Annotated in this window: 42 protein-coding genes, 1 tRNA gene and 2 pseudogenes (1 of these 45 running past the window's edge); 11 read left to right on the forward strand and 34 right to left on the reverse strand. The window is 70.9% G+C overall.

The window, feature by feature from the left end; translation table 11 throughout:
* Positions 1 to 91: 91 nt before the first annotated feature.
* The 11 genes from ACZ69M_RS48090 to ACZ69M_RS48140 all read right to left on the reverse strand — a co-directional run bounded on the left by ACZ69M_RS48090 (position 92) and on the right by ACZ69M_RS48140 (position 19,307).
* On the reverse strand, positions 92 to 931 hold the full coding sequence (locus ACZ69M_RS48090) for a mycofactocin-coupled SDR family oxidoreductase (protein WP_352046996.1): 840 nt from the start codon (positions 929 to 931) through the stop codon (positions 92 to 94).
* The gene (locus ACZ69M_RS48095) at positions 928 to 1,650 is read right to left on the reverse strand and encodes a thioesterase II family protein (RefSeq protein WP_470060041.1); all 723 of its coding nucleotides are present in this window, start codon (positions 1,648 to 1,650) and stop codon (positions 928 to 930) included. The genes ACZ69M_RS48090 and ACZ69M_RS48095 overlap by 4 nt, the downstream gene beginning before the upstream one ends.
* Before the next feature lie 41 nt (positions 1,651 to 1,691).
* A complete protein-coding gene (locus ACZ69M_RS48100; RefSeq protein ID WP_470060042.1) occupies positions 1,692 to 2,984 on the reverse strand; it encodes a M18 family aminopeptidase in 1,293 nt (430 codons plus the stop codon).
* Between the two features lie 6 nt (positions 2,985 to 2,990).
* Positions 2,991 to 8,633: a MupA/Atu3671 family FMN-dependent luciferase-like monooxygenase gene (locus ACZ69M_RS48105; RefSeq protein ID WP_470060043.1), complete on the reverse strand. Its 5,643-nt coding sequence runs from the start codon at positions 8,631 to 8,633 to the stop codon at positions 2,991 to 2,993.
* Complete coding sequence (locus ACZ69M_RS48110) at positions 8,630 to 11,935, reverse strand: type I polyketide synthase (RefSeq protein ID WP_470060089.1); 3,306 nt, start codon at positions 11,933 to 11,935, stop codon at positions 8,630 to 8,632. The genes ACZ69M_RS48105 and ACZ69M_RS48110 overlap by 4 nt, the downstream gene beginning before the upstream one ends.
* Positions 11,910 to 13,232 carry an MFS transporter gene (locus tag ACZ69M_RS48115; protein ID WP_470060044.1) on the reverse strand — a complete coding sequence of 441 codons (1,323 nt, stop codon included), beginning with the start codon at positions 13,230 to 13,232 and terminating at the stop codon, positions 11,910 to 11,912. The genes ACZ69M_RS48110 and ACZ69M_RS48115 overlap by 26 nt, the downstream gene beginning before the upstream one ends.
* A 209-nt stretch (positions 13,233 to 13,441) precedes the next feature.
* A complete protein-coding gene (locus tag ACZ69M_RS48120; RefSeq protein ID WP_470060045.1) occupies positions 13,442 to 15,106 on the reverse strand; it encodes an AMP-binding protein in 1,665 nt (554 codons plus the stop codon).
* Between the two features lie 26 nt (positions 15,107 to 15,132).
* Positions 15,133 to 15,633: a DUF3592 domain-containing protein gene (locus ACZ69M_RS48125; RefSeq protein WP_470060046.1), complete on the reverse strand. Its 501-nt coding sequence runs from the start codon at positions 15,631 to 15,633 to the stop codon at positions 15,133 to 15,135.
* A 129-nt stretch (positions 15,634 to 15,762) separates the two neighbouring features.
* Positions 15,763 to 16,416 (reverse strand): lytic polysaccharide monooxygenase auxiliary activity family 9 protein, encoded by a 654-nt coding sequence (locus ACZ69M_RS48130; RefSeq protein WP_351425934.1) that lies wholly within the window; start codon positions 16,414 to 16,416, stop codon positions 15,763 to 15,765.
* 154 nt (positions 16,417 to 16,570) lie between these two features.
* Positions 16,571 to 17,731 carry an SPFH domain-containing protein gene (locus tag ACZ69M_RS48135; protein ID WP_470060047.1) on the reverse strand — a complete coding sequence of 387 codons (1,161 nt, stop codon included), beginning with the start codon at positions 17,729 to 17,731 and terminating at the stop codon, positions 16,571 to 16,573.
* A gap of 202 nt (positions 17,732 to 17,933) precedes the next feature.
* Positions 17,934 to 19,307, reverse strand: a complete 1,374-nt coding sequence (locus tag ACZ69M_RS48140; RefSeq protein ID WP_470060048.1) for a peptidoglycan-binding protein — start codon at positions 19,305 to 19,307, stop codon at positions 17,934 to 17,936.
* Between the two features lie 206 nt (positions 19,308 to 19,513).
* Between ACZ69M_RS48140 and ACZ69M_RS48145 the strand changes: the two genes are divergently transcribed.
* From ACZ69M_RS48145 to glxA, 3 genes are all read left to right on the forward strand, one after another.
* Positions 19,514 to 19,587, forward strand: a tRNA-Lys gene (locus tag ACZ69M_RS48145).
* Positions 19,588 to 20,100: 513 nt separating this feature from the next.
* A complete protein-coding gene (locus ACZ69M_RS48150) occupies positions 20,101 to 22,104 on the forward strand; it encodes a glycosyltransferase family 2 protein (protein WP_470060049.1) in 2,004 nt (667 codons plus the stop codon).
* Entirely contained in the window at positions 22,101 to 24,038 is a 1,938-nt protein-coding gene (glxA, locus tag ACZ69M_RS48155; protein WP_470060050.1) for a radical copper oxidase GlxA, read from the forward strand. The genes ACZ69M_RS48150 and glxA overlap by 4 nt, the downstream gene beginning before the upstream one ends.
* A gap of 162 nt (positions 24,039 to 24,200) precedes the next feature.
* Here glxA and ACZ69M_RS48160 read toward each other — a convergent pair whose 3' ends face one another.
* The 13 genes from ACZ69M_RS48160 to ACZ69M_RS48220 all read right to left on the reverse strand — a co-directional run bounded on the left by ACZ69M_RS48160 (position 24,201) and on the right by ACZ69M_RS48220 (position 37,166).
* The gene (locus tag ACZ69M_RS48160; RefSeq protein WP_470060051.1) at positions 24,201 to 25,217 is read right to left on the reverse strand and encodes a glycoside hydrolase family 6 protein; all 1,017 of its coding nucleotides are present in this window, start codon (positions 25,215 to 25,217) and stop codon (positions 24,201 to 24,203) included.
* Positions 25,218 to 25,546: 329 nt separating this feature from the next.
* Positions 25,547 to 26,212 carry a class F sortase gene (locus ACZ69M_RS48165; RefSeq protein ID WP_470060090.1) on the reverse strand — a complete coding sequence of 222 codons (666 nt, stop codon included), beginning with the start codon at positions 26,210 to 26,212 and terminating at the stop codon, positions 25,547 to 25,549.
* A 13-nt stretch (positions 26,213 to 26,225) separates the two neighbouring features.
* A complete protein-coding gene (locus ACZ69M_RS48170) occupies positions 26,226 to 26,837 on the reverse strand; it encodes a hypothetical protein (protein ID WP_470060052.1) in 612 nt (203 codons plus the stop codon).
* A 154-nt stretch (positions 26,838 to 26,991) separates the two neighbouring features.
* Positions 26,992 to 27,771, reverse strand: a complete 780-nt coding sequence (locus ACZ69M_RS48175) for an HAD-IIA family hydrolase (protein ID WP_075029148.1) — start codon at positions 27,769 to 27,771, stop codon at positions 26,992 to 26,994.
* A gap of 99 nt (positions 27,772 to 27,870) precedes the next feature.
* On the reverse strand, positions 27,871 to 28,956 hold the full coding sequence (locus ACZ69M_RS48180) for a 2-aminoethylphosphonate ABC transporter substrate-binding protein (protein WP_470060053.1): 1,086 nt from the start codon (positions 28,954 to 28,956) through the stop codon (positions 27,871 to 27,873).
* Between the two features lie 57 nt (positions 28,957 to 29,013).
* Entirely contained in the window at positions 29,014 to 29,811 is a 798-nt protein-coding gene (locus ACZ69M_RS48185) for an ABC transporter permease (RefSeq protein ID WP_470060054.1), read from the reverse strand.
* Entirely contained in the window at positions 29,798 to 30,652 is an 855-nt protein-coding gene (locus tag ACZ69M_RS48190; RefSeq protein WP_470060055.1) for a 2-aminoethylphosphonate ABC transporter permease subunit, read from the reverse strand. Before ACZ69M_RS48190 ends, ACZ69M_RS48185 begins: the two co-directional genes overlap by 14 nt.
* On the reverse strand, positions 30,645 to 31,706 hold the full coding sequence (locus ACZ69M_RS48195) for an ABC transporter ATP-binding protein (RefSeq protein WP_470060056.1): 1,062 nt from the start codon (positions 31,704 to 31,706) through the stop codon (positions 30,645 to 30,647). Before ACZ69M_RS48195 ends, ACZ69M_RS48190 begins: the two co-directional genes overlap by 8 nt.
* Positions 31,703 to 32,440: an HAD family hydrolase gene (locus ACZ69M_RS48200; protein ID WP_470060057.1), complete on the reverse strand. Its 738-nt coding sequence runs from the start codon at positions 32,438 to 32,440 to the stop codon at positions 31,703 to 31,705. The genes ACZ69M_RS48195 and ACZ69M_RS48200 overlap by 4 nt, the downstream gene beginning before the upstream one ends.
* Positions 32,441 to 32,445: 5 nt before the next feature.
* Positions 32,446 to 33,570 carry a TIGR03364 family FAD-dependent oxidoreductase gene (locus ACZ69M_RS48205; RefSeq protein WP_470060058.1) on the reverse strand — a complete coding sequence of 375 codons (1,125 nt, stop codon included), beginning with the start codon at positions 33,568 to 33,570 and terminating at the stop codon, positions 32,446 to 32,448.
* 178 nt (positions 33,571 to 33,748) lie between these two features.
* Positions 33,749 to 34,507 carry a GntR family transcriptional regulator gene (locus ACZ69M_RS48210; protein ID WP_470060059.1) on the reverse strand — a complete coding sequence of 253 codons (759 nt, stop codon included), beginning with the start codon at positions 34,505 to 34,507 and terminating at the stop codon, positions 33,749 to 33,751.
* Between the two features lie 48 nt (positions 34,508 to 34,555).
* Positions 34,556 to 35,680, reverse strand: coding sequence for a hypothetical protein (locus tag ACZ69M_RS48215; protein ID WP_470060060.1), 1,125 nt, complete (start codon positions 35,678 to 35,680; stop codon positions 34,556 to 34,558).
* A gap of 256 nt (positions 35,681 to 35,936) precedes the next feature.
* On the reverse strand, positions 35,937 to 37,166 hold the full coding sequence (locus ACZ69M_RS48220) for an ROK family transcriptional regulator (RefSeq protein ID WP_470060061.1): 1,230 nt from the start codon (positions 37,164 to 37,166) through the stop codon (positions 35,937 to 35,939).
* Positions 37,167 to 37,214: 48 nt separating this feature from the next.
* Here ACZ69M_RS48220 and ACZ69M_RS48225 point away from each other — a divergent pair, with 48 nt between their 5' ends.
* Both ACZ69M_RS48225 and ACZ69M_RS48230 read left to right on the forward strand, forming a co-directional pair.
* Positions 37,215 to 38,294, forward strand: a complete 1,080-nt coding sequence (locus ACZ69M_RS48225) for a Gfo/Idh/MocA family oxidoreductase (protein WP_470060062.1) — start codon at positions 37,215 to 37,217, stop codon at positions 38,292 to 38,294.
* On the forward strand, positions 38,291 to 38,755 hold the full coding sequence (locus tag ACZ69M_RS48230; RefSeq protein WP_470060063.1) for a heme-degrading domain-containing protein: 465 nt from the start codon (positions 38,291 to 38,293) through the stop codon (positions 38,753 to 38,755). The genes ACZ69M_RS48225 and ACZ69M_RS48230 overlap by 4 nt, the downstream gene beginning before the upstream one ends.
* Before the next feature lie 192 nt (positions 38,756 to 38,947).
* On the opposite strand, the gene ACZ69M_RS48235 is transcribed toward ACZ69M_RS48230, so the two are convergent.
* The 5 genes and pseudogenes from ACZ69M_RS48235 to ACZ69M_RS48255 form a co-directional block, all read right to left on the reverse strand.
* On the reverse strand, positions 38,948 to 39,805 hold the full coding sequence (locus ACZ69M_RS48235; protein WP_470060064.1) for a fumarylacetoacetate hydrolase family protein: 858 nt from the start codon (positions 39,803 to 39,805) through the stop codon (positions 38,948 to 38,950).
* A 125-nt stretch (positions 39,806 to 39,930) separates the two neighbouring features.
* The gene (locus ACZ69M_RS48240) at positions 39,931 to 40,638 is read right to left on the reverse strand and encodes a YidC/Oxa1 family membrane protein insertase (RefSeq protein WP_470060091.1); all 708 of its coding nucleotides are present in this window, start codon (positions 40,636 to 40,638) and stop codon (positions 39,931 to 39,933) included.
* Between the two features lie 176 nt (positions 40,639 to 40,814).
* Positions 40,815 to 41,141, reverse strand: coding sequence for a DUF6412 domain-containing protein (locus ACZ69M_RS48245; protein ID WP_470060065.1), 327 nt, complete (start codon positions 41,139 to 41,141; stop codon positions 40,815 to 40,817).
* A gap of 99 nt (positions 41,142 to 41,240) precedes the next feature.
* Positions 41,241 to 41,415, reverse strand: a pseudogene (locus ACZ69M_RS48250) (winged helix-turn-helix transcriptional regulator); the annotation flags it as partial.
* A 20-nt stretch (positions 41,416 to 41,435) separates the two neighbouring features.
* Positions 41,436 to 42,272 carry a class E sortase gene (locus ACZ69M_RS48255; protein WP_470060066.1) on the reverse strand — a complete coding sequence of 279 codons (837 nt, stop codon included), beginning with the start codon at positions 42,270 to 42,272 and terminating at the stop codon, positions 41,436 to 41,438.
* A gap of 187 nt (positions 42,273 to 42,459) precedes the next feature.
* On the opposite strand from ACZ69M_RS48255, the gene ACZ69M_RS48260 reads away from it, so the two are divergent.
* Together ACZ69M_RS48260 and ACZ69M_RS48265 are read left to right on the forward strand one after the other, a co-directional pair.
* Positions 42,460 to 43,479: an SEC-C metal-binding domain-containing protein gene (locus ACZ69M_RS48260; protein ID WP_470060067.1), complete on the forward strand. Its 1,020-nt coding sequence runs from the start codon at positions 42,460 to 42,462 to the stop codon at positions 43,477 to 43,479.
* 251 nt (positions 43,480 to 43,730) lie between these two features.
* Positions 43,731 to 45,308: a substrate-binding domain-containing protein gene (locus tag ACZ69M_RS48265; RefSeq protein WP_470060068.1), complete on the forward strand. Its 1,578-nt coding sequence runs from the start codon at positions 43,731 to 43,733 to the stop codon at positions 45,306 to 45,308.
* 573 nt (positions 45,309 to 45,881) lie between these two features.
* Here the strand turns inward: ACZ69M_RS48265 and ACZ69M_RS48270 are convergent.
* Positions 45,882 to 46,103: pseudogene (locus ACZ69M_RS48270) on the reverse strand (hypothetical protein); the annotation flags it as partial.
* On the opposite strand from ACZ69M_RS48270, the gene ACZ69M_RS48275 reads away from it, so the two are divergent.
* From ACZ69M_RS48275 to ACZ69M_RS48290, 4 genes are all read left to right on the forward strand, one after another.
* Positions 46,080 to 47,012: a hypothetical protein gene (locus ACZ69M_RS48275; protein WP_470060069.1), complete on the forward strand. Its 933-nt coding sequence runs from the start codon at positions 46,080 to 46,082 to the stop codon at positions 47,010 to 47,012. The pseudogene ACZ69M_RS48270 and the gene ACZ69M_RS48275 overlap by 24 nt on opposite strands.
* 54 nt (positions 47,013 to 47,066) lie before the next feature.
* Positions 47,067 to 47,468, forward strand: coding sequence for a very short patch repair endonuclease (locus ACZ69M_RS48280; RefSeq protein ID WP_470060070.1), 402 nt, complete (start codon positions 47,067 to 47,069; stop codon positions 47,466 to 47,468).
* The gene (locus tag ACZ69M_RS48285) at positions 47,465 to 48,436 is read left to right on the forward strand and encodes a DNA cytosine methyltransferase (RefSeq protein WP_470060071.1); all 972 of its coding nucleotides are present in this window, start codon (positions 47,465 to 47,467) and stop codon (positions 48,434 to 48,436) included. The genes ACZ69M_RS48280 and ACZ69M_RS48285 overlap by 4 nt, the downstream gene beginning before the upstream one ends.
* 97 nt (positions 48,437 to 48,533) lie before the next feature.
* Positions 48,534 to 49,775 carry a DNA cytosine methyltransferase gene (locus ACZ69M_RS48290; protein WP_470060072.1) on the forward strand — a complete coding sequence of 414 codons (1,242 nt, stop codon included), beginning with the start codon at positions 48,534 to 48,536 and terminating at the stop codon, positions 49,773 to 49,775.
* A 221-nt stretch (positions 49,776 to 49,996) separates the two neighbouring features.
* Here the strand turns inward: ACZ69M_RS48290 and drmB are convergent, their stop codons facing one another.
* The 4 genes in view from drmB to ACZ69M_RS48310 are tightly spaced (at most 3 nt apart) and all read right to left on the reverse strand, a layout consistent with a single transcriptional unit that may run on beyond the window.
* The gene (drmB, locus tag ACZ69M_RS48295) at positions 49,997 to 51,853 is read right to left on the reverse strand and encodes a DrmB family protein (RefSeq protein ID WP_470060073.1); all 1,857 of its coding nucleotides are present in this window, start codon (positions 51,851 to 51,853) and stop codon (positions 49,997 to 49,999) included.
* A gap of 3 nt (positions 51,854 to 51,856) precedes the next feature.
* Entirely contained in the window at positions 51,857 to 55,111 is a 3,255-nt protein-coding gene (locus tag ACZ69M_RS48300; protein ID WP_470060074.1) for a helicase-related protein, read from the reverse strand.
* On the reverse strand, positions 55,108 to 57,024 hold the full coding sequence (locus ACZ69M_RS48305) for a UvrD-helicase domain-containing protein (protein ID WP_470060075.1): 1,917 nt from the start codon (positions 57,022 to 57,024) through the stop codon (positions 55,108 to 55,110). The genes ACZ69M_RS48300 and ACZ69M_RS48305 overlap by 4 nt, the downstream gene beginning before the upstream one ends.
* Positions 57,021 to 57,671, reverse strand: the final stretch of a protein-coding gene (locus tag ACZ69M_RS48310; protein WP_470060076.1) for a DEAD/DEAH box helicase. It continues 4,149 nt past the right edge of the window; 651 of the gene's 4,800 nt are visible here — the last part of the coding sequence; its start codon lies off the right edge, out of view; the stop codon is at positions 57,021 to 57,023. The genes ACZ69M_RS48305 and ACZ69M_RS48310 overlap by 4 nt, the downstream gene beginning before the upstream one ends.

Here is a 57,671-nt window from a genome sequence, read left to right on the forward strand (position 1 = left end):
TACGAGGGCCCGTGCCCGGCACGCCGAGAGCACGCACCTGACGCCGCAGGGCCCGCCCTCCGGGCGGACGACGGGAATGTGACGACAGGACCTAGCGGGCCGAGAAGCCTCCGTCGACCGTGAGGACGGTGCCGGTCACCTGGCGGGACTCGTCGGAGGCGAGCCAGAGGGCGGCGGTGGCGACGTCGTCCGGTTCGACGAGGGCGTTCATGGGCTGGGCCTGGACGAAGGTCTGCTCGTGCTCGGCGACCGGCACGTCCAGGGCGCGGGCGATCTCGGCGAGCATCCGGCCCTCCACACGGGGGTCGTCGCGGACCGAGCCGGGGCAGATGGCGTTGACGCGGACCCGGCGGGGCGCGTAGTCGAGGGCGACCGCCTTGGTCAGTCCGATCAGGCCGTGCTTGGCGGCGACGTACCCGGCGAAGTGGCGGTAGCCGACCAGACCGGCCGTGGAGGCGATGTTGATGATCGAGCCGGCGCCCCGCGCGGTCATCAGGGCGCCCGCCGCGCGGATCGTGCGCCAGGCCCCGGAGAGGTCCACGTCCAGCATCAACTGCCACTCGTGCTCCTCGATCTCGTGGGCGGCCCGGCCGGAGGGCGCGGCGATCCCGGCGTTGTTGACGAGGACGTCGAGCCGTCCGAAGCGGGCCGTCGTCTCCTTCACCGCCGTCCGAACCGCGGCCAGATCCCGTACGTCGACCCGCGCCGTACGGACGGCGGCGCCCGTCTCCCGGCAGAGCTCCGCCGTGTGCGCCAACTGGCTCTCGGAGCCCAGCGGATACGGCACACCCGGGAGGTCCGCCGCGATGTCCACGAGCATCAGATCGGCGCCCTCGCGGGCGAACGCGACGGCGGTCGCCCGGCCGATGCCGCGGGCCGCCCCGGTGACGAGGGCGACCTTGCCCGAGAGCCTCGGACCGCCCGGGCTCACCGCGTGCGTCCGGCGCGGAGTTCGGCTCCGATCAGACGCAGGAGCGCGCCCGGGTTCTCGGTCAGGTACATGTGGCCGCCGTCCAGTTCCGCCGTGGTGAGCTTCCCGGTGGTGGCGCGGGACCACTCGGCCGCCTCGGCCGCGCTCACCAGCTCGTCGTCGCGGCCGCGCAGGGCGAGGACCGGCACGGCGAGCGGGCGGTCGGAGGCGGGCCGGTACGTCTCGTGCATCCGTACGTCGGCCCGCAGCAGCGGGAGCAGCAGCTCGCGCATCTCCGGGTGCTCCAGGGCCGGATGCGCGTACCCCGCGAAGGTGCGCACCCGGGCCAGGAACTCCGCGTCGGGCAGACCGCTCGCACGGTCCGCGCGGCCGGTCCACGGGCCCGGCGCGCCGCTGACGACGAGGGCGTCGAGGCGGATGCCGGGCTCGGCCTCCAGCCGGTGCGCCAGCTCGAAGCCGAGCACCGCGCCGAGGCTGTGCCCGAACACCGCCACCCGCGCGCCCTCCGGGAGCAGCCGGGTCACCTGGGTGTGCGCCTCGGCGGCGGCCCGTACCGCGTCCGTGTGGGGTTCCTCCACGAACCGCTCCTCGCGGCCGGGCAGTTGCACCGCCAGGACGCGCAGGCCCGCCGGCGCCCGGTCCTGCCACGGCGTGAAGAAGGACGCGCCCGCCCCGGCGAAGGGCAGACAGACGAGGTGGGTCTCTTCCACTGCTGACATCGCTCCCGAGTCTCGGCTTTCGGATACAAAGGGGCCAGGGCTCAGCCCGTGGTGACGAACTCGGTGAGGACCCGGGCCAGCAGACCGGGGTCCTGCGCCCCGCACAGCTCCCGCGCGGAGTGCATCGACAGCCCCGGTACGCCCACGTCGACGGTGGCGACTCCCAGCCGGGCCGCGGTGATCGGGCCGATCGAGGTGCCGCACGGCATGGCGTTGTGGGAGACGAACGGCTGCCAGGGCACCTCGGCGCGCTCGCAGGCCGCAGCGAAGGCGGCGACTCCGGTGCCGTCGGTGGCGTACCGCTGGTTGGCGTTGACCTTGACGACGGGGCCGCCGTTGGGGAGGGGGTGGTGGTCCGGGTCGTGGCGTTCGGCGTAGTTGGGGTGCACGGCGTGCGACATGTCGGCGGAGACGCAGAACGCGCCGGCGAGGGCCCGGTTGAAGTCCTCGGCGCTGCCGCCGCGCGCGGCGACGGACCGGCCGAGCACCCGCTCCAGCAGGGGGCCCTGGGCGCCCGACTGGGAGCCGCTGCCGACCTCCTCGTGGTCGAAGGCGGCGAGCACCGGGATGTGGGCGGGCGGCCGGACGGCGGTGGCGGCGGCGACCAGCGCGGTGACGCCCGCGTGCACGGAGATCTGGTTGTCCAGACGCGGTGAGACGAGGAACTCCTCGTCGGCGCCGAGGTAGCCGGGCGGCTGGATGTCGTGCAGCATCAGGTCCCAGCCGAGGACCTCGGCGACATCGGTGTCCGCCTCGGCGGCGACCCGGGCGAGCAGGGCGCCGGGCCGGGCGGGGCCGAGGCCCCACAGCGGGGTCATGTGCCGCTGCGGGTCGAGCACGACGCCTTCGTTGACGGTGCGGTCGAGGTGGATGGCGAGCTGGGGCACGCGCAGCAGCGGCCGGTCGACGCAGACGAGTCGGCTGGATCCGTCGCGCAGGGTCAGCCGGCCCGAGATGCCGAGGTCGCGGTCGAGCCAGGTGTTGTGGGGCACGCCGCCGTAGATCTCCACGGCGATCTGGCGCCAGCCCGCGGAGCCGGTGTCGGGCTCGGGCTTGATCCGCAGGTTCGGGGAGTCGGTGTGGGCTCCGACGATCCGGAACGGGGTGCGGGCCGGGGCGCCCGCGGGGACGTACCAGGCGAGCAGCGCTCCGGCGCGGACGACGTACCGGCCGCCCTCGGCACCGGCCGTCCAGTCGTCCGTCTCGCGCAGCTCCTGGAAGCCCGCCTTCTCCAGGCGCTGGGCCGCGTTCGCGACCACGTGGTAGGGCGAGGGGCTGGAGCGGACGAAGGAGAGCAGATCGTCGCTGTGACTGCGGTCATGTGTGGGGGACATGGGCGCTCACGCCTTTCGGAGGGGCTGGAGAGGGTTGAGGAGTGAAGCGACGGGCGCGTCGGGCCGAGTGCACAGTTCGGCGAGGACGGCCTGCCAGTCGTCGAGCAGTTCCTGAGCCGTGGCGGGGTCCCACAGATCGGCGGAGTACTCCAGGAAGGTGCGGTAGCCCTTGGCCGGGTCGCGGCGCGGGGCGAGACCGAAGGAGAGGTCACCGCGGGACACGGGCGGGGCGAGGTCGTCGACCTCGACGTCGAGTCCGGGGATCTCGATGTCCGTGTCCAGGGAGTTCTGGAAGGCGATGGTCAGCGGGAAGCGCTCGGGCACCGCGCGGGCGCCGCTCTCACGCAGGGCGCGCACGATCCGCGCGGTCGGCAGGACGTGGGCCGTCGCCTCCAGGGCGCCGGCGCCGGTGCGCTCCACGAGGGCGCCGCGCGTCTCGTCAGGGTCGGGCGTCACCCGGACGACCACGCCGGTCGACGTCAGCGCGACCATCGACTCGAACGCGCTGCGCTCGCGGTGGGCGTACGGCGTGCCCATCGCGATGTCCCGCGCCCCGGACCGGCGGGCGACCAGCACGCCGAGCGCGGTGGCCGCGACCCCGAACGGCGTGGTGTGCCGGGCCGCGGCCAACTCCTCGACGGCCCTGCGCAGTTCACCGGAGGCGGCACCACGCAGGGTGTCGCCGTGTCCGCTCGGTACGGCGGGCCGGGCCCGGTCGCCGGGGATCTCGACCGCGGCCGGGATCCCCTTCAGATACCGGGTCCAGTACGCCGTCCTGCGGGCCTCCTCGGCGGGGTCGGCGTGCTCGCGCTGCCAGCGGGCGTAGTCCGTGCACTGCGCGGCCGGTTCGGGCAGACCGTGCGGGCGGCCCGCGGCGGCGGCCGTGTAGAGCGCGGCGAGCTCGCTCAGGAGGAGGGAGAGGGACCAGCCGTCGACGCAGATGTGGTGCACGACGAACATCAGCGTCCACCGGTCGGGCGCGACGCGCAGCAGCCGCAGGACGGGCAGCGCGGGGTCGGTCAGCGTGATGGGCGTCGCGGCGGCTTCCCGGCACAACTCCTCGGCGCGCGCGAGCCGTTCGGACTCGGTGGGGATGCCGGTGAGGTCCTCGACGGGAAGCGCCGGGGGCGGCACGTCGAGAACCTCCTGCCGCCAGCCGGTCCCGTCGTCCTTTCCGTACGACGGGACCGGCTGCCCGTCTCCGGGTACGAAGCGGCACCGCAGTCCGTGGTGCCGGTCGAGCAGCCCGGCCACCGCGGTGCGCAGCGCGGCCACGTCCAGGGGGCCGGTGAAACGGATCCGGGTCGGGATGTTCCACACCTCGGGGCGGGGCATGCTCAAGGCGCCCGCGATCATGCGGGCCTGCTGGTCGCTGACGGGCGCCGTGTCCACCACGGTCACGCCCCGGGGTGGCGCGAGCCGGGTGGTCATCGCCCCCAGCGTGGCGTCGGCGAAGAAGTCCGCCAAGGGGTATTCCACGCCGAAGCTGTCGCGGACCCGGTTCACCAGTCTGATCGCGCCGATCGAATTCCCCCCGAGTGCGAAGAAGTTGGCGTCCGGGGTGAGATCACCGACCGGGCCGAGGGTGTGCTGCCAGAGGGTACGGAGCCGGTGGGCGCCGTCGGGGATGCCCGGGGTGACGGAGCCCGGTGTCAGGTCGCCGACCGTCTCCGCGGCGCCCGCCGTCATGCCGGTCAGCACGCTCTCCAGACGGTCCAGGAACCCCCGTGCCGTCGCCTCGTCGAACAGGTCGGCGTCGTAGCGGAGGCGCAGGCCGAGGTCCTCGTCGGGGAGCCGGGTCGCCATGAGGGCGAGTTCGAGGGGCGCGGACTCGGTGCCGCCGTCGAGGGGGGTGGCGCGCAGGCCCGGCAGGGCGAGGGCGGTCAGGGGCGCGGTGTCGAGGTCGGCGGAGACCGTGACGAGGGGGCGCGGGTTGCCCGGGTCGGGGTGGCGGGCCGCCGACAGGGCGTCCAGGTCGACGTGTTGGCGGGCGTCGGCGGCGAAGAGCGTGTCCCGGGTGGCGCGTACGGCGTCGGTGAGTGCCGTGCCGTCGGTCAGGGTCCCGCGCAGCGGCAGCAGGGACACGTGGAAGCCGACGGTGTCCCGCGTCTCGGGGGTGCGGCGGCCGAAGGCGGACCCGATGACGAAGTCGTCCTGTCCGGCGTACTGGCGCAGCACGATCCGCCAGGCGGTGAGCAGCGTCGCGAACAGGGTGACCCCTTGCCGCCCGCTCCACTCCCGCAGCCGCCCCGCCCGCTCCGGGCCGAGCCGCAGCCCCACGGCCCCGCCGCGTCCGGCGACGGTGCGGGTGCGCGGCCGGTCCGTGGGCAGTGCGGGCGCGCCCGGCCCGTCCCCGAGGTGGGCGCGCCACCAGTCCAGGTCGTCCGCTCCCCCGGTCACCGCGATCGTGTCGAGTGTGCTCCCGGCGGCCCGCTCGAAGCGGGGCGCGCGGCCTTCCACCGCCGCCCGGTAGAACTCCCCGAGGTCGGCGGCGACCAGCGCCGCGGAGTGGCCGTCGGTGACGAGGTGGTGCATGCCGAGGATCAGCGCGTGGTCGTCGTCGGCGAGCCGCAGCAGCCGGGGCGTGAACAGCGACCCCGACGCGAGGTCGTACGCGCGGGTGCTCTCCTCCCGCAGGGCGGCGCGGATCACCTCGTCGGCGTCCCGGCCCCGCACGTCGTCGACGATCAAGGCCGGACATGGCCGGTCCCGGTCCTCCCGTACGACCTGGAAGACCCCGTCTCCCCCAGCCACGAACGCGGTCCGCAGCCCGTCGTGGCGGCGGACGAGGCCGTCCACGGCGGTCCGCAGTGCCTCGACGTCCAGCGGACCCCGCAGCCGTACGCCCTGGATCTCGTTGTAGGCGGCCGGGTCGGCGAGCAGCGTGGCGGCGAGCCAGAGGCGGCGCTGAGCCGGGGTCGCGGGAGCCCGCCGTTCTTCGGGCCTCTTCGGCGTCTTCGGCTTCTTCGGCTCCGTCGGGGGCTCGTGGTAGCGACGGCGCAGGACGTCCAGCTGCTCCAGGCCCGCCCTCATCTCCTCAGGCGGCAGCCCGAAGTCGACCAGGGCGGCGATCTCGTCGACCCCCGCGGCCCGCAGCGCGTCGACGGTGGCCGCGCAGGTGTCCGGGGAGCCGATGAGGGCCCGTTGGTCGCAGTAGCGGTCGTAGGCGCGGTCGAAGAGGTAGGCGAGGTCGGCCTCGCTCGCGTCGGCCACGTCCTCGGGGCGGCCGCCGAGGGCGCTCGCGGCGGAACGCATCTGGAGGGAGGAGCGCAGATAGCGGCTCATCGGCTCGCGCGCGGCGGCCCGGGCGGCGGCGTGGTCCTCGGCGAGGTGGGTGTGGAGCAGGACGGTGACGCGGCCCGCGTCGGGGTCGAGGCCGCTCTCGGCGCGCACCCGGCGGTAGTGGCGGATGTTCGCCGCGAGCTGCTCGGCCGTCTGGTTCATGAGGTTGGTGACGACCCCGAGGTCACGGCGGGCCGCCTCCTCGTACGAGGCACGCCGCCCGGACGTCGCCAGATACATCGGCGGCAGCTTCTGCACGGGTCGCGGATGCAGCGTTACGTCGATGGGGTGCCCTTCGCCGGTACGGCGCGCGACGCTCTCGCCCCGCCACAACCGCCGTACGTCCTCCAGGTGCTGGAAGGCGATCTCGGTGCGGTCGGTGAAGCGGTCGGGGTGCAGGGCGAAGTCGCTCGCGTGCCAGCCGCTCGCACAGCCGATGCCGACCCGGCCCCCGGAGAGGTTGTCCGCCACCGCCCACTCCTCGGCGATCCGCACGGGGTCGTGCAGCGGGAGGACGACCGAGCCCGCGTGGAGACGGATGCGGCGGGTCTCGCGGGCGAGCGCGGCGGCCAGGACGGACGGGTTGGGGAAGAGGCCGCCGAAGGAGTGGAAGTGGCGTTCGGGGAGCCAGAGCGTGCTGAAGTCGTGGGTGTCGGCGAAGCGTGCGGTCTCGATAAGCCGTTCGTAGGCCCCCGCGCTGTCCTCGCCGTCGGGATGGTCGCCGAAGAAGTAGACACCGAAGTCGGGGGCGGGCCGCTCGGACGCGTCGCCGTGGCGGTGACGCCGGCTGTGGCGGGCCGTGGCCGGGAAGTAGCCGCCCGCGCGCAGCTCCCGCAGTGAGCCCTTCACCGCGTCCGTGATCCGTTCGACGTCGGTGTCGGTGTGCGCGGTGGAGAGGTAGAAGGAGCGCCACTCCCAGACATGGATCCCGCGCAGGAGGAGGTGGTGGTACAGCAGTTCCATGTCGGCGCGGTGGGTGAAGCGGAACATGGACCCGAAGTGGGCCGTTTTCAGGGGGAATTCCTCGGCGCGGAAGAAGTCGTCGAGGCCGGCGGCGAGCGCGTCGGTGCGGGCGTTCAGCGCCCGCTGGAGCTCCGGGCCCCGTTCCTTGAGGTGGGTGAGGACGGCGCGGGCGGCGGCCATCGACAGGGGGTGCTGGTTGTACGTACCGCCGAAGAAGGTCGTGTCGCGCGTCGGGCGGCTGTCGTCCCCGTACCGCCAGAAGCCGCCGTCGACGCCGTCCATGAGGTCGGCGCGGCCCGCGATCGCGCCGATGGGGTGACCGCTGCCGAGGGCCTTGCCGTAGGTGGCGAGGTCGGGGACGACGCCGTAGTGGTGCTGGGCGCCGCGGGGGTGGGGGCGCAGGCCGGTGAGCATCTCGTCGAAGAGGAGGACGATGGCGCGCCGGGCGGTCAGCTCCCGCAGCGCGCGCAGGAAGGCGACGGGGCGCAGGGCGGGGTTGCGGCACTGGACCGGTTCGACGAGGACCGCGGCGATCGTGTCGCCGAGTTCGTCGATGACCTCCAGGCTCTCCTGGCTGCCGTATTCGAGGACGAGGAGTTCGGACACCGCGCTCGCGGGGATGCCGCGCGAGACGGGGACGGCGTGGCGGCCGTCGGGGCCCGGGCGGCCGAGGACCGAGTCGATGTGGCCGTGGTAGGAGCCGCGGAACATGACCACGCGGTCGCGTCCGGTGGCCGCGCGGGCGAGCCGCAGGGCGGCGGAGTTGGCCTCGGTGCCGGAGTTCGCGAACGCCACCCGCTCCATGCCCGTGAGCTCCGCGAGCAGTTCGGCGGCCACGCCCGTGTCCTCGGAGCGCGGACCGAGGCGCAGCCCGCCGGCGAGGTGTCGGCGGACGGCCTCCGTCACCGGGGCGGGCTCGTGACCGAGCAGCAGCGCGCCGAAGCCCATGGTGATGTCGGTGTAGTCGTTGCCGTCGACGTCCGTCAGCCGGGCCCCGTGCGCCGAGCGGGCCGCGATCGGGTACTGCATCTCCTTCGTCGCCCGCCGGAAGCCGACCACGGCCCGGCTGTCCGCCAGCACCGTCCGGTGCCGCTGCGCCAGCTCCTTCGACGTGCGGGTCCGCTCGGTGAAGCGGCGGACCAGGTCGTCGGCATGGGCCCGCTGGGCCTCACTCGCACCGGTGCCGGACATGCCGGAGTCAGGGGGGAGGGTGACGTGGGGACCGTGGTGGAGGGGTGGCTCGGCGGGTTGCCCGGCGGGCGGCTCGGCAGCGTGCCCGGCGGGCGGCTCGGTGCGGTGGCGGGCCGCCGTCAGGAGTTCGTCGAGCCGTCCGGAGACGGCGACGGCTCGGGCGACGGCCTCGGCGCTCGCCTGCGATTCGGGGCTGGTCCCTACCGTGGTCATCCCCCGCCCTCCTTGCGGCCCTCGGCGAGCAGGGCCACGGCCTCGGAGAGCTGACCGAGCATCCTGGTCTGGGTCTCGGCGAGTTGGCGTATCTGGCGGGCGAGTTCCTCGACCTCGGCACGGGTGGCGTAGACGGGTTCCTCGTCGGGCGTGACGTGCACGGGCTCGTCGTCCGGAGTGACGTCCGCAGCGGCAGAGACCGCCCCCCGCTCCGTCCGCTCCGCGATCAACCGGGCCGCGAGCCGTGGGGTCCCCGCCTCCTCCAGGATCTCCCGCATTCCGATCTCCACCCCGAACTCGGCCTCCAGCTGTCGCACCATTCCTATGAGCTGGAGCGAGTCCGCGCCGAGCCCGACGAACGTCCGCTCCGCGGTGATCTCCTCCGGCGCGTATCCGAGATGACGGGCGCTGAGCGCCAGCACCCGTGCCAGTACGGCCTGTTCGGTCATGCCGTCCTCCGTCCTGCGGTCGTCGGCCAAGGGGGTGGGCGGCGGTCCTGTCCAGTACGACCGGTGCTGGAAGGGGTACGGCGGCAGCGGGATCCGGCGGGCGCCGCTGCCGTCGAGCAGGGCCGCCCAGTCGAGCCGGTGACCCGCGCAGTGCAGCCGGGCCACCGCCGCCCAGAGGGTGCCGAGGCCACGGTCGCCGCGGCGCTGGGTGGGGACGGCTGCGGTGTCCGGCCGGGCGCGCCGGACGATCCCGGTGAGGGGCGCGTCGGGGCCGATCTCCAGATGGACCGGCCGCCCGGGTGTCCGCTCCAGCGTGCGCAGTACGGCGGCGAAGTCCACCGGCCGTCGGGTCCCCCGTACGAGGTGGTCGGCGTCCGGCAGCCAGCCCACCGGGTGCCGGACCCCGTCCGCACCGCTCACGAACTCGGTCCTGGTGGGCCGCAGCCGTACCTTTTCGCAGGCGTCCCGGAAGTCCGCCAGGACGGGGTCGAGCAGGGCGGTGTGGAACGCGCGGTCCACCGGCAGGGGCTCCGCGGGCGTGCCGCGTTCCGCGAGCCGGACGCGGGCGGCGGCCACCGCCTCGGGCGGTCCGCCCACGACGTACTGCCCGGGCCCGTTGACGACGGCGAGTTCGAGGCCGTCGACCTCGGTGACCAGCCCCCGTACGACGTCCTCGGCGGCGAACACCGCGAGCATGGCCCCGGCCGGGGTGCCGTCGCGCATCAGCCGCCCCCGCCTGCAGACCAGCCGCAGTCCGTCCTCCAGCGTCAGCGCTCCGGCCACGCACAGCGCCGCGTACTCCCCGGCGCTGTGCCCGGCCACCGCGACCGGTTCGACGCCGAACCGCCGCCACAGCCGTGCCTGCGCGACTTGCAGGGCAAACAGCGCGGGCTGTGCGAAGGCGGTGTCCCAGCCCCGCGCTCCTTCCGGGCCCCGGGCCCGCACTCCTTCCGGGCCCCAGACCCGCGCCGCCTCCGGGCCCCAGGCCCGCGCCGCCTCCGGGTCCTGGGCTCGCGCCGCCTCCGGGCCCCAGACCCGCGCTCCTTCCGGGCCCCGGGCCCGCGCTCCTTCCGGGCCCCAGGCCCGCGCCGCCTCCGCGGGGCCACCGTCGGCGCCGCCCAGCAACCGGTCGAGGAACCCCTCCTCCCCCGTCTCGTCCCGGTGGATCCCCGCGCACTCCTCCAAGGTGCGGGCCACCACCGGGAACCGCTCGGCGAGCGCCGCGCCCATCCCGTCGTACCCGCTGCCCTGGCCGGTGAACAGGAACACCGGTCCCGTGCCCGCCTCCGCCCCGGCGACGCCGTGCGCGTACGCCCCCGCCTCGCCCCGTACGAAGGCGTCCAGCGCCGTCGCCGTGCGGCCGGCCGCGGCGGTCACCACCAGTCGGTGTGCCAGGTGCCGTCGCCCGAGCGCGGTGGTGAGGAGCAGGTCGGCGGGGTCGGTCCCGGGGTGTTCGGTGAGGTGGTCGCGGAAGGCCCGTGCGGAGGCGAGGAGCGCCTCGGGGGTGTGGCCGGACAGCGGCAGCAGTGCGGGGGCCTGCCCGCGCTCCGGCGGGCGGGGGGCCGGGGTCGGCGCCTCCTCCAGGATCACGTGGGCGTTCGTCCCGCCCATCCCGATGGAGTGCACCCCGGCCCGGCGCGGACGGCCCTCCCCGGCGGGCCAGGGCAGCGCGCGGGTCGGCAGGACGAAGGGGCTCCCGGCCACGTCCAGGGCCGGGTTGGGGCGGGTGTGGTTGACCAGCGGCGGTATCTCCCCGTGGCGCAGCACCAGCACCGCCTTGATCAGCCCGGCCAGCCCGGCCGCGCTGTCGAGATGGCCGATCGCCGACTTCGTGGACCCAAGGGCGCAGAACCCGGCGCGGTCGGTGTGCAGCCGGAACGCCTCGGTGAGGGCGGCGAACTCGATCGGGTCGCCCTTGAGCGTGCCGGTGCCGTGCGCCTCCAGGTAGCCGAGGGAGTCGGCGGGCACCCCGGCCGCGCGCAGCGCGCCGAGCACGGCGTCGCGCTGGCCGGTGGAGCCCGGCGCGGCGAACCCGGCCCGGTCGGCGCCGTCGTTGGTGACGGCGGACCCGGCGATCACCGCGTACACGGTGTCGCCGTCGGCGAGCGCCCTCTCCAGCGGTTTGAGGACGACGGCGGCGACGCCGTTGCCGCCGACGGTGCCGTCCGCGTCGGCGTCGAAGGCGCGCACGGTCCCGGAGCGGGAGATCGTCGAGCCGCGTACGTGCCGGTGCCCGGTGACCTGGGGGACGTGCAGGGCGGCCGAGGCGACGACCATGAGGTCCGCGTCGCCGAAGTGCAGGGCCTGGCAGGCGAGATGGACGGACACCAGGGACGACGAGCAGGCCGTGGCCACGTTCAGGGCCGGGCCCGTCAGTCCGAGCCGGTGGGCCGCCCGGGGGGCCGCGAAGTCGGGGTAGGTGCCGACCTGCGCCTGCTTCTGCCGCTGCCAGTCCCCCGAACCCGCCTCCTCCCGCAGGTTGTTGGCGAGATAGCTGTGCAGCGAGTGGAGCCGGTAGCCGGTGCTCCCGCACACCCCGATCCGCACCCCGGCGCGCGGCTGCGCGTACCCCGCGTCCTCCAGGGCGTGGTGGGCGCACTCCAGGAAGAGCCGTTGCTGCGGATCGGTGACCGTGGCCTCGCGGGCGCTCATCCCGAAGAAGTCCGCGTCGAAGCCGTCGATGCCGGGCAGCGGGGCGCTCGCGGCCACGAAGTCGGGCGCGCCGTACTCCTCGGGGGCGAACCCGGCCGCCGCCAGCTCGGCGTCGGTGAACCGCCGTACGTGCGTCACGCCCGCCCGGATGTCCCGCCAGTACGCGTCGGGGGTGTCAGCTCCCGGAAACCTCAGCGCCATCCCGACGACTGCCGTACGCACCGCTCGTCCCCTCCTTGCCGGTGCCGTGGACCGCGTACAACCGGAGCATGTAGATCCCCGCGACCACGAGGGCGAGGCCGTGCGACCAGGCCACGACGGTGAACGCGGAGAACGATTCGAGGGCCGCCGACACACCGATCATGCCGATCCCGAAGCCGAGGTTCTCGACCGTCGCCGTGAGCCCGAAGGCGTGGCCGCGCAGGGTCTCCGGCAGGGTCTGCAGATGCGAGGTGTACGACACCTCGGTGAGCCCGTCCGCGGCGCCCGCGACGAGGGCGATCAGCACGGTCGCCGCCATCGGGAACCCGGCGAAGCCGAGGATGAACGCGGAGGACATGACGATGGTGCCCAGCCCGAAGCCGAGCGCGCCGACGGCCCGTCCGGAGCGTTTGGCCCAGCGCTGGATGACCTGTTGCGCCAGGACGTTGCCCAGCGCCCAGAACAGCCAGAAGCGGCTGACGAACGCGGCCGGGTCGTCCGGGTGGAGCGTGCTGGAGTAGACGGGCAGGGCCGCGTTGTGCGAGGAGGAGCCGAGGGCGTCGACGGTGCGCAGACACATCATGAGGCCGAGGGCGGGCACGGTGGCCAGCGCCGTCATCGCGGCCCACACGCCGCGCTTCTCGCGGGGCTCGTCGGGCGCCCGCGGGGGCTCGGGGGCGCGTTCGATGCCCGGCAGCCACGCGACCGCCGCCGCGCACACCAGGAAGCTCGCCGCGTCCACCAGGAACGCGGCGGTGAAGCCGAGCCAGGGCACCACCACACCGGACGAGGCGAACCCGGCGACCATCGCCAGGGAACGGCCGCCCACCATCAGCGAGTTGGCCCAGGCGCGCCGGTCCGCGCCGACCAGGTCGGGGATGGAGCTGCGCAGCGCGACCATGAACACGGTGCTGCACGCCCCGACGGCCGCGGACACCGTGAACAGCACGCCGGTCCGCAGTCCCCCGTCCGGCGTCACTACCAGCAGGAACATGACAACGGCTTGGGCGATATTGGCCCACAGCATGACCGGCTTGACCCCGAACCGCGCCTGCACGCGCCCCGCGACCGTCCCCGCCAGGAACCCCGCGCCCAGCCGCACCGCCATGAACAGTCCGATGGCGAGCGCGCTGTGGGTGGTGGCGTAGACGAACAGATTGAGCGCCACCATGTTGAGGAAGGTGCCGTACGAGGAGACGGAGTAACCGGCGACCAGGACGCGGTAGCGCCCCTCGGCCGTCACCGGTGCCGCGCCACGCGCCGTCCCCGGACCGCCGCCCGCCCCCGTCCGCCGCATGGCGGTGCGGCATCGGCGATGTTCACGACCCGGATCAGGTGACGCATGTTCCCTCATTCCTCGGCGCGGGCGACACAGGTGTCCGGGGGCATCCTCCCCCTGTGGGGCGGAGAGGATTCCTCTGGCCCGGGACTCCCTGAGACGGGACGTCCGCCGGACCGCCGAAAGTTCCGGCCGGCGAGCGCCCGCGCGGGAAGCGTGCCCGGAACCTACCCGGCCGGCAGCAACTTCTCGCGTCCGCGCGCCCGGTACTCGGCCACCAGCCCCTCGATGTCCGGCGCGCGCAGTCTGCGGTACGCCGGCTCCCCCGGTGGCCGCCACCACACCGGGTCGGCGCAGCGAAAGCCCTCGCGGCGCAGCCCCACCCGGTGGATCTTGTTGGTGGCGGTGACCGGCATCCGCGCCACGATCCGGACGAAACGGGGTGCCATCTTGGTCCCCAGGTCGGGCTGGGCGAGGAGGAACTCCGCGAAGGCCGACGGGTCGAAACCGGCCCCCTCGCGCGGCGCGATCGCCGCCATCACCTGGTCCCCCGCCACCGGGTCGGGGACCGCGTACACCGCCACGGCGGCGGCGTCCTCGTGACGGGCGAGGATGTTCTCGATCATCGCGGCGGCGAGGTTCTCGCTGTCGACGCGCAGCCGGTCGTCCGCCCGCCCGGCGAAGTAGAGGAAGCCGTCGGTGTCGCGGTAGAAGAGGTCGCCGGTCCAGTACCAGCCGTCGCGGCGGCGGTCGGCGTCCGCGGCCGGGTTGCGCCAGTACCCCTCGAAGGGATTGGGCCCGCGGTTCACCAACTCCCCTATCGCCTCGTCCCCGTTGAGGAGCCTCCCGTCCTCGGCGAAGACGGCCGGCGGGCACTCGGCCCGGGTCCCCGGGTCGACCACCGCGAGGTCGTCGCGGGGTGCCGCCCGCCCGATCGCGCCCGCCGGGGCACCGGGCGTCCGCTGGATGGCGGCGCCGCCCTCGGACGAGCCGTACCCCTCCACCAGCCGCACCCCGAAACGTTCCTCGAAGGCGGCCGCGTCCACGGCCCCGGCCTCCGTCCCGAAGCCCATCCGCAGCGGGTTGTCGCGGTCGTCGCCGCGGGCGGGCGTGGCCAGCAGGTACTGCACCGCTCGGCCCACATAGGTGAAGTACGTCGCCCCGCAGGCCCGTACGTCCGTGAGGAACCCCGACGCCGAGAAGCGCCGCCTCAGCGCGATCCCCGCGCCCGCGGCCAGGGCGGGCGCCCAGTCGGCGATCACCGCGTTGCCGTGGAACATCGGCATGCAGATGTAGTGCGTGTCGTCCGGGCGCACCCCGAACTGGTCGACGAGCGAGCGCCCGGCGGCGGCCAGCCGGCCCTGGGTGCAGATCGCCGCCTTGGGGGCGCCGGTCGAGCCGGAGGTGAAGTAGAGGAGGAGGCGGGCGTCCGGCGACACGGAGGGCGCCGCGTCCGGCTTCGCGCCCTCGTACGGCGCGAGGAGTTCCCCGTACGCCTCGGTGTCGGTGACCAGGACGCGTACGCCGGGCAGTTCGAGGCCGTCGAGGAGGGGCAGATGGGTCCGCTCGGTGACCAGGACACGGCACTCGGTGTGCAGGATGTCGCGGGCCAGTTCGGGGCCGCGCCGGGTCGGGTTGATCCCGGCCACGGCGGCGCCGGAGAGAGCCGCCGCGCTCAACCACAGCGGATATTCGGGGGTGTTGTCGAGCAGCGCCCCGACGTGCGGTGCGGCGCCGGGCGGCAGCAGGTCGGCGAGGAGCGCCGCCCGCGCCGCCGCGCCCGCCGCCACCCGGTGGTGGCTCAGCACCCGCCCCTCGAACCACAGTCCCGGCCGGTGGTCGCCCCACCGTTCCTGTACGAGTTCCGCGACGGTACGCCTCATGGACCCCATGGGGGCGCACCATAATTGACGTACCGTCAGAAAGGGAGCCCCGCGCCCTCGAACTCGTCCCCTCCGCTCCAGGAGGAGTCCCACACCGAGAAGAACTCGTGGACGCCCACCATGAAGCCGATGCAGAAGAGGACGATCACCGTGCAGAAGACCAGGGTGAAGACCGTGCCCGCCGCCAGCAGGCCCCGGCTCGGCGCGTGGGCCGTCGCCTTCTCGGGACGCTCGGCGATGTAGTGGACGGGGACGATGTCGCCCTCGACGATCGTCGCCGGGCCGTTCGGCTCCTCGAAGCGGACCGTGCGGCCGTCGCGCGTCGTGAACTCGTACACGTGGTGCAGCGTCGTGGACACGGACGTGTCACCGCCGCCGCCACTGGTCGTCGTGTACGCCCGCAGACAGCGCCCCTCCGCGATCAGCCCGCTGTCCCACGCCCGGTTCATGTCCAGCGACCGGCGGACCACCACGACCGCCATGAAGATCGCCCCGGCCATGATCACCGCCGGTACGGCATAGAAGAAGACGTCCATGACATTCCCCCGTTGTCCGGTACAGCTCCACGCACGCCGTCATGGTCATGTCGACGTGCGTGGAACCTACCCGTGGGGGGTGCGCGAGCTCCTCAAGAGAGGCTCAGAACATTTCCGGTCGGGACGCGCTCAGAACGTGACGTCCGCGCACGAGTAGAACGCGTTCGCGGTGTCGGCGATCGTCCACACGCCGAGGATGACGTGGTGACCGCTCAGCCCGGAGGGCAGCGTGCCGGTGTGACTGAACGTGGACGGCGGGCGCTGCCCGTTGTACGGGACGGTCAGGAACGGGGTGGTGTTCAGGTCCGCCCTGGTCAGTGCGTGGTTCTGGTTCCAGCCGGACTTGGTGACGAAGTACTTGAAGTCGGTCGTGGCGTGCACGGCCGTGAACTGCCAGCGGAAGGTGTAGCTCTGCCCGCCGGTGACCTTGGTCGTCGGCCAGGCCGCACCCGAGGGGGTCTTGGGCTGGTCGAGCTGGCTGAAGTTGGTGTGGTTCGCGGAGCAGATCTGTCCGTCCGCGGGACCCGCCGCCGGGAAGCCCTTCGGGCCCTCGACGCTCTGCGGCTCCCACTGGATGTCACCGCAGCCCGCGACACTGCCGCCGTTGGCGGCGCACAACTTCTGCCGGCTGAGGGGCTGGTCGGTGTAGCCGTGGGCGTCGGCTCCGCCGGTGGAGAGCACGAACGTGCCCGCCGTGGCGAGGCCCACGACCGCGGCGTACAGCTTGACTTTCCTGCCGGTACGGACCCTTGCCGCGGGGATCCTGGTCGTCCGTATGCGCATGCTGCCGCTCCTGGAGGACGTGGGGGAGGTTCTCGTGAGCCGTGCGCGCGATTTTCAGGTCTAGACCAAGTCCCAGATTATTGCCGCGACTTGAACATGTCCAGACCAATAGCCAAGCTCTCGGTCCCCGTCACGGCCCCGCTGCCGGTCCCCGTCACGGCGAGGAGTCCCTGCGCCCCGTGTAGAACGCCACCGTCAGGTCCTTCACCAGCGCCTTGCGCTCGTAGTCGTCGAGTTCGACCAGCCCGCGCATGGTCAGCCGGGTCACCGTGTCCTCGACGGAGTCGACGACGGAGGTGAGCACGGTGTCGCGGTGCTGGGCGTCCAGGGTCGCGATCCGGCGGCGCTGCATCACGGCCGCGACCTCGGGGGCGTACTCGATCCGGGTCGGCTGCGCCGAGAACACCTCCAGGCCGACCGGCGCGGTGTCCGCGGCGATCATCCCGGTGAGCACCTCGCCGACCACGTCCGTGTTGCGCAGGGTCGCCACGTCCTTGATGACGGCGGGCGGCGCCTCGGCCGGCAACTGCGAGAGCATCCGCGACATCGCCGCCTCCACACACTCGCGCAGATACGTCTCGTGGTCCTCGACGCCGAGCACGGCCTGCGCGGTGTCCTTGACCCGCCACACCACGAGCACCACCACCCGCAGCGCGACCCCGTTCGCGTCGACCACCGACATCGGCTCACTGCGCCAGTGCCGCAGCCGTACGTCGACCCGGCGCCGCAGCACCATCGGGTTGATCCACAACAGCCCGGTACGCCGGACCGTGCCCCGGTAGCGGCCGAAGAGGCCGAGCACCCAGGCGCGCCCGGTCCGGCCGCGGGAGAGCCCGCCGAACCCGAACAGCCCGAGCGCACCGGCCCCGGCGTACGCGGCCCACTGCGCGGGGCCGAGCCCGGCCCCCGCGTACCAGGGCAGCCCGATCACCCTCGCCGCGCCGTGCGGCAGCACACCCGACCACCAAGTGGTGAGTACACATCCGGCCACCCCGCAGGCCCCGGCCAGCACACCCGCCACCCCGGGCAGCACCCGTGCGGGGCGCTCCACCAGTTCGGGGTCGACCTCCGGCACCGGGCGCGGGGCCCGGCCCAGCACGGGGCGCCGGATCCGGGGCTGTTCGCCCGTGCCGCGCCGCCGCCCCACCACGGCGGGCGAGAGCGGCACGGGCACCGGCTCGGGGTCGTCACGGAAGAGCAGATGGACGGGGATCTCGGTGGTCGCCTCGTTGTGGATGAGCCGGGCGGACCGGGCGGCGCCGCCGCCCTCCGGCGTCCCCCCGGACTCCGGGGTGGGTGAAGTCGTCGTACTCATAGCTGCCTCCATGCCTCCGCGCGTGGAAGGGTGATCCCGGCCGGGTGACGAGCCCTGGTGCGATTCCTGGTGCGAGCCGTAGTGCGATGCCTGGTACGAGCCTTGGTGCGATGGCTTGGTGTGAGCCTTGGTGTGCTGTTTGACGCGTTGCCTGGTAGGAGCCCGGGTGCGAGCCGTGGTGCGAGCCCTGCCACCCGGAGTTTCACGAGAAGAGCCGGCGCCAGGTCTCCGGCCCCGGAGAGCCGTCCGCCGCGCCGCCGCGCCAGCCCTGCGCCCGCTGGAACGCCTCGACGCCCCGCCGGTCCGCCTCGCCCCAGCGCGGCCCCGGGCCCGACGTGTAGTACGTGCCGAACCCCTTCTTCACGAGTTGCTCGCCGAGCCGGGTGACGAACTCGTTGTCGGCGCCGGGCCGCAGCAGCCCGCGCCCCGGATAGCCGGGAACGGACGGGGCCGAGAATCCCTTCGTCCCCGCTCCGCCCGCCATCGGGGTCCCCGGCACGGGCCTCCCCGCCGCCGGAATGTCCCCGCCCTTCCTCTCCACCAGGTAGGACCAGGTCTGCGGCCCGGGCAGCCCGTCCGCGTCCGTGCCCCGCCAGCCCTGCGCCCGCTGGAACGCCTGGGTGGCCCGCCGGTCCGCGTCCGACCAGCTCGGTCCGGGTCCGGTCGAGTAGAAGCGGTCGGCGCCGCGTTCCACGAGGAGCCGGGCCAGCCGGGTGACATGGGAGTTGTCCGCGCCCGGGCCGAAGAAGGACCGGCCCGGGTAGCGGCCGCTCCTCGCCCCCGACGCCGAGACGCCCGCGCCGCTCGTCTCCTCGGCCAGTCCCTTGTAGCGGTAGGGAACATAGCGGCCCGAGTTGCTCCAGTAGGCGTACGGAGCGGACTGCCCGCGGGCGTGCGGGCTGGTCTGTTCATAGGCGAGGTAATAGGTGTGGGTGTAGTCCGACCAGCCGCCGAAAAGGACGACGTGCGAGCCTTTCTCCGGATCCGCCGCATTGTGGAACAGGAGCATGTCGCCGGGCTGCAACTGGTCGCGTGAAATGCGTACGCCGAACGTGCTGAGGCTGCCCGTCCATTCGTTTCCCGGCAGGTTCCAGGCCATCGAGACGAAGCCCGAGCAGTCCTGCCGGTATCCGTCCGGCCAGTACTCGGTCTTGCTGTACGGCACCCGCGAGGCGACCCACTTCTTGGCCCGGTTGATGATCGCCGCCCGGGTGGTCGCGGGGAGCTCGCCCCCCGCCCCGGGCTGCGCGGGCCCCGCCGGACCCCCGTCGGGGCCGTGCAGCGGGGCCTGGTCGCCCTGCGGGGTGTCGGGATCGTCACCTCGGGGGTCGCCCGGCCGGTCACCCCGGGAGTCGCCCGGCCGGGCGGGTCCGTGCGTGGCGGCCACGGCCGGTACCGGCTGGCCGGCGGCGAGGACGGTGCCCGCCGCCGCGGCCAGCAGCAGCGCGCCCCGCGCCGCCGGGTGTCCCACGGGCCCGGGGAGTGAGGAAGGGGGAATGACGCGCCGCCAGTGCACGCATCCGGGGCAATCGCAGTCGCTCACGGGATCGAATTCCTCGAATACCGGAGCCTCCATGAGATTCCCCTCACACCACAGGTCCATGTCTCCGCACTTCTGCACAATCGTCAGTTTCGCAACTGTCGCCTCTTGTCGCATGTTGACGGTCCGAATGATGTACAGGGACCACTTCCGGCCGGTTCGGGACACCTCCCCGCTCACTTCACGGCACCCTCGTGGTCCGGAGCACCCTCCCCGGTCGGGTAGAGTTCTCGGGTCAGCAGGCGCCGCTAGCTCAGTTGGTTAGAGCAGCTGACTCTTAATCAGCGGGTCCGGGGTTCGAGTCCCTGGCGGCGCACCGACACCGAAGGGCTCCTCACCAGCGTGAGGGGCCCTTCGGCTTATGGGCGGGGCGGGATCCCTTTTTGGGCGGGGCGGGCTCCCCACGGACACAACCGGCGCAAAGAGTCGCATAGAGGCGCATACGGGCCGGGCATATGCGCCCGGCGTATGGGGCGGTGACCCCATCTTCGTACACGCGTCCCAATTAGCGCGTATGACCGGTTAACACCGCGTTTCGCATCTTGCGATCATGATGAACGCCGTAGAACCCTGGGCTTCAAGGGACTGTCGATACCTGACAGTTGGGGGTATGGCCGGTTGCGACCATGGGGGGTTGGGGGCCCCGTTCATGAACCGATGCCGAGGGGGGCATCATGCAACCGGAAGGTCGCATTTCTATGTCTCCCTTGTGTGGAGGGTGTGGTGATGCCGACCTGCCAGCATGCGTCCGTGACGGTCAAGGGGGACTCGAACGGGCGACAAGAACCGACGAACACGCACCTGGACGTGCGTGCGGGGGGAATGACTCATGACGTCGACGCCGACGGGCGCCCGGCAGAACTTCGACCCGTCTGAGACGACCCAGCTCCGGATGCCATCGCACCGGACCGGCAGCAACTTCCGCAGGATCAAGAAGACCCTGCCGAGATACGACTACGAGCACTACAGCCGGCTCGCGGGTCCCCTCACACAGCCCGATCCGGACAAGCCGTACAAGGTGCAGTACCGCTCGCTGCTGTCCCAGGAGCCGCACCGCATACGAGCCGCCCTGATGCTGGGCGCCGCACCGCTGCTGTCGCTGATCCTGCTGGGCTGGCTGCTCCAGCCGGAGCACTGGACCGAACGCGACTACCCGGCCTACGACTTCCTGCCGGTGCTCGACATCGTGATGCTGGTCTCGATCGGCCTGATCGAGTTCTTCCGCTGCATGAACGTGCTGTCGAACGCGCACGCCACCCTGGTCGCCCGCGACCCGATCCCGGTGGTCCCGGAGACCGGCACCAGAGTCGCCTTCCTCACCTCCTTCGTGCCCGGCAAGGAACCTCTCGCCATGGTGACCAAGACCCTGGAGGCGGCCGTCAAGCTGCGCCACCGGGGCCTTCTGCACATCTGGCTCCTAGACGAGGGTGACGACCCGGAGGTGAAGGAGGTCTGCGAGCGCCTGGGCGTGCACCACTTCTCCCGCAAGGGCGTCGCGAAGTGGAACCAGGCCAAGGGCCCGCACCGCGCCAAGACCAAGCACGGCAACTACAACGCCTGGCTGGAGGCGCACGGCGACGAGTACGACTTCTTCGCCTCGGTCGACACCGACCACGTGCCGCTGCCCAACTATCTGGAGCGGATGCTCGGCTTCTTCCGCGACCCGGACATCGGCTTCGTCATCGGCCCGCAGGTCTACGGCAACTACGACAACCCCATCACCAAGGCCGCCGAATCCCAGCAGTTCCTCTTCCACGCGCTGATCCAGCGGGCCGGCAACCGCTACGGCGCGCCGATGTTCGTGGGCACCTCCAACGCCGTACGCATCAAGGCGCTCAAGCAGATCGGCGGTCTGTACGACTCGATCACCGAGGACATGGCGACCGGCTTCGAGATGCACCGCGCCAAGAACCCGGCGACGGGCAAGAAGTGGCGCTCGGTCTACACCCCGGACGTCCTCGCGGTCGGTGAGGGCCCGAACGCCTGGACGGACTTCTTCACCCAGCAGCTGCGCTGGTCCCGGGGCACGTACGAGACGATCCTCAAGCAGTACTGGAAGGGCTTCTTCTCGCTGCCGCCGAGCAAGCTCTTCAACTACACCATGATGATCATCTTCTACCCGATGTCCGCCCTCAACTGGATCCTCGCGGCCCTCAGCTGCGCACTCTTCCTGGGCCTGGGCGCATCCGGTGTGAACATCGACCCGACGGTCTGGCTGATGCTGTACGGCAACGCCTCCGCGCTGCAGATCGGCCTGTACGTGTGGAACCGCCGGCACAACGTCTCCCCGCACGAGCCCGAGGGCTCGGGCGGCGTGGCGGGCATGATCATGTCGGCGCTCTCCGCGCCGATCTACGCCCGCTCGCTGATGGACGCGGTGCTGCGCCGCAAGAGCAAGTTCGTGGTGACCCCCAAGGGTGATTCGGCCAGTCCCGACACACTGTTCGGGACCTTCCGGATCCACCTGTTCTTCATCCTGGTCTTCGCCGGCTCGATCGTCGCCGGACTCCTGCTCGGGCACTCCCACCCCGCGATGATCACCTGGGCCTCCTTCGCCCTGCTGATCACCGCCTCGCCGATCCTCGCCTGGCGGTGGGCCCTGCGCCAGGCGAAGAAGAAGCCGACGGCGGCGCCCGCCTCACCCGAGGAGACGGTGCCGCTGCCCGCTCAGGCCTCGGCGCCCCAGCAGGAGCAGCACGCGCCCCATGCCCCCCATGCCCCGCACGCCCCGCAGCACAAGCCCAGCTGGGCGGCTGCGCAGGGACAGGGCGGCGGCAGCGGCGCGGGCAATGACCAGACCATGCAGATTTCCCTTGGGGGACGTAAAAAATGAAAGACGGTGCCCGTCGCCGCCGTGCTCGTCGTCTTGCGATAGGCGGGGCGGTGGTGCTCGCGCTGGCCGGGATGAACGGGCCGTGGGTGTACCGCTTCAGCACGGAGAAATACCACGACTACACGATCAACAAGCCCGAGTACAAGGCCAAGAACGGGCACTGGGACATCATCCAGTTCCCCAAGGAGTACAGACAGAACACCATCCACGCGGCCCTGCTGCACACCGGCAAGATCCTGCTGATCGCGGGCTCGGGCAACAACCAGGACAACTTCGACGCGAAGAAGTTCGACACGCGGATCTGGGACCCGGTCAAGGGCACCATCAAGAAGATCCCGACGCCCGCCGACCTGTTCTGCACGGGCCACACCCAGCTCGCCAACGGCAATCTGCTGATCGCGGGCGGCACCAAGCGGTACGAGACGCTGAAGGGTGACGTCACCAAGGCGGGCGGCCTGATGGTCGTCCACAACGAGAACCCGGACAAGCCGATCACGCTGCCCGCGGGCACCAGGTTCACCGGCAAGGAGAACGGCAAGACGTTCGTCTCCAAGGACCCGGTGCTCGTCCCGCGCGCGACGAAGGTCTTCGACAAGGCGACCGGCAAGTTCCTGCGCAACGACCCGGGCCTCGGCCGTATCTACGTCGAGGCTCAGCAGAGCGGCCAGAAGTACGAGACGGGCACCCAGGACAACTACCGCATCCAGGGCCTGACCGGCGCCGACGCCCGCAACACCTACGGCATCGCACAGAAGCTCGCCCTGGACAAGAAGGACTTCCAGGGCATCCGGGACGCGTACGAGTTCGATCCGGTCGCCGAGAAGTACATCAAGGTCGACCCGATGAACGAGGCCCGCTGGTACCCGACGCTCACCACCATGAGCGACGGCAAGATCCTCAGCCTCTCCGGTCTGGACGAGATCGGCCAGCTGGTCCCGGGCAAAAACGAGGTGTTCGACCCGAAGACCAAGAAGTGGACGTACACCAAGGGAATCCGCCAGTTCCCGACCTACCCGGCGATCTCCCTGATGCAGAACGGCGAGATGTTCTACTCGGGCTCGAACGCGGGCTACGGACCGGACAACGTGGGCCGCGACCCCGGCGTCTGGGACGTGGCCACCAACAAGTTCACCAAGCTGCCGGGCCTGAGCGACCCCAACATGATGGAGACGTCCGGCACGGTGCTGCTGCCGCCCGCGCAGGACGAGAAGTACATGGTGATCGGCGGCGGCGGGGTCGGCGAGTCCAAGCTGTCCAGCAAGAAGACCCGGCTGATCGACCTCAAGGACAAGAACCCGAGGTTCGTGGACGGGCCCGAACTGGAGAAGGGCACCCGCTACCCGCAGTCCTCGATCCTGCCGGACGACTCCGTCCTCGTGTCCGGCGGCTCCGAGGACTACCGGGGGCGCAGCGACTCCAACATCCTCCAGGCGCGGATCTACAACACCAAGTCGAACACCTTCGACCGGGTCGCCGATCCGCTGGTGGGCCGCAACTACCACTCGGGCTCGATCCTGCTGCCCGACGGCCGGGTGATGTTCTTCGGATCCAACTCGCTCTACGCGGACAAGGCCAACACCAAACCGGCCACGTTCGAGCAGCGCATCGAGATCTACACGCCGCCGTACCTCTACCGGGACTCGCGGCCCGATCTGACCGGCGGCCCGAAGACGATCGCGCGCGGCGGCTCGGCGACGTTCACCTCGCGGCACGCGTCGACCATCAGGACGGCCCGGCTGATCCGGCCGAGCGCGTCCACGCACGTCACCGACGTCGATCAGCGGTCCATCGCGCTGGACTTCAAGAAGACGAAGAACGGGGTCACGGTGACCGTGCCGACGAACCGGAATCTCGTGGAGTCCGGTTGGTACATGCTGTTCGTGACGGACGACCAGGGGACGCCGAGCGAGGCGCAGTGGGTCAAGGTGCCTTGATTTCCGAGAGTTGTACGTGAGAGGCGGCGCCTTCCTCGCGAAGGTCGCCGCCACCTCACCCAGGGGCGCGGGGCTGTGACATATGCGGCTCCGCCGCGTGGGCGCGACAAGCCACGACGTGCCCGCAGCCGCCGAACCACCAGCGCCCCCGGGCTCGTTCGCTCAGTCGCTGGCCTTCGCGAGCTTCAGCGCGTACTCCGCCCACCAGTCGCCCGCCTTCGGACCCCCCTTGCACTCCCCGTCCGACTCACCGGGCCGCTTGACCCACAGATACGCGTCGACGAGCGGATCGGCGGTCTTGGTCGTCGGGGTCTCGCCCAGCGCGCGCCCCGGCGGATTGCACCAGTTCTCGTCCGCGTCGCCGGCCGTGTAGGGGCCGTTTCCGTTGCGGCTGGTGTCGATGACGAAGTGCTTGCCGCCGACCTTCGCGGACAGTTGCCTGCCGTACGCGATGGAGTCCTTGGTCGAGTAGAAGTTGGAGACGTTGACGGAGAAGCCGTCGGCCTGGTCGATGCCCGCCCGCTTCAGCGACTGGAAGATCTGGTCGGGGTGGCCCCAGCCCGCGTTGCCCGCGTCGAGGTACACCTTCGTGTTCTTCAGGGCCTTGAGCTTGGTGACCGCGGTCTCGAGCAGGAAGTACCGCTCCTCCTGGAACTGCGCCGGAGTGCACTGGTTGACCAGGTGCAGAATCGCGTCCGGCTCCAGGATCACCGTGGCGGGCCGGTCCTGGATGCCGCGGGCGACCCCGTCGATCCAGGCCTTGTAGGCGTCGCCGTCCGCCGCGCCGCCCTGCGAGAACTGGCCGCAGTCGCGGTGCGGGATGTTGTAGAGGACCAGGATGGCCGCCCGGTCGGCCTGCTGCGCCGCCTCGGTGAAACCGCGCGCCTCCTGCTCGGGATTCTCCGGCCCGATCCACTCGCCGGTCGGCTGTTCGGCTATCTTGCGGATCTGCTCGGCGTCGTCCTTCTTGCCCGCCTTGACATACGCGGTGACCTGCTCGGCCGCGTTGCCCGCCGGGTTGACCCAGAACGGGTCGGAGTTCTTGGGCTGTTGAGTGACCTTGGAACCGGAACCGTCGCTCTTGTCGCCGCCGCCCCCGGAGGAACACCCCGCGAGCACCAGCAACGCCCCCACCACCGCGACGGACGCCCGAGCCCCGGCCCCCTTGCTGCCGTACATGCAACTCCCCCTCGGGTGCACTGTCCTTGGGGTCAATCGTGACATAGGTGGCGCCTCGCCCACGAGATCGCCCGCGTCTTATCGGTGAGCTGTTACAGCCCCCGAGACAGGTCCTAGGCCAGAACGCTCATACGTTCTAGAGTTGCCTCAAACGGACCCAGAACCTCCCGCGCCGACCGCCGGGTTACTCCCGCAGCCCGTGCGCGCGCGGTCGAGGACCAGCCCGGTCGGCGGCTCCGGGGGGAGCGGGCCGCCGACCGGGCCAGGTGGAGCCGGTCACCGGGGCACCGGCCGCATTCACCCGAATCGTCGTCCGCGGGTCACCCGCATCACCGTCCGTGGCCCGTGAGGTACGCCGACACGACCACGTTCGCGGTGTAGGTGCGGCTCACCCGGTCGAAGGTGCCGCCGCAGGTGACGAGCCGCAGCTCGGCCCGCCCCGACTCCCGTGGCCCGTAGGCCTGTCGGGCGTCGAAGTGGTCGCGCGGGAAGACCTGCACATCGTCCACGGTGAACTCGGCGACGGTCCCGTCGTCGCGGACCACCCGGACCGTCTGCCCCGGCCGTACCGTGCTGAGTTTGTAGAAGACCGCGGGCCGGGTCTCGGTGTCGACGTGCCCCACGAACAGCGCGGTCCCGGCCGCCCCCGGCCGCACCCCGGCGGCGTACCAGCCGACCACGCCCGGCTGGTCGAAGGGCGGCGGATCGATCGCCCCCTGTCTGTCGAGCCCGCGGCCCACGACGGGCGCCTGCACCCCCATCGAGGGAATGTCGATGCGCTGCGGCGCGGCGCTCGTCAGCGGCTTCAACGCGGGTGGCAGCCGTACCTCGGGCGGTCGTCCGACCGCCGCGATGTCCCCCGTCGTCGGCGCCGCTATCCCCTGCCGTACGTCGGTCAGGTCGCGGCCCCACAGCCACAGCCCGAGCAGCAGCACCGCCCAGGCGACACCGGTCAGCAGCCGGCCGGCGCCGGAGGAACGCCCGTGTTCGGGCATGTAGTCGGACATGTCAGTCCCGGGAGTCGTGGCCCCGGCGCGCGCTGCGGACCGCGACCGCCACCGCGGCGGCGCTCGCGAGGATGAGGCCGATCACCGCGTGCTTGGTGCCGGGGCTCGACGAGCGGGCGTCCACCGAGGCGAAGTGCGCGGTGCCGCCGCCGCCCGCGTGCACGGGGGCGACGGGCGAGGCCGGGCCGGTCGGGACGGCCAGGACGGACGACAGGGCGTTCGGGACGGCGAGCGCGGACGACAAGGCGTTCGGGACGGCGAGGGCGGACCTCAGGGAGGTCGGGCCGCCCGGCGCGGTGACCGTGACCGTGCCGGTCACCCGGTCCTGGCGGCCGTCACAGCTGACCTTGACCTCGTAGGCACCGGGCGTGGCCGAGGAGCGGACGCGGGTGTCGCCGGTGAGCGCCCCGCCCTGGCCGGTGAGCCGCGCGTCGGCGACGAACGCCGACGAGACCGCGGTACCGGTCGTCCCCGTACAGCCCAGCGCCCGCAGCTGGACGTCGCTGCCGGGGGCCGGGGACACGGGAGAGACAAAGACGCCGCCGTCGGCCGCGTACGCGGCGGGAGTGAACGCCGCCGCGTACGCGGCACCGGCACAGAGAGTGAGTCGCACACAGAGAGCGAGTCGACATGAACCCATCGTGAACCTCCAGATACCTGGAGACTCCCCCGCCTGGTCGCGGGTCGCATCCTCAGACGCCCCCCGACTACTCCAAACGGGTCTCGAAAGGTTTGGCGCGGACCGGTGGCCCTCGGCCCGCGCGACGTCAGATCCGCTCGACGAGGTCCGCGATCGAGTCCACGATCCTGGAGGGCCGGAAGGGGTACTGCTCGATCTCCTCGCGGGTGGTCAGCCCGGTGAGAACGAGATAGGTCACCATGCCCGCCTCGAGGCCGGCCAGGACGTCCGTGTCCATCCGGTCGCCGATCATCGCGCTGGTCTCGGAGTGCGCCCCGATGGCGTTGAGCCCCGTCCGCATCATCAGCGGGTTCGGCTTGCCGGCGAAGTAGGGCTGCTTGCCGGTCGCCTTGGTGATCAGCGCGGCCACCGCGCCGGTCGCGGGCAGCGGGCCCTCGGCGGACGGGCCGGTCTCGTCGGGGTTGGTGGCGATGAACCGGGCGCCGCCCTTGATCAGCCGGACCGCCTTGGTCATGGCCTCGAAGGAGTACGTACGGGTCTCGCCGAGGACCACGTAGTCCGGCTCGTGGTCGGTCAGGACGTACCCGATGTCGTGCAGTGCCGTGGTCAGGCCCGCCTCGCCGATGACGTACGCGGTACCGCCGGGCCGCTGGTCGTCCAGGAACTTGGCGGTGGCGAGCGCGGAGGTCCAGATGTTCTCGACCGGCACGTCCAGGCCCATGCGCCGCAGCCTGGCGTGCAGGTCACGAGCGGTGTAGATCGAGTTGTTGGTGAGCACCAGGAACGGCTTCCCGGACTCCCGCAGCTTCTTGACGAAGGCGTCCGCGCCGGGAATCGGCACACCCTCGTGGATGAGGACGCCGTCCATGTCGGTGAGCCACGACTCGATGGGCTTGCGCTCTGCCATGGTGCTGGTTCTCCTGCCGTCCTGGCGTACGTACGCACACGATCCGGGGGCGCCGGAACGACGATGTGCCGACGCCCCCAGCCTAGTCAGGGTGGAGTGTCAGCTTCCCGTGGCCGTCTTCCAGTCCTCGACGTACGAGGTCAGGTTCTTGTCGATGTCGGCCCAGTCCGGCTCGAAGAGCGCGACGCCGTCCATGAGCTTGGTCAGGGCGATGGCGTTCGCGTCGGTGGCCTTGACGTCCTTACGTGCGGAGAAGCCGCCGCCGATCTCGCTGACCTGCTGCTGCGCCTTGGCGGACAGCATGAAGTCGAGGAGCTTCCTGCCGTTGTCCGCGTGCGGGGCCTTGGTGACGAGTCCCGCGGCGTACGGGAGGGCGAAGGTGGTGGGCTTCCCGGCGGCGTCGGAGGCCTTGTCCGTGGCCTTCGGGAACCAGATGCCCAGGTTCGGCATGTCCTTGGACTGGGCGTAGTTCATCTGGACGTCGCCGTTCGCGACGAGGAGTTCGCCCTTGTCGACCTTGGGCGCGAGTTTGCCGGTGGAGGCGGACGGGCCGACGTTGTTGGCCTGGAGCTTCTTCAGGTAGGCGAGCGCCTGTTCCTTGCCGCCGAAGTCGTGGATCGCCTTGACGAGCACGGCGGTTCCGTCTCCGGCGACGCCCGGGGTGGAGTACTGGAGCTTGTTCTTGTACCGCGCGTCGAGCAGCTCCTCCCAGCTGGTGGGCGCCTGCTTCAGCTCCTTCTTGTCGTAGACGAAACCGAAGTAGTTGTTGACGACGCAGGTCCAGGTGGCGTCGGCGGCCTTGTCGCCGCCGGCGACCTGGTCGGAGCCCTTCGGGGTGTACTTCTGCAGCAGCCCCTTGCCGTCGGCCTGCTGGATGAACGGCGGGAGGGTGACGAGCACGTCGGCCTGCGGGTTGGTCTTCTCGCGGACGGCGCGCTGGACCATCTCGCCCGAGCCGCCCTCGACGTACTTGACCTTGATCCCGGTCTGCTTCTCGAAGTCCTTGAAGACCTGGTCGTACCAGCCGTCGCCGTTCTCGCCCTTGAGGCCGTCGGCGCTGTAGACGGTGACGACCTTGGCGTCGGAGGCGCTGGAGGCGCCGCCGCAGGCGGTGAGGGTGGCGGCGAGGGCGAGGCTGCCGACGACGGCGGCGATCGGCTTGAGGTGGTGGAGGTTTCTGGGCATGGCGAGATGAACTCCTTGCGATGTCGGGAAGGTTGGCCGATCAGGATCTGATCGGGGTCAGCGGTAGGAGGCCTTGGTGCGGATCCGGGAGACGGCGAACAGGACGAGCACCGTCGTGGTCATGAGGACGACCGCGAGCGCGGAGCCGGTGAAGAGGGCGCCGCGGTCCGAGGCCGCGTAGATCTGGACGGGCAGCGGGGTCCAGTCGGGCGGGTAGAGCATCATGGTGGCGCTCAGCTCGCCCATGGACAGGGCGAAGCAGAGCCCCGCGGCGGCGGTCAGCGAGGGCAGCAGCAGCGGCAGCCGCACCCTCCACAGCACGTACGAGGGCCGGGCGCCGAGCGAGGCGGCGGCCTGTTCGTAGGCCGGGTCGAGACGGGCGAGGGCGGCCGACACCGACTGGTGGGCGAAGGCCGTGACCAGAACGGTGTGCGCGAGGATGACGATCCACCGGGTGCCGTTGAGCAGCATCGGCGGCTTGGAGAAGGCGACGAGGATCGCGAGGCCCACGACGACCGAGGGCACGGCGACCGGCAGCATGAACAGGGCGTCCAGAACCCGTCTGCCGCGCTTCTTGAGCGCGTGCGCGGCGAGCGCCGCCCAGGTGCCGACGACCAGTGCGAGCAGGCTCGCGGTGACCGCCGTGACCAGGCTGGTGGTGAGGGCCTGGAGGGATTCGCCGCGGGTGGCGGCCGTGTAGTGCCCGGTGGTGAAGCCGGACGGGAGCGCGCTCGACCAGTTCGTGGCGAACGACGCGGCGAGGACGACGAGCAGCGGCAGGGCGAACAGGGGCAGGAAGAGCAGGAAGAAGACGGCCCAGATGGCCCACTTCCCCTTGCGGCTATGCACCAGCACGGCGGCTCACCACCCGGTAGAGGCCGTAGAGCCCGACGGAGACGAGGACGTTGACGACGGCGACCACGCACGCGCCCGGATAGTCGGACTCCAGGATCGCCTTGCTGTAGACGAGCATCGGCAGGGTCGTGACGCCCTTCGCCCCGGTGAACAGGACGATCCCGAACTCGTTGAGGCAGAGCACGAGGACGAGGCTGCCGCCGGCCGCGAGCGCGGGCAGCGCCTCGGGCAGGATCACCTGCCGCACGATCCGGGCGGGCCGCGCCCCGAGGGAGGACGCCACCTCCAGCTGGGCGGTGTCGATCCCCGAGAAGGCGGCGAGCAGGGGCCGCATCACGAACGGGGTGAAGTACGTGATCTCGGCGAGGAGGACCCCCCACGGGGTGGTGAGGAACTGGAACGGCCCCTCGGCGGCACCGGTCACGTCCGTCCACATCCCGTTGGCCATGCCCACCGTGCCGTAGATGAACAGCAGAGCGAGCGTGACCAGGAAGGACGGGAAGGACAGGAAGACGTCGATGAACCTGGCGACGGCCTTCCCGCCGGGGAACGGCACGAACGCGATGACCAGGGCGAGCACGAACCCGAGCACGAGAGCGCCGGCGGTCGCCGCGACGGCGATCCAGACGGTCGTGCGGAGTGCCTCCAGGAAGGACGAGGACGCGAGGACGTCGGCGTACGGCTGGAGGGAGGTGCCCCCGGTGTCCGGCTGGAAGGACTGCTGGACGACGAGGGCGAGGGGGTAGAGGAAGACGAGTCCGAGGACGGCGACGGGCGGCAGGGCCCAGGCCCAGGCCGGTACGCGCGGACGGGACCTGGCGGCCGCCATGGCGCTAGACATCCCCGGTCACCCCTGCGGAGAGCAGCACCGCGTCCTCGGCTGCGAAGTGCACGGTGATCTCCTCCCCGAGAGCGGGCGGCTGCCGCAACTCCCGCAGGTCCACTTTGAGTCGGTGTCCGTCCACGTCGACGTAGAGCCGGTGGGTGGCACCGCGCCACTGCACCTCGGCCACCGACCCGGTGAGGGCGTTGGGTCCCCCGCCGAGTCCGACGAGGTGCGGCCGTACGCACAGCGTGGCGCTCGCGCCCTCGACGGCGTTGCCCGTCGACACCTTGAGCTCGGTCCCGCCGAAGGCGACACCTCCCGCGCCCACGGTCACCGGCAACAGGTTCGCGTTGCCCACGAACGACGCCGTGAACGCGGTCCTCGGCGCCCGGTACAGCTCCCGCGGCGTCCCCACGTCCTGCAACCGCGCCTTGTCCATCACCGCGATCCGGTCGGCCAGCGTCAGCGCCTCGATCTGGTCGTGGGTGACGTACAGGATCGACATGTCGGGCAACTCCCGGTGCAGCCGGGCGAGTTCGGCCAGCATCCCCGACCGCAGCTGCGCGTCGAGCGCGGACAGCGGCTCGTCGAGCAGGAGGACGCCGGGCCGGATGGCGAGCGCCCGCGCGATGGCGACCCGCTGCTGCTGCCCGCCGGACAGTTCCCGGGGATGGCGCCGGGCGTAGGCCGCCATCCCGGTCATCTCCAGCGCCTCGGCGACCCGTCCGCGGATCTCGCCCTTGGCGACCTTCTGCGCCCTGAGCCCGAAGGCGACGTTGTCCTCGACCCGCATGTGCGGGAACAGCGCGTACTGCTGCACCACCATGCCGACGCCGCGCCGGTGGGGCGGCAGAGCGGTCACGTCCCGGTCGCCGATGAACACCCGGCCAAAGGCGGGCCGCACGAACCCGGCGACGGCCCGCAGCGCGGTGGTCTTCCCGGACCCGGACGGCCCGAGCAGCGCCATCACCTCGCCGGGCTCGACGCCGAGATCGAGGGAGTCGAGGACCGTGGTGCCGTCGTACGCGACGGACACCCGGTCGAAGCGGATGCCGCTGCCGCCGCTCATCGCCCGCCTCCGGGATACGGGTCGTCTCCGGGGAGCCGGTCGGCTCCGGTGAGGCCGTCGAGCAGGGCGGGGAGTTCGGCCACCGAGCTGAGCACATGGCCGGCCCCGGCCGCGCGCAGCGCCTCGTCGCCGTGTGCCCCGGTGAGCACACCGACCACCACGCCCGCCCCGGCGCGTACCCCGCTGAGCATGTCGTACGAGGTGTCGCCCACGACCGCGACCTGCTGGACGCCCTCCGCGGCCTTGGTGCGCAGGAAGGCCTCCAGGACCATGTCGGGGTACGGCCGCCCGCGGCCTCCGGCGTCGGCCGGGCACAGCGTGAGCGGCACCAGCCCTCGCCAGCCGAGGGCGTCGAGGATGGCGTCCTGGGTGACGCGGGCGAACCCGGTGGTCAGGACGACGGTACGGCCGCTCGCCTGGAGTTCCTCGATCGCCTCGCGCGCCCCGGCGATCGGCGCGAGGCGCCCACCGTCGACGAGTTCCCCGTACGCCTTCTCGAAGGCGTCGTTGGCCCGCCGGGCGAGGGACTCCTCGCCGAACAGGTGCCGGAAGACGGAGATCTTGGACTCGCCCATGGTGGCCCGGACGTGGTCGAGTTTCCTGGTGTGGTCGGCGGACCCGGGCTCGACGCCCAGCTCCCCGGCGGCCACGGCGAAGGCCTGCTCCACCAGGCCGCCGTCGGCGACGGTGGTGCCCGCCATGTCGAGCACGACGAGTCGTATGTCCTCGGTCATTTCTTTCACCATCCCAAGTCGTCGGCGGTCGTTTCGGCGATGGCGGGCGAACAGGTCATGCCGCGCCCACCGGGCCCGGTGACCAGCCACACCCCGTCCCGCACCTGCTGCCTGTGCACGACTCGGCTCGGGTCGGTGCACTGCGCGTACACCCCGGCCCAGCGGCGCCGGATCTTCGGCAGCGGGCGGCCGAGGAAGGACTCGACGACCTCGGTGAGGTGGTCGTAGGGGTCTTCGAGGGTGTCGAAGGCGAAGGGGTGCTCGTACTCGTGGGTGTCGCCGATGGTCAGCCCGCCGTCCGCGCGCTGCACCATGAGCAGCTGCATCCGGTGCGCGGCGGCGATCGGGGCCTGCGGCTGGTGTGCGTCCAGGTCGTCGAGGGCGGGGCTGCGGTACGCGGGGTAGTACCGGAAGCTGTCGGCGTCGGCGACGGAGGTGGTGAGCGGCTCGCCCAGCGGTTCGGTCTGCATCATCTGCAGCCGCACCCGCCGTACGGGCAGCTCGGGCCCGGCCAGCTCCCGTACGAGACCGCCGAGCCAGGCGCCCGTGCACAGCACGACGACGTCACCGGTGTGGACGTCCCCGTGGTCGTCGCGCACGGCGTGCTCTCCGACGACGTCACGGACCTCGCGCCCCGGCAGGAAGGTGTAGTTCGGGGACTTCGACAGCTCTGCGCGGAGGGCGAGTTGGGCCGTGCGCGGCTCGACGGCCGCGTCGCGCTCGCAGAACAGGGCCGCTTCGAACGCACCCCGCAGGGCGGGGTTCACGGCGCGCGCCTCGTCCGCGGCGAGCAGTTTGTAGCCGCGGGCGGCGGCGTCCTCGCGGGCCAGGGCGGCCTCGGCGACGGCGAGCTCGCGCGGGTTGCGCACGGGGGTCAGCGATCCGCACGCCCGGAAGCCGACGTCCGGGACGCGTGCCCCGATCTCCTCCCACAGCTCCCGCGCCCGCAGGGCGGTCTCCAGCTCCTCTCCTCCGGCGCGACCACTCACCCAGATCTGCCCGAAGTTGCGCAGCGAGGCCCCGCGGGCCTCCGCCTCACGCTCGATCTGTACGACCTCGTGGCCGCGTTCCACTGCGTGCCAGGCGTGCAGGGTACCCACCACGCCGGCTCCGACGACTATCACTCTCACGACGGCCACGCTCCTCGGGAAGGGGGAATCAAAGGGGTCCGGACAGCATCCAGATGGTGAACCGCCCATCACGTTTGGGCTAGACCCGTTATCTTCTCGTGACAATACTTGCCCGAAAGGACGAGCTCCAGCCCGCTCCGGCCCGCCGCGCGTCAGCTGCCGGGATACGCGGTGAACGTCACCTGCCCAGGTGCGCCGTGAACGAGAACCGGTCCCCCCGGTACAGCGTCCGCACCCGCTCCAGCGGCCGCCCCTTCGTGTCCCGCGAGACCCGGTGGATCAGCAGCATCGGCAGCGCGGGCGGCGTGCCGATGAGCAGCGCCTCGCGCGGCGTCGCCAGCACCGTCTCGATCCGCTCGTCCGCGTCACCGAACGCGATGCCGAGCCGGTCGTGGAGGTAGGCGTAGAAGGAGGAGTCGGGGTCGAAGTCACGGTCGAGGTCGGGCACCCGGGCCACGGCGACGTACGTACTCTCCAGCCCGACCCGCTCGTCGTCGGCGAGCAGCACGCGCTCCATGTGCCAGACGGGCTCGCCGCGCGTCAGCCCCGCCTCGCCGGCCAGCGCCTGCGGACAGGGGAAGCGGTCGAGCGAGATGAGCGTACGACCGGGGGTGCGCCCCTGCCGCCGTACGCCTTCGGTGTAGCTCGCGAGGGAGAGCGGCTGCTCCAGTTTCGGTCCCGCCACGACCGTGCCGCGCCCCTGCCGCCGCAGCTTGCCTTCGAGCAGCAGCTCCCGCAGCGCCTGCCGTACGGTCTCGCGGGCCACCTCGTACTTCTCGGCGAGGTCGCGCTCGGTGGGCAGGAGTCCCCCTTCGCCCAATTCCTCGATCAGCGCGGCGATGTGCGCCTTGACCGCGTAGTACTTCGGGATACGGCCGTGCTCCGGGATGCCGGAGCGGACGGGGGCGCCGGGCGATTGGTCGTTCGGGTAGTCCACGGGGGGATGGTCGCAGATGCGGTACGGGCGGTGCGCCGGTGGGAGGGCTCAGCGACGCCGGAACCGGGACCAGCGGGAGGCCACTAAGAGCACGCCTCCGGCGGCGAACAGGGCGATGCCCACCGCCAGAGCGGCCTCGCGCGGCCCGGTCATGGCCAGCTCGTCCGCGGACGAGGACCCGTCCCGTTCCTTTCCTGCGGCGTCGCCGTCATCGTCACCGCCGTCGCGACCGCCGCCACCGGCACCGGCACCGGTGGGGCTGCTGGTGCCGGTGCCGGTCACGCCGCCCGTGCTGCTACCGGTGCTACTGCCCGTGGCGGTGCCGCTGGCGTCGGGAGCCGCGCTCGTACCGCCGCCGCCTCCGCCGTCACCGCCACCGCCACCACCGCCACCACCGCCACCGCCACCGCCTCCGCCACCGCCGTCACCTCCGCCGCTGCCTCCGCCATCGCTGCCCCCACCGCCCCCACCGTCCCCGGTGCCTCCGGTGCCTCCGGTGCCTCCGGTGCCTCCGGTGCCCCCCGTGTGGCCCGTGCCTCCCGTGCCCCCCGCGTCGACAACATCGCCGTCGTTCGTCTTGCTCTCGTCGTCGATCCGGAAGCGGTACGCGTTCGACTCCCCCACCCAGTCCCCGTCGTTGTTGTGGCGCTGCACCACGGCCGCGTTGGCGACGACGTCGTTCGGCACGGCGGCGTCGGAGGTCACGGAGAGGCGGACCTTCACGGTGAGCGTCCGGCCGGGTCCGACCGTGAACCCCGGGAACCCGTCGTCGAACGCCCCGATGTTCTCGTCCTGGTCGCTCTTCTCGAACTCGACGGGATGCGTGCGCTCCCCCTCGTAGAACTCCAGCCGCGCCTGTCCCGGCCGCAGTACCCGCTTGCTGTCCACGAGTACGACGATCGGGTGGATGTTTCCGCAGGTGTGCGCGGTGGTGTTGGTCAGGTCGATGTACCAGGTCCGGAAGTCGCCGCCGACGTCGTAGGCGTCCGGACCGCCGTGGATCCGGGTCTTGATCGGGAAGGCCCGGGTGTCGGGCGCGGCACAGGTGGGGCGGGGGCTCGCGGTGGGCCCGAGAGGCGTGAGCGCCTGTGCGGCGGGCGGCGGTGCGAGCCCGAGGCCCAGGGCGGGGGCAACGGCGGTCAGGGCGAAGGGGCTGGTCTTGCGCAGTCGCATGAGGGGCCTTTGCCGTTCAAGGGCGGCGGGAGGGGGTCGGGAGAGGGCTCGGAGCGTCGGGCGATGAGGGCAACGGCGTACAGGGCAACGGCCCCGTGACCGTCCCACACCGGCCGGCGCCCACCACCCCGCCACGCCCACGACACACCCCGCCCGGCCCCCGAAGTCCCCTCGAACGGCCGAGTCACCCCGCCCCGAAGCCCCTCAGAACAGCCGGGTCACCCGGCCGGGCACCCGCCCCGAACAGCCGGGCCGCTCAGTCCTCCCCGCGCCCGAACAACGGCGCCAGCAGCAACTGCGCCGCGCCCTCCGCGACCCCACGCGCCCCACCGGGCGCCACCCGCACCGGAATCGCCCCGTCGTCCACGCCCTCCAGCCGAGCCCGTTCCTCAAGAACGGCACCGACACCTCGTACGAAGGCCTCCTCGTGCGCGGCGACGGTACGCCCGCCGAGCAGCACGAGGTCGATGTCCAGCAGCCCCACCAGATTCGCGGCGCCCACCCCGAGCACCCGCGCCGCCTCACCCACGGCACCGCGGTCCACGGCGGCGAGACACAACGCCTCGATGCAGCCACGGTTGCCGCAGCCGCACGGGGGCCCGTCCAGCTGGATGACCTGATGCCCGAACTCCCCCGCGCCGGTACGCGCCCCCCGGTGCACGCCCCCACCGATCACGAGCCCCGCCCCGAGCCCCGTACCGAGATGCAGATAGGCGAAGGATTCGAGGGGGCTGGAGGAGCCGGGAGTGCCGAGAGAGTCAGTGGCGCCGGAAGAGTCGGCAGCGCCGGAAGAGCCGACGGAGACACCCCCCGACGCCCCGACTCCACTCCCCCTCCCCCTCACGCTCCCACTCCCCACCACCGCGATCCCCAACGCGGCCGCGTTCGTGTCCTTGTCCACCACCACGGGCACCCCGAGCCGCCCCGCCAGCGCGTCCCGCAGCGGGAACCCGTCCCACTCGGGGAACCCGGTGACCCGATGCAGCACACCCCGGGCATGGTCGAGCGGCCCCGGCAGGGCGACGCCCACGCCCAGTACGGACACCCCCGCCCCCGCGAGCAGCGTCTCGACCTCTCCCGCCGCCGACTCGACGACCGCGTCCGCCCCGGCCCCCAGATCGAGCGGAACCCGCCGCGCGGCGACCACCGCGCCGGTGAGGTCGCACAGCACGACCGTCAGCTCGTCGCGGTCGAGGTGGAGCCCGACCGCGTGCCCGGCCCCGGGCACGAGCCGCAGCACGGTCCGCGGCTTGCCGCCGGTCGACGCGCGGCGCCCCGCCTCCGCCGCCAGCCCGTCCGCCCGCAGCCGAGCGGTGATCTTGCTGACGGCCTGCGGGGTCAGCCCGGTGCGCTCGGCGAGTTCGAGCCGGCTGATGCCGCCCTCCCCGGCCGTGCGCAGCAGATCGAGCACGAGCGCGGCGTTGTGGCTGCGCAGGGCGAGCAGATTGACTCCCGACTCGGCGTTGGTCCTGTTCACGTACGCCATTGTCCCCCGCGCTTGCACTTTGGCAACAGCGTTGCGAAAGTGGATGCCATGACTGCTACTCCTCCCCTCCGCGTGGCCCTCGTCGGTTACGGCCTCGCGGGCTCCGTCTTCCACGCCCCGCTGATCGCCGCGACCGAGGGCCTGGCCCTGGACACGATCGTCACCTCGAACCCGGAGCGGCAGGAGCAGGCCCGCGCCGAGTTCGGCGACGGAGTCTCGTTCGCCGCCACGCCCGAAGAGCTCTGGGCGCGCGCCGACGAGCTGGACCTGATCGTCATCGCCTCCCCGAACAAGACCCACGTCCCGCTCGCGACCGCCGCCCTCAAGGCGGGGCTGCCGGTCGTCGTCGACAAGCCCCTCGCCGGTGCGGCGGCGGAGGCCCGCGAGCTGGCCGCGCTGGCCGAGGAGCGCGGCCTGCTCCTCTCCGTCTTCCAGAACCGCCGCTGGGACAACGACTTCCTGACCCTCCGCAAGCTGCTCGACGAGGGCGAGCTGGGCGACGTATGGCGCTTCGAGTCCCGTTTCGAGCGGTGGCGTCCGCAGCCCAAGGGCGGCTGGCGCGAGTCCGGCGACCCGGCAGAGATCGGAGGTCTCCTCTACGACCTCGGCAGCCACGTCGTCGACCAGGCCCTCGTCCTCTTCGGCCCCGCCGCCTCGGTGTACGCCGAGACGGACGTCCGCCGCCCCGGCGCGCAGACCGACGACGACACCTTCATCGCGATCACGCACACGAACGGCGTCCGCTCCCACCTCTACGTCTCCGCGACGACCGCCCAACTCGGCCCGCGCTTCCGCGTCCTGGGCTCGGCGGCCGGTTACGTGAAGCACGGCCTCGACCCGCAGGAGGCGGACCTGCGCGAGGGCAAGCGCCCCGACGCCACCGCCGAGTGGGGTGTCGAGCCCGAGTCCCTGTGGGGCCGCGTCGGCTCCGGAGAGTCCCCGCTCACGGGCGGCGGACGCCCCGAGCCCACGCTCCCGGGCGCGTACCCCGCGTACTACGCGGCCATCGCCGCCGCCCTCCGCGACGGCGCCCCGAACCCGGTCACCGCGCAGGAGGCCGCGGCCGCCCTCGACGTCCTGGAGGCGGCCCGCCGCTCCGCCACCGAGGGCACGGCGGTGTCCCTGTGAACGCGCCGGAGATCGCCGAACTGGAAGCACAGGAGCGCCGGCTGACGCTCCCGCACTTCACCCACGACGACGCGTGGGCCCTCGGGACCCTGCTCGTCGAACTCGCCCGTGAGCGGAGCGCCCCCGTCGCGATCGACATCCGCCGCGGCGGTCAGCAGCTCTTCCACGCGGCGCTGCCCGGCTCGACCCCGGACAACGACGCCTGGATAGACCGCAAGCGCCGCGTCGTCGAGCGCTACGGCTGCTCGTCCCTGCTGGTCGGCTCCCGCTTCCGCGCCAAGGGCACGACCTTCGAGGACTCCTCACGCCTCGACCCCGACACGTACGCGGCGCACGGCGGCGCGTTCCCGATCGCCGTCGAGGGCGCGGGCGTGATCGGCACGGTGGTGGTGTCCGGGCTGCCGCAACTGGAGGACCACGCCATGGTCATCGAGGCGCTGTCCCACTTCCTGGAAAAGTAGCCCCACACCCGCGCCCCTGTCTTTCTTTTCAGGGGCGCGGGGAACTGCGCGACCTTTCGGGGGCGCGGGGAACTGCGCAAACTTTCAGGGGCGCGGGGAACTGCGCAAACTTTCAGGGGCGCGGGGAACTGCGCGACCAGCCACAGCGAACCGGCACCCGACAACGCACCCCCGCCCACCCCAACGGAGTGCCTACGCCGGTTTGAACTCCTGCCGCTGCCGCCCCAACCCCCCGATCTCCAGCTCCACCACATCTCCGGCCCGCAGATACGGCTTCGGCTCCGGCTGCCCCAAGGCAACCCCCGCCGGCGTCCCCGTATTGATGACGTCCCCCGGATAGAGCGTCATGAACTGACTGACGTACCGGACCACTTCCGCCACCGAAAAGATCTGCTCGGCCGTGGTCCCGTCCTGCTTCAGGTCACCGTTCACCCACAGCTTCAGCGAAAGATCCTGCGGGTCGGAAACCTCGTCCGCCGTCACCAGCCACGGCCCCAGCGGATTGAACGTCTCGCAGTTCTTGCCCTTGTCCCACGTCCCCCCGCGCTCGATCTGGAACTCCCGCTCGGAGACGTCGTGCGCCACCGCGTACCCCGCGACACGCGCGAGCGCCTCCTCGTGCGACTCCAGATAGCGGGCGGTACGCCCGATGACGACCGCGAGTTCGACCTCCCAGTCGGTCTTGACCGACCCGCGCGGCACGAGCACGGTGTCGTCCGGCCCGACCACCGTGTCCGCCGCCTTGAAGAAGATCACCGGCTCGGCGGGCGGCTCGGCCCCGGTCTCGCGGGCGTGGTCGTGGTAGTTGAGCCCGATGCAGACGATCTTGCCGATCCGGGCCAGCGGCGGCCCGACGCGCAGCCCGTCCGCGTCCAGCACGGGCAGTTCCCCCGACTCACCGGCCGCACGGACCCGCCCGAGCGCCGCGTCGTCGGCGAGCAGCGCCCCGTCGATGTCCGGCACGACTCCCGACAGATCCCGGAGAACCCCTTCGGCGTCGAGCAGCGCGGGCCGCTCCGATCCCGCCGTACCGACTCGCAGCAGCTTCATGATCACAGTCTCCCTCGATCGCGGGCAGCCACCGACGGGTGCAGCCATCGGAGGACTGGTCGATCCTCCAAGCTGTTCGTCCACTCCGCAATACCCCGTTCACGGACTGGACCGCCGCCACACCCTCAGGAATACAGGACCGCCCGCTCCACGGCACTCCAGGCCGTACTGGTCACCACGTACAACGCGGCGGCCAGCGGCACCACCGCCACGGTGATCAGCGTGAAGAAGGACAGGAACGGCACAAACGCACTCACCGCACCGAGGCCGGGCACCTCCGCCCCGCCGACCGCAGGCGCCGAGGCGGCCATCGTCCGCTTCGTACGGCGGTAGTTGAAGGTGGCGACCCCGGCGACGACCGCGAACAGACCGAGGTAGACGAGCCCGGCGGCACCGAACACTCCACCGCCCCCGAGCGCGTCGACCCACCGGTCACCGAGCGGCGCGGCGAACAGCTGGTGGCCCAGCAGCTCATTGTCCTCGCCGCCGACGGTGGAACTGGAGAACAGGTGGTAGAGAAGAAAGAAGGCCGGCAGCTGAAGGAGCCCGGGCAGAATCCCGGACAGCGGCGACACCTTCTCCTTCTCGTGCAGTTCCAGCATCGCCTTCCGCATCCTCTCGGGATCCTTCCGGTACTTCTTGCGCAGCTCGGCGAGCCGCGGCTGCAACGCGGCGCGCGCCCGCTGTCCCCGCGCCGCCGCTCGGGACAGGGGATGCACGAGCAGCCGTACGAGCGCGGTGAACAGGACGATCGCGGCGGCGGCAGCGGCAGCGTGGAACAGCGGTTCGAGCAGATCGGCGAGCCGCTCGACCAGCCCGGCGAAGGCGGACATGAGTGTGGGCGTGAAAGCAGACATGGATGCGGACATGGATGCGGGCATGGAGGCGGACATGGGTGAGCCCTCCGGGGGTCTCGTCGTGCCGGAATGAGAAGTGACGCGTCGGCATGACGACCCGCGCGGGGTACGCAGACAAGGGTGCTACGACTGGTGAGTCCCTGTGGAGATCCCTACGCGGAGGCCGTCAGGAGGGCCCACCCGGGCGCTCGGGGGCGCGGACGCCCCGAGGCGTCGGGATCGCGTTGCGGCAGGAACGCCGTACGGTGCTCACGGTCGCGGATCGCCGTACGAACCCGCGTACGCGGGACGGCGGACGCGCGGCGCGAGCCGATGAGGGTGCAGACGGCGAGCGCGGCCCCTGCCGCGGCGGTCGCGGTGAACGCGACGGCGACGGCCGCCGGGAGGCTGCCGACGTCCAGCACGGCGAGTTCGAGGAACAGCACGAGCAGAAGGGCGACAGGGCGCAGATTTCGCGCGTTCGCCAAGCTCCGGACCACGGACCGCCCCTCCTCTCGCCCTCTCGTACGCGGGCTCACGTCCCCCCGTACCTGTTCACGCGTGACCAGTGTCTGCCTTATGCGTGACCGATGTCGGCCTTACACGTGACCGGTGTCGATCGGCTCCAGCAGCCGCTTCGGCCTCAGCAGCACACGGCTGACCGGATCCGCCGGGTCCGGATCAAGTCCGGGTCCCGGCACCATTTCGACGTCCGGGACGGGTACGACGGTTCCCACACGTGGCACATTCGCCGTACGAGCCGGACCGTTCCCCGGACCGGACGGTGACCGCGGTCAACGGGGGCGCATGGAGGTCAACTTTCCCCACACCACGAGCCGATACCGGGAGGTGTACTCGGGCGTGCAGGTGGTGAGGGTGATGTAGTACCCCGGCGCGCTGTACCCGTAGGCGGGCCGAACGGTACTGCGCGGCACCTCCCGAATGACCCCTCCGTCATGCGCGGAGGTCTGCGGAAGCGTCTTGTCCACGACGTAGACGTAGCGCCCCGCCGCCGTCTCGACATCGATCTCGTCCCCCCGCCGCAGCCGGTTGATGTACCGGAACGGCTCCCCATGAGTGTTCCGATGTCCCGCGAGCGCGAAGTTCCCCGCCTGTCCGGCCTGTTGGGTGTGCGGGTAGTGCCCGACGTACCCCTTGTTGAGGACATCCCGCTTGCCGACCCCCTCCGCGACCGGCACACGCAGACCGAGCCGGGGAATGGAGAGCACGGCGTACGCCTGGGACGACCCGGGCGTTCCCTGCGCCCGCCCACTCGCGGTGGAGGCCCCGGAGCCACCCCCACCTGACACATCACCACCCCCCGCCGAGCCACCCGAACCACTCCCCGCACCCGACACCCCCGCCCCCTGCTCCTTCCCCTCCCCCTCCCCCTCCCCGCTCCCCCACTCCTTCTCCAACGCCTGGACCTTCCTCTCGGCGCCCTCCCGGGCCTGCCGATTGGTCCACCAGAGCTGATGCACGACGAGAAGCAGGAGAAGGAGGCCGACGGTGACAAGAACCTCGCCCCCGCCCCACACCACCCGCCGATACGTGGCACGCCGCCGCCGAGTGCCGTGATCCACGACACCGGGAGCCCCGAGGCCGCGCCGCACGATGCCGGGAGCCCGCATACCGACGCCTCGCCTCCTTGACCGCCTCGCCTCCTGACCGGGCCCGCAAGATAAGGGCTGCGCCCCGAACTCACCAGCCCCATGACCGCCCGAACCGTTCGTCGGCACCCCGGGGCACCAAAGAGATCCCGCCCTCTGGCCTGCAGGTATCTCTCCCTCGTACGGCATCGGCAGTACGGTGTCCCCCATGCGCCCCGACACGTCTGCCGAGCACGTCGACCACCACGCCGAAGCAGCGCGCCTGGAGCGGACCGCAGGCCTCTACCCCGAGGACGCCGAACACCTGCTCGTGCAGGCCGCGGCCCACCTCGAACTGGCCGGCGACCGCCCCGGAGCCACCGCGCTCTACGACCGCCTGCTGTCGTCCTCGACCCCCCTGGAGCACCCCCACCTGGTCCGCGCCCTCAAGGCGTCGAACCTGTGGGAGTACGGCCACGAGGCCGAGGCCCGGGCGATCATCGACGGCATCCGCGCCGCGTCCCCCCGGGACCCGGCCCCCTGGGTGATCGTGGCCGAGGCCCTGGAGTCCCACGACGAGCTGGAAGCGGCGCAGGAGACGTTCACCGCGGCCGCCCAACTCCTCCTGTCGGACACGTCGGAGCCCCCGTACGCCACCCACCCCCTCCTCTTCGGTCGCCACCGCGTCCGCCGCATGCTCGGCGAGGCCCACGACAACTGGGACACCCTGGCCGACACCCTCCACTCGTCCCCGGTCTCCCTGGACGAACTCCACGACCCGAAGCGCGTCTGGTCCCTCGGCTCGGACAACCCCGCCGAACTCCAGGCGGAGATCTCCCGTCTGAGGGCGGAGCTGGGCACGTTCAGGGAGGCGCTGTCCCGCCCGTTCCCGGTGGCGATCCTCCACTGGCCGACCACCGAACTGACGGAACTCCTGACGGCGTACCCCACCCTCTCCGCCGACTACCCGTCCCACGAGGAACACCTCGCGACGATAGAGGCGTCGCTACGGGAACTGGCGACTTCCGGCACCCCGAACCTCGGCATCGTCACCGGAACTGTCCCGTCCTACGAGGCCTTCGCCGCCTCGGAGGCCTCCTCCCCGTCGGACGCGACCCTGCTCCCGCAGTACGCGACGACGCTGGCGGCCAGGGGGCTGGCGGTGGCTTGGCCGCCGCAGCGGGGCGTCGAGTGCTGGTGCGGGTCGGAGCGGGGTTACGGGGAGTGCCACGGAACCACCGCCGAGTAGCCTCCACCGAGTAACCACCTCCGCGTAACCACCTCCGCGTAACGCGACTCTCTTGCCCGGGCTCCGGAGCCGGGAGAACCACGTTTGCCCTCCCGGCTCTCAAAGTCATTCCGTCGCTCTGCTCGGCAAACCCCCGGTGTCCCAGGTGACGCCCCGGTGAAATCAATCGCAAGGATCTGAGTACCCCCGGTACTCCGGGAACCCGCCCGCCACCATGGCCCTCCCAGCCCCTTCTTCTGCGGGAGTCGACCGTGAACGGTTCCTGGCAACTCGCGTTCGCCGTAGTGGGCTTGGCCCTTCCCGGGATCGCGGCGCTCTGGGAGTTCGTCCTGGTCGGCCGCAAACGGCTCGGCTACCGGGTCCAGATGGACACCACCGCCCGGGACGAACGCGCCTTACCGTACGCCGGGGTGCTTCAGCAGATGCAGCGGACCAACGGCGGGCCGCTGCGTGACCCGTCCTTCGTGCTGCTGCGGATCGAGAACAGCGGCTGGGCCCCCATCGTGGAGAACAGCTATCTGGCGCCCGACCGGGGCCACGCGGGTATCCAGGTCAAATGCCGGGGCCGCCGCGTCGTCGGCATGGTCGTGACCGAGCTCAGCCGCAACGAGCTGCGCGGCTTCTTCACGCCGAGCACCGACGAGCAGCACCCCACACCGCACGTCCCCGGCCTCGGTGTCACCGACGGCGTCATCGAACTGCCCAAGGTGAAACTGAACCGCGGCGACCACTACAAGGTGCTGGCGGTCCTGGAACGCGAGGAGAGCTTCACTGACGAGGAGTTCCCCGAGCCCGAGGTCGTCGCGAGCATCGTGGGCGGAGTACGCCGCGGGAAGATCAAGAAGACCGAGTACTACCCGTTCGCCTCGAAGCCGGTCAGGTGGGTGCTCGCCCTCCTCGTCATGGTCAGCGCCGTCCAGTCCATCCTTACGTTCACCAGGCACGATGCCACGGCCGCACCACTGGACTGCGCCACCGGGACACTCACCCTGTCCGGCTCCACCGCGTTCGCACCAGTGCTCCAGGAGGCGGCGAAGCAGTACCACAAGACCTGCCCCGACGCCTTCATCCCCATCACCAACGACACGTTCCACGGCAGCGTGTCGGGGCTCGACGCCCTCGCCGCGGCGGGCCGGGAGACCAAACTGACAGGCAGCCAGGGACTCGGCGACCGGCTGGCGTTCAGCGACGGCCCCAAGAGCGACGGCCGTCCGCAACTGCTCCCCAGACCCGTCGCCCTGTCCCTGTTCGTCCTGGTCGTCAACAAGGACGCCGGCGTCCAGGACCTGTCCCTGAAACAGATCAGGGACATCTACGCCGGAAAGATCACCAACTGGAACCAGGTGAAGGGCAACAACGTGCCCATCCACCTCGTCAGCCGCAACCCCGGCTCAGGCACCCGGACCACCCTGGAACACCAAGTGCTGGCCGACAGGCCCCTGTTGGCGGTCACCGCGAACGACTGCACGGCGCTGGACGAGACCAAGCCCGGCCGCTGCGAGGTCAGCGACACCGAAACCCTCCTGAGCACCGTGGCCTCAACACCCGGAGCCCTCGGCCACAGCGAGGTCGGCGCCGCCACCGCACACGACGACGTCCAGCAGATCCGCATCGACGGCTACCCCGCCACCCTCGAAGGCGCGGACGAGGGCGCATACCCGTACTGGCAGACCGAGTACGCGTACACCTACGGAGAGCCGCCCGCGGACTCCCTCGCCGCGGGATTCCTGCGCTACCTCGCCAACGAGGTCGGCAAGGACATCATCCGCTCCCACGGCGACCGCCCGTGCGCCGAACTGGCCAAGCCGCTGCTCTGCCGTCCCAGTTAGCCTCGGTATTCCACGCGCCTCGGCGGTGAGGCCACAGCCATTGAAAGAGTCATCGAAAAATGGGCAGTGGGCTGGGGGGCTGTGTGCTGTGCACTATGGCCGAGCTCACCGCCTCGGCACCGGCTTTGTCAGGCGACACAGTGGTGGTTCTTCCAACCCGCCCTGTATCCAGTCCTGTAGCCCGCCTTGTAGGACGTTGAGCCCACAACCGAGGGCACGTGCAGATAGCAGCCGTAGTCGCCCGACCCATCGTAGTAACCTCGACGGTAACCTCGCTGCCAGTCCTGATGTGAGTTGCTCGGTTTCGAGGCAGGACTCAGGGTGTCCGCGACCGACGCCTTCAAAGTCGCCGATTGCGGGACAACAGCAGCCTCGGCAACGGCTGGTGACAGCGCCAGCGAGACAAGAAGAAGCAAGGCGAGAACGCCGAAGCATCGCCTAAGGTTGCGCTTTGCCATTTTCATGGTTGTCGCCTTCGGTGATGTACGCATCCCCGAACTTGCGGGGTTGCGAAATTTCTGCCCCCACTTCGATCGTCCCCCTCTATCCCCTCATACGCCACCTGATCCGGTCCTACTCGCGTGCCGCGCCCTCCGGCCACAGCACGTGAACCGGGACCCCGTTCCGTTCGGCGTACGCCACCACATCGGCAGTGCCCCCGTACCCCCACGCCGGTTTCCCGTCCCAGACAGCGAACAGTTCCTCGGCCAATCCCACCAGGATCTCGCTGCCCACCATGTGCGCTTCCGAGTCCGACACCGTCATGCCCGAGTGGTGCACCCGTGCCGCACGACGCATCCGGTCGACCTCTACGAGGCCTTCGAGGCGATCTGCCGCGACGAGGAACTCTTCCGCGCCGAGCTGGCCCGCTACGCGCCCTTGGTGGACGGCCGCCCGCAGGTCACCCCCGCCCAGATACCGCCACTGGTGGCCCAGCATCTGCCGTGGGTGAAGCCGTCTGCTCGGAACAAGATGTTCAATACGGAGTTGGTGGAGGTGCGGTCGCCGGGAACCTGGGTGGAGCCGACCGCCTACCCGGAGACCTCGCAGGGGCTGGCCCACAACACCGAGTGCTGGGAGCCGGTGTTCGCCGCGCTGGGTCAGGACCCGGTGCGTCTGTCGGTCGGGGACGGCCCAGTGTACGAAGCGCGCGTGAGGGCGGTCTCGCACGAGACGCTGACAAAGGTGCTGTGCGATCTGCGGTGGTCGATCCCGAGCCAGTTCTCGCCGCACCTGGAGTTCCTGATGGAGGCGGGGCAGCAGCCGACGACGATCGACGACTGGCTCGTGATCACGCCGTTGCAGACCTCCGCCAGGCGCGTGGAGGCCCGCATCCTGGGGCACGGCCCGTTCACCCCGGCCCGCCGTACCCGCCGGCGGGGCTCGATCTTCGGCGCGCTCAGTGAGCCCAAGCACCGCGCCGCCGCCCTGCGCATCGCAGGCGCCGTCGGGACCGCCGGGAACGCGACGGTCGAGCAGCACGTCCGCCCGCGCCGAGGTGCACTGCTGCTCTACCCGGTGATCGAGTCCGAGCACCGCCTCGCCTCCGACGGGGCAATGGGCCCTGGTGACCTCGTGATGGCCTTCTCCTTCGTCGCCCCGAAGTCGTCGGTGGGATCCGAGCGCCCGCTGGTCCGGTTCCGCGCGGTCGACTCGAGCTGGCAGGATGCAGTGGTCATCGACCGAGACGACGTACGTTCTTGAGGCTCGACAACAGTGGACAACGTAAGGCCCTCCTCTCCCGGCGTCTCCGCACGCATGTCCCGACAGGCCAGCAAGGACACGAGCGCCGAACTGGCCGTGCGGCAATTGCTGCACGCGGCGGGCCTGCGCTATCGCGTGGAGTACCCCGTGCCGGGCATGGCGCGGCGGCGCATCGACGTGGCCTTCACCCGGGCCAAGGTGGCCGTTCTGATCGACGGGTGCTTCTGGCACGGCTGCCCCGAGCACGCGACGCAGCCGAAGTCGAACGCAGAGTGGTGGCGGCACAAGCTGGACCGCAACATGGCGCGTGACACGGAGACCACCGAGCACCTCGTGGCCGCCGGGTGGGAGGTCCTGCGGTTCTGGGAGCATGAAGCGCCGGAGGATGTGGCCCTGCGCGTCGCGGCGGCGGTGACGCGACGCAGAGCCCAACGGGGACGGGGGACGAATCGATGAGCGGGCTGACCTTTGTGGACGTGTGCTCCGGGGCGGGTGGACTGGCCCTGGGACTGGAGCAGGCCGGCTTCGAGCCGACACTGCTCCTGGACGAGGACGCTGATGCCTGCCGGACCCTACGGGCCAACCGACCGCACTGGAACGTGCTTCAAGGGGACCTTCTGGACCTCGACCCGAGCGAGCACCCGGAGAGCTATGACGTGGACCTGCTGTCCGCGGGACTGCCGCGGGTGAAGTCCAATGCCACTGCCGCACGGACCGAGTCGGGAGAGGAGGAGCGGCTGCTGAAGGCCGCCGTCTACCTCGCCCACGCGGTCAGGCCTCGGGCCATGGTCGTCGAGAACGTGCCCGCCCTCGCGGACTCCGACAGGCTCCACGACTTCCGCGAGTTCGCCCGCGCCGAACTGGAGCATCTCGGTTACGAGTTCACCTGGTTCGTCCTCAACGCCGCCGACTTCGGAGTGCCGCAGGACCGCAAGCAGGGAGTGCTGGTGGCGCTCAAGAAGCGGTGGTTCCCGGCCTTTCGGCCGCCCTCTCGGACCGTGACGGATCATGTGTCGGCCGGCGAAGCCCTGGCACCTTCCATGCGGTCGCGTGGCTGGAAAGACGCCGACCGATGGGCGGCCCAGGCGGCCACCGTGGCTCCGACGCTGGTCGGCGGGTCGAAGAATCGCGGTGGGGCCGACCTGGGCCCGGCCGGAACCAAGCGGAAGTGGGAGAAAATGGGGGTGAACGGCCACTCGCTGGGCGATGAGATCCCCGGACGGGACTTCACGTGGACGCCGGAACTCGGCAAGGACCACATGGTGCGGCTCACGGTGGACCAGACAGCCCTGCTCCAGAGCTTCCCGAAGGACTGGGAGATCACCGGAAAGAAGACGGCCCGCTACCGGCAGGTCGGCCACGCCTCCCCGCCGCCGGTGGGCGAGGCACTGGGCTTGGCCATAGCCCACGCGCTCCGTTCCTGAACGAAGATTTTCCTGGTCAGGGCATAAATGGCGGGCGCCAGAAGGTCTGCCTGATACCCGCAAACGCAGGACGCCCGGCCGGCTACACTTGCACCCCATGACCCGAGCACCACATCCGGACGCGGACGCGTTCATGAACGCGAACCAGGATCCACCCGTGATCGTCGATCTCTTCGCGGGGCCGGGTGGCCTGGACATCGCAGCCGAGATGCTCGGAGTACGCGCTATCGGTGTGGAGTGGGAGAAATCGACCCGCGCGACCCGGCACGCCGCCGGTCTACGCACCACCGAGGTGGGCGACGTGGCGAAGCTGAACCCGCTCGACCCCGAGGTTCGCTCTGCCCGCGTCCTCACCGGAGGTCCGCCCTGCCAGACCTACTCGGTGGCGGGTAACCGGGAGGGACACAAAGCCCTCGACGAGGTGCTGGACCTGGCCCAGCTCGTGGGAGACAGCACGACCGTCGGGAAGCTGGAGAAGGCATGGGCGGAGGTGGAGCGGAGAGCCGTCGACCTGGAATGGGCCGACGAGCGCACCGGACTCGTGCTCCAACCGCTTCGGTGGATCGTCGAGAAGAAGCTCAAGTCCGATCCCTATGAGGTTGTGGTACTGGAGCAGGTCCCAACCGTCCTCCCCGTATGGAAGAAGTACTGCGAGATCCTTTGCGAGCTCGGGTACGACGCGGATTGCGAGATGCTGCACACCGAGGAATACGGGGTGCCACAGACACGTCGTCGCGCGGTGCTGATCGCCCGTTACCGGGGGGCTGGCAGAGGCCGCAGTGTCGAGTTCCCGCCGCTGACGCATCAGCGCTATCGCAAGGGGGCGAAGCGCCTCTCCGCGGTGGAGGAATCCGAGGTGCAGACACCTGCCCTCCAGCAGAGCCCGCTCTTCGGTGCCCCGGCCTCCCACTCGGTGAAGCCATGGGTCTCCATGGGCGACGCGCTCAAGGACTCTCGTTCAACGGACTTCGTCGTCCGCTCCAACTACGGGTCGGGGGGTGATCCCAAGAAGCGAGGACTCCGCGCCTCCGACGCGCCGGCGGCCACGGTCACCGGCAAGGTGCGCCGAAACACAGTGCACGACCTCAAGGGCTACAACGCGGACGGTGAGCCCGAACTGGGTCCGGAACAGGAGCGGTTCACGTTCCGCGAGGCCGGACTGCTGCAGACCTTTCCGGCCGAGTACCCCTGGCGAGGCACCGACGTCGCGCAGCAGATCGGCAACGCGATCCCGCCGCTCCTGGCCGTGCACGTCCTGTGCACGGCACTGGAGCTGGACGAGAGCCGCAAAGAACGAGCCATCGAGGCGCTGAAGTCCTGGCGCCCTCCCCACCTGTAGGACTAGGACGAAGGGCGGATCACTCCTCCTCCGGGCCCTCCTCGCTCTCTTCCGTCCTTCGTACGGGCGCGTCCGCGAACAGCTCCGCGAAATGGTCCGCCAGGCGCTCCACCGAATCCTCGGGGGCACGCCCCTCAGCAGGCCCGACAGGAAGAGGGCGGTGTACGGCCAAGCCCCTCTCGCCTGGCCGGTGTACGTGCCGGCCCCGGACGGCCAGGGCGTCAGTGAGTGAAGAAGCCTGGCACTCGACCGTCCGGTGTCCCGACGAGGGCTGCCCGGTCGAGCAGGATGTTGTTGTTCTCGCAGCTCGTCTCGGGGAGCAGCAGACAGGCATGGCAGGCGGCCACGTTCAGGCTGTCAGCGCCGCTCGACTCGGACTCCATGCACAGGGGGTCGTTCGAGCACCAGCTCGCTCTGTGCAGGGCAGCCCGAAGTGAGGCTTCGAGACGATCTGGTTCACCCTGGGCGACGACGCCGCCGAGGCTGCCGGCGGAGTCGCTGGTGGCCGTGTAGACGAGTACGCCTGCCATGTCTTCCTCTCCGTAGATCCGCTCGCGAAGGGAAGCTGCCGGGTAACCGCCGTCCAGGCTCCATTCGTTGATCAGTATGTGTGCCAGGGCATGCAGAAGGAGAAAACGGGGCGTAGCGGGTGAGGGCGGAACCGGCTTGCCCGAGTCACCAATACGTGCTGACAGCAGCCTCTCGTGATTTTCCCGGATCAGGGTGGCGCGAGCGACTTGCCCCGGTTCCTGCTCCCAGATTCGCAGCCGCTCAGGGTCGAGACGAACGAACACCCCTTCACCGCTCACTTCGAAGGCCGGCAGCCAGCTCGGCCGGTCCAGTGAGATCGCGGCCTCGCGCCGTGGGGAGTCCGCCGGACTCGGTTCCTCCACGCGCCGGAACGACTGCAGTGCCCGAACCTCGCGCAGCCGCTTGATCAGCATCACCTGAGCCAAGCCATGGGATGAGAGCAGAGCGCCGATCGGGGCGGTGGGGGGCTCGCAGACGAACTCTTGCTCTTGGTCCGCGACTTCGGGGTGCGGCGTGGACAGGCTCTGGTACTCGCCCTCGTAGATCTCCTGCCGGTAGTTGCGTGCGCGCTTGGCAATCTCCGTTCCATCGGCCGGCTCCGTCTCGGCGGCCTCGGCCGCGCGCCGCCGCTCGACCTCGGCCACTACGTCGTTCCCGGTGTACTCCGGGTGGTGACGCAGCAGTTTCTGCATGCGCACGTACGCCTGGATCGAGGCGGCATCCTCATGTTTGAAGATCTCGTAGTACGGCGCGACGAGCTTGGCGATGCCCTGGCTCCACGGGGGGATGGACAGAGCCGAGTACATGACCGGGAACCACACCGAGGAGGAACCGCGCTGGAGGGTGCGCGGTGGCTCCTGGCAGCTCACGGCCGGAGCGTCCTTGAGCCAGGGGCTACGGCCGGCGCACCGGATGCCGAGGTCCTTGAGGGCCTGTCGTCGGAACGACCCCTCCATGGACACCTCCTCCACCCCACAACTGCAACCGATCAACACGGCACGCAGCGATGCGGTCGAGCCGTCGGCCCGGAACGTCAGTTGCCCTCCGCAAGCCCCGGATGTCGTCCGGTTGCCCCGATGGAGCCACTTCCAGTAGGGGAAGTCCTCCAGATGGCCGTGCGTGCACGCGATCACGAAACGGGACGGGACCAGGTTCTCCTGACAGGTCGAGCACTCGGCCCGACCCGCGGGCGAGTTGAACTTGCGGAAGGGCTGCAGTTGATGGCAGTGGGGGCATGAGTACATCTCCGGGAAGCGCACTGCCCGTACGCCGTCCCGAGCCTTGTCGGGATCGGGAGCCGGTGGCATCCGGAAGCCGGAAACGCCCAACTGCCAGGCCAGACGGGGCTCCGAGATGACGGGAGCCTCGGAGATGTCCCACGAGTCGATGCCGCGGACGAGGAAGGACTCGTTCTCCACCGCGATCATGGCTCCGACGCCGTACGTCGTGATGAGCTGGGCCCGGCGGATCTCTCCGAGCTTGCGGGCGTTACGGGCCGGGGTCGACGGGAGGCCGCGGCGACGGGTGCGGGGCGGGGCGGGGCTCATGGTTCAGCGCTCCTCGAAGAAGGTGGACGAGGCGTCGACATCGCGCAGACTCCACAGTGTCTTCCACGGCGAGGCGTCGGCCGACTCGTCGTCGTAGTTGGCCAACAGGGCGGGCACGCGGGAGCCACGCGGAGCCTCGTACACGAGGTTCGGGCTGGCCAGCGCCTCGTCCTGCCACCAACCGACGAAGTCCTCAAAGGCCGCTGTGGTGGACTCGAGCTCGGCCGGCTCGACCGCCGCCACCCGCTCGAGCAGGAGGGTACCGACCGTCTCGCGGAGGTCCATCACGAAGTCCTCTACGCGTGATGCCGCGTCGTTGGCCCGTGCGACCGGCAGCATCAACCGGGCCAGAGCCACCACCACGGCGTGCAGTCCTCGGTCGCGGGCCCGGGCGGAGAAGGGGGTCACGCTGGTGGACTCCACCTCGCGGTACAGGGCCGAGTGGAAGCTCTGGAAGTCCTCGTAGTGCGAACGGTCCCGTGAGCGAGTGGAGTTGAGCATGATCGCGACGAGACCGGGATGTTGCCGGCCGACCCGGCTCGTCGCCTGGATGTACTCCGCAGTGGTCTGCGGTTGACCCATCACTGCCATCAGCCCCAGTCGGTCCACGTCGACTCCCACGGAGATCATGTTGGTGGCGAGCAGCACGTCGAGTACGTCCGGCATCGGGAGATGTCGTTCCACGGCCTTGAGCCGGCGGGAGATGTCGCTGGAATTCGCCCGGCTGCTCAACTCCGTGAGGGCGTCGGCGCGGCGTACCTTGACTCCGTCACGCAGCGCGAGGTGTCCCAGACGCTCCTGGACGTCGTCGAGGACCTGGAGCTCCGCCGCCGAAAGCAGTCGCAGGCTGTTGAAGTAGCCGATCAGGGTCCAATACGCGTCCTTCACCTCAGGCGGAGCATCATGGGTGTGAGCCCGATGGAGCAGCGACGCGTACACCCGGATCAGCAAGGTGGCCTGGCTGGTGCTGGAGGTCAGCAGGCCGACGTAGCGGCGGGCCGCCTTCCGCTCCCGTGGCGTCTCCACGGCGAACCAGGAATCCCGGGAGTCGAGGCCCGAGGGCGGAAACTGCTCCACCGAACGGGCGAACAGTCGGGTGCCCTGCTCGTCGGCGCGTCGGATGGTCGCGGTCGAGGCGACGACCTTGGGACGATCCGCCAAGGCGTCCACGGCCGTCTCGTACAGACCGGTCAGCGTGCCGAGCGGGCCCGAGATCAGATGGAGCTCGTCCTGGACGATGAGCTCGGGCGGTCGCACTCCGTCCACGTCCCGGTTGAACAGGGCCGCCGACGCGGGTCGCCACGGCATCGAGGCGAACTTGTCGACCGTTGCGATGACCAAGGTCGGTCGATGGGCGTAGATGGCTTCGTCGATGAGGTGTACCGGCAGCCCTCCCCAGTGGAAGTCGCACGTGCCGGAGGGGCAGTTGACGATCATGCGTACGGCGTCCTCATCGACCGAGTAGTCCACCGCCCGCAACGATTCGCCGCACCAAGGGCAGTTGCGCAGTTGGACCGGGTTCTCGGTCTCCAACTGAAAATTTTCGTTGCGCACCAGATCGGCCAGCTTGCTCGTGGCGACGGCCAACGTGTTGGGGGTCGCCGAACGACCCACCCACATGCCGATGGAGATCTCCTCGTGCCCCAGGCTCGCCGGATCGGCTGCCCGCAGTAGTTCCATCGCGCAGATGAGCGCCGCTGCGCGCTCGAACTGTTGGAGGGTGAGTAGCCGGAGCGTGTACCGCATGAGCACCGTGACGCCCGCCCCGTCCTCTCCGTCCCGCAGGCGCCTCAGGAAGGTGGTGAAGGCGATCAGGCCGAGGTACGCCTCCGTCTTGCCACCACCTGTGGGGAACCACAGCAGGTCGGAGACCTTTCGGTCGTCGTGGTCCGGAGCGACGATCCCGGCCAGGCAGAGCAGGATGAAGGCGATCTGGAAGGGCCGCCACCGCCCGGCCTGGCTATCCGGTTCGCCCGACCTGCCGCCTTTGATCCACGCGGTACGTGCCCGCTGGTCGGCCATCGCGAGGTTCGCCAGCTGGAACGCGCGCAGAATGTTCGGCTGCTCCGTGTCCTCCAGCAGATCCACGCCTTCGCGCATCCGGCGCAGTGCTCGTCGGCAGAGGTGGACCTGTTCGGCCGCGATTTCGCCGTGTTCCGTGTCGTGCAACAGGCGGGCCTGAACCTCTTGGGTCTCGATCCACCACTCGTATCCGCTCAGCAAGGCGCGAAGGGCCGAGACGACCTCGTGGGCCGGGTCCGTTCCCAGCCGGTACATGGTCAGCGCCTTGTCGTCGATCTCCGGGTTGGAGTCTGTCAGCAACACCTCCTGGGAGGGGACGAACTCGGTCCGCAGGGTGGTGACGGCCGGACGATCGATCGATACGGATCCCACCGGAGGTGGCGGCCAGTCCCAATGCGCCGCACAGCCATGGCCGGTGGCGAAGCTCGGCGCATGCCGGTACAGGAGGCGGCTCAGCGCATGTTCCGAGTCGACCGCGTCCAGAGCGGTCGGCCGTGCCACGAACACCGGGCTGCTGCCGTCCTCAGCGGTGACGATCAACTCCGGTTGGTAGAAGCAGTGCGCGTCCCGGAGGTCGTACTGCCCGACCTTCAGACTGTTGACGACCGTGGCCGTCACGGTCACCGTCAGGTCCGACTCGGACCGGGGGCGGACCAACACACGCAGTTCCAGACCCGGATGGAGGTCGAAGGGCTTGAGCAGGCCGGGCTGTGCGACGTCCACCTCGACGGGCTCGATGCGCAGGGCGGAACGACGCCAATGTTCCCGCTGGGCCTTCGTGCTCCGTGCTTCGGTCCGTTTGGCGGACACCGGATTCCCCTCGGCGTCCTCGGGACTGTAGACGGCAGCGTGTACGGTCAACCGAATCCGTGCGGACACCCTCGGGTCCACGGCGAATGTCAGGCCGATGGACGACGGCATCCGGACGTTCGCCAGCGAGACGCCCAGATCGCCGGGGCCTTCCTCGGGGTCCCGACGGTTGCCGAGTGGCGCCACGTCGGGCCCGTCCCGCTCGTACTCCAGCTCTCCCTGTTCGACCGGACCATTCTGGGGCGAGATACCGGACCGGTCCGCCTGCGAACGCGGGAACAGCACGCCGACCGGGTACATGGTGATCGGCGCATCGTCCGTGAGAACCTCGTCCGGACCACCCACAGGGCCGAGCAGGTCTTGCCTCAGGGCGCCGACGAGCGAGTCGCACACCTCGTAATGTGCCTGGTGGGTCGCCCCGCTCATCCTTCGTTCCCCTCCTGCCCGTCCGCGTACCACTGGAAGCGCCCCAGACCGCACAACCGGGGTGCGACCCACGCACCGTGTGTACCCAGCCCGGCGGCCTCGGTCGCCGCAGGAATGCCCGCCACGCTCTCCACACATTCGACCCGGAGACCGGTGATCAGCGGAGGCCAGCGATCGACCTCGGAGTGCGCGGTGCGGCGCAGCATACGGTGCAGGTCGGTGCGGAAGCGCTCCGACATCACCGCGATCTGTCGGCCACCGACCACCACCGCGTACGGTGGGGACTGGTCGGCGGCGACGGGGATGCCGTGCAGCAGCACGAGCTGCGCCTCGGCACCGGCGGTGACGTCGGCCAAGAGGTACCGCGACACCTCCGCAGCGTCCTGGTGAATTCCCTCCGTGCCCGGAGGCTGCTCATGGGACACGTCCGAGCCGATCATCTCGATGCCGTTGCGGGCCCAGGTGCTGCGACCACCCAGGTACCAGCGGTCGATCCTCTTGTCCTTCCGGAGGAGCCACGAGTTGGGGGCGTCCAGGACGTACAGATCATCCCGGGCCCGGGTCATGGCCACGTACAGCAGCCGGGCTTCCGCCGCAGGGTCGTAGTCGTACTTCTTCTTCCGGACCTGGGGCGGCTCCCTCAGTACGCGTGGTTCGACGATCAGGACCCGGTCGAACTCCAGGCCCTTGGCCCGGTGCACGGTCGAGATCACGAGCGAGGACGGCTGTGCCGCGGTGAGCTCGTCGGGCAGTCGGCCCTCGGCGAACGCCCGGTGCAGCCCGACGACATCGACGGTGCCGCGACCGCTGCCCCGTGCCACCTTGCGCACCGATCTCCACAGCGCCTCCGATGTACTACCGACCGGGATCTGCAGGTCGACCAACAGTTCTTCGAAGCGCTCCCGGCTCAGAGTGGACGCGCCGGTCGAGGCGAGGAGTTCGGCTATCCACACAGGAGCCGAGCGTTCGCGCGCCGACCGCTGCAGGGTGTGGGGGACATCGGCGTCGGCCAACATGCCGGACAACGTCAGTGCCTGGCCGTTGTCGCGGCACAGGATGGTGGTGGTGTCGGGATAGTCGCGCAGTGCTGCCCGCACGAACTCGTCCTCCAGGCTCCCGAAGTTCGGTGTCGAGAGCAGCAGAGCACGCAGATCACCGTGGATACGCTCGGCCTCGGCGGCGGCCTCGGCCCGATCGCGGGGCAGTCGCTGCAACTGGGTACCGTAGGGCAGGGCCATCCGGGCAACCTCGCTGCGGGCCCGGAAGTTGTCGCCCAGGTGGAGTTCCACCAGGTCCTCACCGAAGGTGGCACGCACCCAGGTCAGGAAGCGGTCGGTCTCCTCGGCCCGCTGATCCGGGTCGGACACCTGGAATCCGTACACCGCCTGAGCCGAATCACCCACCACGGTGAAGCCGCTGTTCTCCTGGAATCGGTCGAGCAGTGCCTCGACCATCTCCCGACGGACACCCACGAGGTCCTGAACCTCATCGATCACCACATGGGCCGGTAGGTACTCGCCGCCCTCGACCGCCCCCTTGTCGATCGCCTCGGTGGCGGCCTCGATACGCTCGTCGAAGGTGTACGCCCCCCAGTCCGTGTCCGGGTAGGCGCGGTTGAGCAGAGCTGCGGCCCAGGCATCGAAGGTCTGCACACGAATCCGCTGCGCGGCGGCGGCATGCCGTTCGATCCGCTCGGTGAGTTCGCGCACGGCGGCACGGGAGAAGCTGAGCACCAGGATCTCCCCGGCCTCCAGTTCCTCGCGCTCCACCAACACGTCGAGCCGCCGCACGAGGGTGTGCGTCTTGCCGGCGCCGGCTCCGGCCGTGACCAACACCCGGGCGTCCCAGGGCTGGTCCACCACGGCCTGCTGCGTGTCGGTGAGTCGATGCTCGGTGAGCGGGGTGACGGTCACTGGCCCTCGCTCCACAGGTACTCGAACTCGGTGAAGGCGAGTTCCTCGCCGAAGTTCGTGATGTTGTCCCGCACGTTCAGGATCAGGCAGCTCTCCTTGCCACCGTTCTTCGGGCCGCGCAGACCGCGTCCGATCATCTGCTGGTAGATGTTCGGGCTGTACGTCGGGCGGGCCACGACCACGACGCGAGTGGCCGGTGCGTCGAATCCCTGGGTGAGCACGCCGTAGTTGGTCAGGACCTGGATCCCGCCCTTGCGGAAGTCGTCGATCCGCTTGCGTCGTTCGTTGGGGGGCGTGGTCGAGTCGATCGCGGCGGCCCTGATGTCCCGGTCACCGAGCTTGGCGGCCAGCAGCTTGGCGTGGGCCACGGAGGTGGCGAACACCAGCACCGGCCAGTCGGAGGGCATGGCGGCGATCTCGTCGACGATGCGCTGGCTGCGTCCGTGGTCCTCGGCCAGCCGCTGCTCGGCGCCCTTGGGCAAGGTGGAGAACTTCTCGGACTGGGCACGCTCGTCCGCCGTCAGCGCGATGTCGGCGCCCACCAGTTCTCGGTGCTTGACCTGGGCAAGGACACCGATCTGCTGCAACCCCTTGATGGCGACGGACAGATCGCCGTCGAAGACGTCGGTGTCGAGGCGGTGGCCGAA

The sequence above is a fragment of the Streptomyces sp. NPDC107454 genome, from assembly GCF_055582885.1.

Coding starts and splice junctions, on each gene's coding strand:
- ACZ69M_RS48095 (WP_470060041.1), bottom strand. CDS start 1,650: ATGTCAGCAGTGGAAGAGACCCACCTCGTCTGTCTGCCCTTCGCCGGG.
- ACZ69M_RS48100 (WP_470060042.1), bottom strand. CDS start 2,984: ATGTCCCCCACACATGACCGCAGTCACAGCGACGATCTGCTCTCCTTC.
- ACZ69M_RS48105 (WP_470060043.1), bottom strand. CDS start 8,633: ATGACCACGGTAGGGACCAGCCCCGAATCGCAGGCGAGCGCCGAGGCC.
- ACZ69M_RS48110 (WP_470060089.1), bottom strand. CDS start 11,935: ATGGCGCTGAGGTTTCCGGGAGCTGACACCCCCGACGCGTACTGGCGG.
- ACZ69M_RS48115 (WP_470060044.1), bottom strand. CDS start 13,232: ATGCGGCGGACGGGGGCGGGCGGCGGTCCGGGGACGGCGCGTGGCGCG.
- ACZ69M_RS48120 (WP_470060045.1), bottom strand. CDS start 15,106: ATGGGGTCCATGAGGCGTACCGTCGCGGAACTCGTACAGGAACGGTGG.
- ACZ69M_RS48125 (WP_470060046.1), bottom strand. CDS start 15,633: ATGGACGTCTTCTTCTATGCCGTACCGGCGGTGATCATGGCCGGGGCG.
- ACZ69M_RS48130 (WP_351425934.1), bottom strand. CDS start 16,416: ATGCGCATACGGACGACCAGGATCCCCGCGGCAAGGGTCCGTACCGGC.
- ACZ69M_RS48135 (WP_470060047.1), bottom strand. CDS start 17,731: ATGAGTACGACGACTTCACCCACCCCGGAGTCCGGGGGGACGCCGGAG.
- ACZ69M_RS48140 (WP_470060048.1), bottom strand. CDS start 19,307: ATGGAGGCTCCGGTATTCGAGGAATTCGATCCCGTGAGCGACTGCGAT.
- ACZ69M_RS48150 (WP_470060049.1), top strand. CDS start 20,101: ATGACGTCGACGCCGACGGGCGCCCGGCAGAACTTCGACCCGTCTGAG.
- glxA (WP_470060050.1), top strand. CDS start 22,101: ATGAAAGACGGTGCCCGTCGCCGCCGTGCTCGTCGTCTTGCGATAGGC.
- ACZ69M_RS48160 (WP_470060051.1), bottom strand. CDS start 25,217: ATGTACGGCAGCAAGGGGGCCGGGGCTCGGGCGTCCGTCGCGGTGGTG.
- ACZ69M_RS48165 (WP_470060090.1), bottom strand. CDS start 26,212: ATGCCCGAACACGGGCGTTCCTCCGGCGCCGGCCGGCTGCTGACCGGT.
- ACZ69M_RS48175 (WP_075029148.1), bottom strand. CDS start 27,771: ATGGCAGAGCGCAAGCCCATCGAGTCGTGGCTCACCGACATGGACGGC.
- ACZ69M_RS48180 (WP_470060053.1), bottom strand. CDS start 28,956: ATGCCCAGAAACCTCCACCACCTCAAGCCGATCGCCGCCGTCGTCGGC.
- ACZ69M_RS48190 (WP_470060055.1), bottom strand. CDS start 30,652: ATGTCTAGCGCCATGGCGGCCGCCAGGTCCCGTCCGCGCGTACCGGCC.
- ACZ69M_RS48195 (WP_470060056.1), bottom strand. CDS start 31,706: ATGAGCGGCGGCAGCGGCATCCGCTTCGACCGGGTGTCCGTCGCGTAC.
- ACZ69M_RS48200 (WP_470060057.1), bottom strand. CDS start 32,440: ATGACCGAGGACATACGACTCGTCGTGCTCGACATGGCGGGCACCACC.
- ACZ69M_RS48215 (WP_470060060.1), bottom strand. CDS start 35,680: ATGCGACTGCGCAAGACCAGCCCCTTCGCCCTGACCGCCGTTGCCCCC.
- ACZ69M_RS48220 (WP_470060061.1), bottom strand. CDS start 37,166: ATGGCGTACGTGAACAGGACCAACGCCGAGTCGGGAGTCAATCTGCTC.
- ACZ69M_RS48225 (WP_470060062.1), top strand. CDS start 37,215: ATGACTGCTACTCCTCCCCTCCGCGTGGCCCTCGTCGGTTACGGCCTC.
- ACZ69M_RS48235 (WP_470060064.1), bottom strand. CDS start 39,805: ATGAAGCTGCTGCGAGTCGGTACGGCGGGATCGGAGCGGCCCGCGCTG.
- ACZ69M_RS48240 (WP_470060091.1), bottom strand. CDS start 40,638: ATGTCCGCCTTCGCCGGGCTGGTCGAGCGGCTCGCCGATCTGCTCGAA.
- ACZ69M_RS48255 (WP_470060066.1), bottom strand. CDS start 42,272: ATGCGGGCTCCCGGCATCGTGCGGCGCGGCCTCGGGGCTCCCGGTGTC.
- ACZ69M_RS48260 (WP_470060067.1), top strand. CDS start 42,460: ATGCGCCCCGACACGTCTGCCGAGCACGTCGACCACCACGCCGAAGCA.
- ACZ69M_RS48280 (WP_470060070.1), top strand. CDS start 47,067: ATGTCCCGACAGGCCAGCAAGGACACGAGCGCCGAACTGGCCGTGCGG.
- ACZ69M_RS48285 (WP_470060071.1), top strand. CDS start 47,465: ATGAGCGGGCTGACCTTTGTGGACGTGTGCTCCGGGGCGGGTGGACTG.
- ACZ69M_RS48290 (WP_470060072.1), top strand. CDS start 48,534: ATGACCCGAGCACCACATCCGGACGCGGACGCGTTCATGAACGCGAAC.
- drmB (WP_470060073.1), bottom strand. CDS start 51,853: ATGAGCCCCGCCCCGCCCCGCACCCGTCGCCGCGGCCTCCCGTCGACC.
- ACZ69M_RS48300 (WP_470060074.1), bottom strand. CDS start 55,111: ATGAGCGGGGCGACCCACCAGGCACATTACGAGGTGTGCGACTCGCTC.